Origin of the sequence: Methylotenera sp., from assembly GCF_029946165.1 — a bacterium.
Lineage (GTDB): Bacteria > Pseudomonadota > Gammaproteobacteria > Burkholderiales > Methylophilaceae > Methylotenera.
Genome location: NZ_JAQSDZ010000016.1, coordinates 1 through 57,671 on the forward strand (window position 1 = coordinate 1; position 57,671 = coordinate 57,671).

A 57,671-nucleotide genomic window follows, 5' to 3' on the forward strand; every position below is an offset into this window, starting at 1 on the left:
ATTACACGAGAGTTATAATACAAGGGCGCAATAGCTTGCGTATTGCGCCGCATGAGAATTCACTTTGGTGCAATGCGCTTTGCTTATTGTCACCCTACAAGGTATTAATGGTGCTAACTTTCCTCATAATCTATCAATAACTCACCACTACCTGCCCAATCTAATGGGTAAACGCCCTGCGCTACTAAACGATGAAATATTGAGTATGGCCAATCTTTAACCGCATTTACTAAGCCATGCTTTAATGGGTTGATGTGTACATAATGCATGTGTGCGGCATAATCGGCTTCATCTCTAATTAAATGTTCCCAATATCGACGTTGCCATATACCCCGCTCACCCCTTGCCTTGCGCACTGCGATAAGCCGTTCTGTTTTAGGAATACCTTTAGAAAAGTTGCTTTTAATCAACCTCAAGCGTAAGGCAAAGTTACTATCGCCTTGAGGTAACTCAATCATGCAATGCATATGATCTGGCAACACCACCCAACTATGAATAATAAACGGGTGAGATTGCCGTACATTTTTGATAACAGCGCGTAAATGCTCAATATTGCTTGTTAGCAATGTATTATTTTTACGTTGTAACAAATTGATGGTAAAGAAATAGGTGCCACCCAAACACCATGCACGCCGATAATTAGCCATTACTCAATTAAATCTGGCATCTCCGCTCCATAAAACTTAACCCTAAGCTTTTTCAACTGATCTCTAAAATCTGCTGCTTTTTCAAACTCAAGGTTTTTAGCGGCGTCGTGCATGGCTTTTTCTAAGCGCTTCATTTCTTTGGCGATTTGTTTTTCGCTTAACGATTCGTAGTTCGCTTGATCTTGTAGCACTTTACGCTCACGTAGCGCTTCGTCTTTATCATACACGCCATCGATAATGTCTTTGATGCGTTTTGAAATTCCTCTAGGAACGATGCCATTAGCCTCATTAAAAGCGAGCTGAACCCCTCTTCTTCTTTCCGTTTCATCCATGGCAGCTTTCATGCTACGGGTGATTTTATTGGCATAAAATATCACTTGGCCGTTTAAGTTACGGGCTGCGCGACCTGCCGTTTGAATTAAGCTGCGTTCTGAGCGTAAGAAGCCTTCTTTATCGGCATCTAACACCGCAACTAATGACACCTCTGGAATATCCAAACCTTCGCGTAATAAGTTAATGCCAACCAGCACATCAAACTCGCCAAGGCGCAAATCGCGAATAATTTCAACGCGCTCTACCGTATCAATATCGCTATGCAAATAACGCACTTTTACGCCATGCTCACTTAAATAGTCGGTTAAATCTTCGGACATGCGCTTGGTCAGCGTGGTTGCTAGCACGCGCTCGCCAACGGCTACGCGGAGTTTAATTTCGCCGAGTAAGTCATCTACCTGCGTATCGGCGGGTTTAACGGTAATTTGTGGGTCGACTAAACCTGTTGGTCGCGCAATCATTTCAACGACTTGTTGCTGATGATTGGCTTCATATTCTGAAGGTGTGGCAGATACAAAAACGCACTGGCGCATTATTCGCTCAAACTCTTCAAATTTTAGCGGGCGATTATCTAGCGCAGAAGGTAAACGCCAGCCGTAATCGACTAGATTTTCTTTACGTGAACGGTCACCTTTATACATAGCGCCAATTTGTGGCACCGTGACGTGGCTTTCATCAATAATCATCAGCGCATTATCTGGCAAATAATCAATTAAGGTGGGTGGCGGATCACCTGGGTTGCCGCCTGATAAATGACGTGAATAGTTTTCAATGCCTTTACAGAAGCCAATCTCGTTTAACATTTCAAGGTCAAAGCGTGTGCGCTGTTCAATGCGCGCGGCTTCGACTAGCTTGCCCGTTTTAATATAAAAGTCCACACGGTCTTTAAGTTCGTGTTTGATTTTTTCCATCGCACGAATGGTAGTTTCACGCGGTGTGACGTAATGGCTAGAAGGATAAACGGTATAGCGTGGAATCTTGTTAAAAATTTGCCCAGTGAGTGGGTCAAACAAAGTAATGGACTCAATTTCGTCATCAAACATTGAGATGCGCACGGCGGTTTCGTTGTTTTCCGCAGGGAATACATCAATCACATCGCCACGCACTCTGAAAGTACCGCGCGAGAAATCAAACTCGTTACGGTCGTATTGCATGCCTACTAAACGCGCAATCATATCGCGCTGCGGTATTTTCTCGCCCTGCTGTAAGTGCAACACCATGCCGTGATAGTCAGTTGGGTCGCCGATACCGTATATCGCTGAAACCGTCGCGACGATAATGCTGTCTTCACGCTCCAACAATGCCTTAGTGGCTGAAAGCCGCATTTGTTCGATATGCTCATTAATACTGGAATCTTTTTCAATAAACAAATCACGCGAAGGCACATAAGCTTCTGGCTGATAATAATCGTAATAAGAAACGAAGTATTCAACAGAGTTATTCGGGAAAAACTCTCTAAACTCGCTATACAGCTGTGCGGCCAAGGTTTTATTTGGCGCCATCACAATAGCTGGGCGACCCGTGCGAGCAATCACATTAGCCATTGTGTAAGTTTTACCAGAGCCAGTTACACCGAGCAAAGTTTGAAACTTCAGCCCATCATCAATACCTTGCGTTAACTTATCGATTGCTTGCGGCTGGTCGCCAGCTGGCGGAAATGGCTGGTTTAATTGATATTTACTATTAGGGAAAGTAACGAACACATTGCTCTTCATTGAATGTAACGTTTTATTTTAACAGTATATTTAATGATAATTGCTAATAATTAGCATGTGACTCATTGAGAACTTTGCAAGAATATTGCAGTCATTAAACAAACGGTTGCATCCAAAAAGCTATGTAACTCGTATTAAAGTTAACCATCCAAAATTAAACTAAGTCATGATTGGGAATTATTATGCCTAGACTCACACCGAGACTCGTGCTACTTGCAGCTTTATTGGCTTTTACACAAAACGTTTTCGCAATTGACCAACTAAAAGTGCTAAGCGCATTGCAAACAGTAGTGATGGTGCGTGGTTATAACGACACAGGCGGCTTATCTTACGGGTCTGGTGTTGTTGTTGCTCAAAATAAGGTCATGACAAATTGCCATATTCTTCGCAGCACAAAACAACCTTGGGTAGCGCGTGGTGAGGATACCTATGACATTATTTCTGTACAAGCAGACAGATGGCATGATTTATGTTTAGTGACAACGGTTAACTTACCATTTAAACCTGCCAATATCGTTAAGAACCACGATTTGAAACGTGGGCAAGAAATCATCTCTATTGGTCACTCAAATGGCGCGCCTTCACCATTGACTTCAGCGGGCATTATTAACGCGAGTTATATTTTTGAAGGTGGCCGTGTCATTAGAAGTAGTGCGGCTTTTCGCATGGGTGCTAGCGGAAGTGGCATTTTCGATACAGAAGGAAATCTGCTAGGCATTAACACGTTTAAAACACCGGGTAGAACTGCTTACTTTTATTCGCTACCCATCGAGTGGTTAGCTGACATTGAAAAGCTACCAGTAGAAACCACATTCCCTATTATAGGCAAAGCATTTTGGGAGGAAGATGACGATAAAAAACCATTCTTTATGCAAATTGCACTTCCCGAAATTAATCAGGATTGGCCTAAGCTTGCAAAAGTCGCACATAATTGGATTGATATCGATCCTAAAAATTCTGACGCATGGTATGAGTTAGGTAAAGCACAAGAGAATATGGAAAAAACCGATGAGGCCAAAGTGTCATATAAAAAATCTGTCGCGCTTGATGCTTCTAATACTGACTCCTTATTCAGATTAGGCGCTATAGCTCAATCCACTGGAGATACAGCAACGGTGCGTGATATTAATGTCGCTATTGCCAATATCAGTAAAGATTTGGCTCAAGAATACAGCCAAATGCTAGGTTGCAAGACGGAGTGTTAACTAAACTGACTGAAGCTTTTAAAGTGTTTAGAGGAATTACATTCAAACGCCTATTAATTAAAAACTTTCCTTATAGACAATCTTTCTGCAACTACGTGATAACTCAAGATAAATCATTCCTAAAGCACATTTTTATGCGTAAAATAGCGCCCATTCAATTAATTGCAAAAATTTGTGTTAAGGAAGCATATTTTGTCATCTGCAGCTCATCAGGCATCCGTTTTATCTAAACGTGTTCAATCAATCAAAGAATCTCCTACGCTAGCGATTACTGCAAAAGCGGGAAAATACAAAGCTGAAGGTCGCCCTATTATTGGTTTAGCGGCGGGAGAGCCAGACTTTGATACTCCACAACACATTAAAGATGCGGCAAAAACGGCGATTGATAATGGCTTCACTAAATACACACCGGTGGCAGGTATTCCAGGCTTGAAAAAAGCGATTGTTAACAAATTCAAAAATGAAAACGGTTTTGACTATGCGTTAAATGAAGTCATTGTGGGTGTTGGCGGCAAACAAACTATATTTAATTTATGTCTCGCCGTGCTAAATAAAGGTGATGAAGTCATTGTTCCCGCACCTTACTGGGTGTCTTACGCAGACATTGCCTTAATTGCTGAAGCAACGCCTGTCATTATCGAGTGTGGTATTGAGCAAGGCTTTAAATTATTACCGGCGCAATTAGAAGCGGCAATTACCCCCAAAACTAAAATCTTCATGATTAACTCACCGTCCAACCCAACTGGCGCGGTTTATTCATTAGAAGAATTGAAAGCTTTGGGCGAAGTGCTACTTAAACATCCGCATGTATTAGTAGCAACAGACGATATGTATGAGCATGTTAATTTAACTGGCGACAAGTTTTACAATATTCTAAATGCTACCCCTGCCCTAAAAGACCGCTGCATCGTACTTAACGGCGTTTCTAAAGCTTATTCAATGACAGGCTGGCGCATCGGTTATGCTGCAGGTCCTGCTTATATCATTAAAGCGATGGAGATTTTACAATCGCAATCTACCAGCAATGCAACCTCCATCTCTCAAGTGGCTGCGCAAGTTGCACTTGAGGGCTCACAGGACTGCATCACGCCAATGGTCACTGCATTTAAAGAGCGCCATACTTACGTGGTTAACCGTTTCAATACAATGCCAGGCTTAAGTTGTTTAATGGCTGGCGGCGCTTTTTATGCATTCCCTGATGCACGTGGCGCAATTGACAACTTATTCAAAGCTGGAAAAATTAAAGCAGCTACCGATATGGCATTAGCTGAATACCTACTTGAGGAATTTGACGTGGCTGTGGTGCCAGGTTCAGCCTTTGGTGCTGAAGGTTATTTCCGTATTTCGTTCGCCACTTCTATGGAAAATCTAAGCAATGCGCTAGATAGAATTGAAAAAGCACTCAATATTTAAAAAAAAGCATTTTGACATTGACCAAGTACCGCTAAGTCATTAATATAGCGGCTTCACAAAATCAACGGTTTGTGAAGAAGTAGAAGTAGCAAGAAAACCGAATATTCCTCGATAGCTCAGTCGGTAGAGCAACGGACTGTTAATCCGTGTGTCCCTGGTTCGAGCCCAGGTCGAGGAGCCAAATATATATAAAAAAGCACTCATCTCAGGGTGCTTTTTTATCGAATAAAAAAACATCGAATATTCCTCGATAGCTCAGTCGGTAGAGCAACGGACTGTTAATCCGTGTGTCCCTGGTTCGAGCCCAGGTCGAGGAGCCAAATACAAGAAAAAGCCCTATAGCAATGTGGGGCTTTTTCGTTTTAGCTCTAAATTACTAAGCTACACATACAAATGGCTTTGTTAGCTCATCTAAATTTGGTGGATAAAATTGAAAAATTACTACGAAGTTTTAGGCCTTAGCGCTAATGCGACCTTAGCTGACATAAAATCCACCTACCGTAAGCTGGCGTCTCAATACCATCCTGATAAAAACTCGGCGAGCGATGCTCCTGCAAAATTTAGACTAGTGCAGGAAGCTTACGAAATACTTTCCGATACCGAAAAAAGAAAAACCTACGACGAAAACCGCAGGCGTAGTTTATTGGATAGTCCAATAGACACCGCACATGAAATTTGGCAGTACTACATAGATGGAATATTAAAACAATGAGAATATCGCGCTACTTTACTGACTTAATGGCTACTTATGTAGCTGATATTAATGATTTTAAAACTGACTCTGGTGGTGAGGATGTGCTAGCGGAACGCCTTAAAGAAAAACGCACGCAAATACCTGACTTAATGCCTATGATGAAGACTAACCCAGAGATGATGGCGGTTATTTTTCACAAAAGTGTTGTGATAAAAAAACCAAAAACTGTCATGACTTATATCGATAAAGAGCCTGCTATGTTTCCAGCATGGAATGATATATCCTCCAGTGTTGAGTTTCAGCCTTGGGCAACCAGTATCATTGATAAGTTAAAAGTTGAAGCTGGTGGTGAGCATTTTTTATTAACTACCGTGATGCTAGAACACCTCTATGCGCTTTATGAGATTAGTGAAGATGCCATTGAAGAAATGGAAACTGAAGAGTCTGACGACCTTGCTGAGTCTGGCGGCGAATGGTTATCTGAACATGGTTTCGACAGCCATTAGATTCACTCACGATAAATTTTAGTCAATACAATAGGATAAAAATGACACATTTAGTCGTTGTAGAAGCAACTAACCTTATTCAGTCAGGCGACATAGTCAGAGCCGAGGCTTTACTCACCGCCCTAGTTGAAACTGAGGGCGATCATGCTTTGATCGAGGTGCTTGATGATATTCCATCAAAGGATTTATTAGCTGTCATTCGTGAATATGACTCTTCTAAACAATCATTATTGAATTTACTAATTACTCCTGAGCAATTTGCACGCGTTGTTGTTTTAGAACGCCTCTATAAAGATATGTCGCACGAACAACTTCGTGGAATGATGAACGCAGTCATTTTCCGTGAAGATGCTGATGCGAATGAATTTATTGAAGCTATCGCCGAGCTTGAGTTTGGTTATGAAACATTCGTTGACTACTTATCAGATCGTGCAGAGGAAGTGATAGGTGAAACATTTGCCGCGCTTGAAACTGATGATATCTCACGCTCAGAAATTAGCGACCATGACTGGAAAGAACTCACATGGTTACTACGTCATGAACATGAAGACATTTATAATATCGTCCTAGTCTTATTAAAAGCCAAACTCCAGGAGCGAGTGATCGCTGAAATTACTCTCACTAGTGAAGAAGATGAGGACGAAATCGAAGACAACCCCACTACTGAGGAAAAAGACGTTAAAGATGATGAGGAGGAAGATTCTGCAATTTAAACAGAATTTACTCACTCAGCTTATGCATCGATAATAAATTTATATGGCATCCGCCCAAAAAATACATTCTGTTGCCGCTTATGACAATGCGCCCTTCTTTGAAAAGGCGCTAAAGTATGCTGTTCAGAACAACGTTATCGATCAAGCTAGATTAGTCGAAATAATCAATGATGCGGCAACTGGTTCGTTACAAATTGCTGAGTATTTTGATGAATCTATTCATCTGAGAAAAAATCTAGAAACTTCCATGAAGCGCATGGTGAGTCTGGTAAGTTTATATCTTGAAGATGCGACTGATGGTGAGCTAGATAAAGCCGCACAACTTTTGAAAGATAAACCATTTCGAGCACTCTCTCGTGGTGGATCCCAAATGCTCAAAGCGCTATACAATTTGCCTGAAGATGAACACTTTGGCTCAATTAGGCTTGAAAACGAGCGTGATTTTCTAAAAAAAGGCTTAAATAAAGAATTGTCTGTAATTAAATATAGGCAATCGTTTAAAGAATGTGAACACTATAAACACCATATTAATTTAGCTACTTGGTTAGTCAAAAAACTCGGGGCGAGTACCAAGGAATTAAGCGTGACACATGCTCCTGTGGAACATGTTATTCGTACTTCGATTTTATTTTTAACGTATGGCACAAAAAAAGCTTTGTCAAAAAGAACCAAATTTCCTGATGAAACTGTTTTATTTGAGATTTTCAGCTCAATTCGCAGAGAATGGGCACTTCTAGGGGATGTGACACAATCAAACAAGTTCTTAGAAGATGTGCCAGAACAGTTTCAGATTACTATCAAAACTATCCTCCAAAGCATTCAAAATGAAGATATACCTAAGATAGTTAATGATTCAATTGGCTTAGATTCAGTGTTACATCATCTCACAGGCAGTAAATATTTCTACATACCGGATCAGTTAAATGAAGTCAGTCGGTTCGACAAAAGGCTTGCAGGAGAATGGGTTGCACTTACTGGTGACATTGATACAAGTGCCGATAATGAAGATTTGTTACTTCTCACTTTATTTCTCTGTGTGGCAGCCGGCATAGAGCGTAAAACCAAGCTAAAAGTCTTCGAAGCTAAAAAAGCGGTTTTAAATATCCGTGAACATGGGCTTTTACAAAACGAAGTGCTTAATCTCATTAAGGCAGCGCCACATGATGATGTAAAGCAACTCACGTCATTATGGGATGAATTTATCGATGAAGCCGCACCCTACCTACTTGATAGCTCAGATGAAAACTTACATGAAGTGATAGTGTATTTGACCGAACGATGTAATATACACAAAACAAAGAAATAATATTGCTAATTCTTGTTTGCTATTTCTAGATTAGTTGGCTTTACACAGCCGTTTAACAGCAAATATACTTCTAGTCAATAATAATTTATATTGCACCCTTAAGTTAACCAGAAAACTGACGTCATTAACTTAACAGGGAAAAAATAAAAAATTCGGCGTTTTCGCAATTCATCTTAATACTTGGGTTAAACACTTATCACTGACTAGACTAAACGATTGAAAAAGTGAAAAAAGTTGAATGCCTCTTAACACAATAAACAGGTTAATTGTAGAAAAATTTGTAATAAGATTATTTAACTAACTAGGTTATATTGCTCATCTATCATGTTGTATTGATAAAGATATTCTGCTAAATAACATAGCTTAACTGTAGGAAAATTATATGTTAACTCAACACTCTATTCTCAAAGTAAATTTGATTTCCCTTTTACTTTTATCCGCTCATTCGACGGCTTATGCAACAACACTATACGCCTGCAAAGATCCAAATGGTAATATGGGCTATGCTTTCAACCCCTGTAAGGCACCGACCACGGAAGTTTATCATCGCGTGATGGGCACCTATACAAACATTTATCCTTCAAAAACCACTACAACCACGACAACCACGACAACCACGACAACCACGACTATTGCGCCCAATACCTTATTATCGCCGTTGCCCACTTCAACAAGTACCACCTCAATTACCTCTCCTACAGTTTTTGCTAAAACTAGTTTTTGGTACACACCTATCCCTACTGAAGTCGCGCTTGCTACTAACTCTCCAGAGTTGACCAAGGAATTTGTACGTCAAAAGGTAAAGTATTACAACAATGTAAAAATTAACACTTATGATTATGCTGCTCCTGTTTACACGGTTGATAGCACGGTAAAAGGTGTAAAAGTGGGTTTCAACAATTGTCAAAATAAGACCTACGTAGACTCAACATTTACTGCAATGACAAGTGCTGTAGCAATACCAAGCTATGCTCAGCCATCAGCTGGCACAGATGGAGAAATGGCAATTTATCAACCCAGTACAAATACCTATTGGGAGTTATGGAAAGCCAAGTTAGATAGCACTACTGGCACTTGGTCAGCTTGCTGGGGCGGAAAAATTAGTAATGTCTCGACTAGTGCTGGTATTTTCCAAAAAGGTTATGGAACTACGGCTACAGGCTTGCCTTTTGTTGGCGGGCAGGTAACCGCAGAAGAATTAGCGCGAGGTGAAATAAAACATGCTATTGGCATTGCTCTAGTTGATCTCGATAGCTCATGGGTCATTTCTTGGCCAGCTAATCGCTCTGATGGTTACAATCCTTCTGGTTTACCTAACCGCATAGCTGAAGGTCAACGTTTTAGACTTGATCCTACCGTTAACGTGGATGCTTTAAGTATGAGCAAAGCTGGTAAAGTAATAGCTAAAGCTGCTCAAAAATATGGCTTTGTAGTTTGGGATAAAGCTGGGGCTATTTCTATACGAGCACAAAACCCTAAGACATATACTGCACAAGGTAAACCTGACCCTTACCCCGCATTGTATGAAAACAAACCTACTTATGCTGTGTTAAATGGCTTCCCTTGGGAACGGTTACAGTTTTTACCTAAAGACTACGGTAAACCTTAAAAAACTACTATTAACTTTAAACTAAAGGGCTGGAGTTGCCAAAGCGCAGCCCTTTAGTTTTGTGGAAAGTAACTGCAATTAATTAAGCGTAAAATTAACTTTCAAAGCTGGCTTGCACGAAGTAATGGTGTATTTACTGAGAGATGGTATATAAGTAAAGCAAAATAATTTTTGTTTATAAATGGTTAAATTTTATAAAAAATTGGTTGTTTAACAAGATGTTAAATAGCAAATCATGTAACAACCATAAATATTTTTATAAAACCCTAAAGTTTCCCAAAAAACTGTCGATTTAAGGTAAATCAGGGGAATAATAAAAGTTTCGGCGCTGATACAATTTATATTGAATTTTGTTAATTTACTTATTCATAATTACCCTATAGGGTTAAAAGTAAAAAAAATGAATGAAGTATTTACTCAAAGAAACAAACAAATTGCAGATAATTTGTAATGAGATTATTTAACCAACTAAGCTATATCGCACTCCCTTAATTAATTTGTATTTAAAGATACTTGGATATTACCTTAACTTTATTGTAGGAGAATTATATGCTTACTCAACAAACTGTATTCAAAGTAAATTTGCTTACCCTTTTACTTTTATCTATTTATTCGACGGCTGATGCAGCTTCAATTTATCGCTGTAAAGATCAAAATGGCAAGGTTAGCTTTTCAGATATTGCATGTAGCTCAACCTCAGTTCAACTAAACCAGCGGAAAAATTCAGGTTCTACTTCCACTACAACTACAACGACACCAACTACGACTACAACTACGACTACGACTACAACTACAACTACACCAACTACACCAACTACACCAACTACCACTACACCTGAACCTACAACAACAGCATCCCTAACAACGGATGCTGTTTTTGCTAATAGTAGTTTTTGGTACACACCTATTCCTACTGAAGTCGTGCTTGCTACTAACTCTCCGGAGTTGACCAACGAATTTGTACGTCAAAAGGTAAAGTATTACAACAATGTAAAAATTAACACTTATGATTATGCTGCTCCTGTTTACACGGTTGATAGCACGGTAAAAGGTGTAAAAGTGGGTTTCAACAATTGTCAAAATAAGACCTACGTAGACTCAACATTTACTGCAATGACAAGTGCTGTAGCAATACCAAGCTATGCTCAGCCATCAGCTGGCACAGATGGAGAAATGGCAATTTATCAACCCAGTACAAATACCTATTGGGAGTTATGGAAAGCCAAGTTAGATAGCACTACTGGCACTTGGTCAGCTTGCTGGGGCGGAAAAATTAGTAATGTCTCGACTAGTGCTGGTATTTTCCAAAAAGGTTATGGAACTACGGCTACAGGCTTGCCTTTTGTTGGCGGGCAGGTAACCGCAGAAGAATTAGCGCGAGGTGAAATAAAACATGCTATTGGCATTGCTCTAGTTGATCTCGATAGCTCATGGGTCATTTCTTGGCCAGCTAATCGCTCTGATGGTTACAATCCTTCTGGTTTACCTAACCGCATAGCTGAAGGTCAACGTTTTAGACTTGATCCTACCGTTAACGTGGATGCTTTAAGTATGAGCAAAGCTGGTAAAGTAATAGCTAAAGCTGCTCAAAAATATGGCTTTGTAGTTTGGGATAAAGCTGGGGCTATTTCTATACGAGCACAAAACCCTAAGACATATACTGCACAAGGTAAACCTGACCCTTACCCCGCATTGTATGAAAACAAACCTACTTATGCTGTGTTAAATGGCTTCCCTTGGGAACGTCTACAGTTTTTACCTAAAGACTACGGTAAACCTTAAAAACTACGATAAAGCTTAAATTAAAAAGCTGCGGATGCAAATCCGCAGCTTTTTAATTTTGTAGGCCGCGAACTACAATTAATCAAGCCTAAAAGCACCATCAAAACTGTTTTGAAGGTTGTGCTGTATTTAAATCAGAGCGTGTAAATGGCTGGTCATGTCCAGATAAATAAAGGGCTAGCTTTACGGACATATCATGGGCTGGGATATAGTTTGGTGTAGTTGATCCGAATGCAAGTAGTAGACATACGGCTAATAATTGCAAATAAGCTAAACCTTGATGGTGACTTTTTATGGCGTATATTGCTAAATAGCAAACTATTAAGCCTAGAAACCAGCCTGCGAGTACTTCACTTATGCTGTGCATGCCGAGGACTATGCGAGATACGCCTACGGCAAAGCCAAGTAAAAGACCAAGCCATAAGCCGATATTTTTTAATTTATTTTGCGTATTTGCGCCGATTGAAAAAAATAAGATTGGCAAGATAGAAGTAGCTAATAAGCTATGACCACTAACGCCTGTAAAGTCTATTGATGCAATACCAATTCCCCAACCGAGAAAAAGCACTTTAGTGACTAGGGTAATACTGACTGCGATGCTAAGCGCTGCAAGCCATAAAAAAATGGCTTTTTTTTGTTGAGACATCCACAACGTAACCACTGATACTGCTAACACAGGAAACAACAAACTGGATGAGCCAAGTTGGGTAATTAACTGCCAGTAAGCGGCTTGCATTGAGGTTTGCGATATCATTAAATGTCTTTATTTTGGGAAATTTATATTGGCTTAGTTTGTATAAGAAACTTAACCTTATGTCAATATTAGCTCATTAGAGATTGATATAAGATGCGATGGGATTTACTTCTGTTGACTTAAGGTTTATTTCAAAAGAGTAATTCTATTCTATAGACAAAAATTGAATATTCTCATTATTACAATCAAACTTAAATAATGCTAAAAGTTAGCATGGACTTACAAAAGCTATAGACATATCATTGCTCAATTATGACTAGCAACCTACTCCCTAAAGGCATAACAAAAGCACTTTCACTCAAACAGCCTTATGCGTGGTTAATTGCAAACGGATATCTGCTGGTGGATGATCGAACTTGGGGAACGCCATACCGCGGCCCAGTGTTAATTCACGCGAGTAAGGGTCTGTACGAAGTGTATTACGACTACCTAAAGCTACATACTGATATTCCATTACCCGCCAAAGACAAGCTTGAATACGGCGGTGTTGTGGGCATTGCTAATCTAGTACTTTGCTGCCGACCTGGAGCAATCCCTAAAAGTATTAGTCATCAGCAGCGCAACCATTTCGGTGGAATTCATCAGGAGTACTTTGGCTTTCTATTTGAGCAAGCACGCCCTTTAGCGCTGTTGCCATGTCGTGGCAAGCTTGGTATTTTTGAGATTGATATGGACGAACTTTTAGCCGCCCCGCCCGCAGCGCAAGCTGAATTATTTTAAGCTTTAAATAATCATACTTTAATCAATTAAAGCTCCTCAACATCGAAACTAATCGTTAAAATCAACACTCCTAAATATCCCAGTAAATTAGTAAGGATTACCCCAAGTGAATGATTCGATAAAAGTATCTAAAGAAGATTCCCTAACTTCATCAGGCTGGAACTTTGATAATAGCTACACCCGATTAGCCAAAACTTTTTTTGTTAAGCAGAAGCCCACCCCTGTTAAAGCGCCACAAATCGTTCTTTTCAATCAAGCTTTAGCGATCTCACTGGGATTAAAGGCTGAAACTCTTTTAGGTGATGAAGCATGCGCTATTTTTTCTGGCAATAAACTACCACTAGGTGCAGAGCCTATCGCGCAGGCTTATGCAGGACATCAGTTTGGTCACTTAAACATGCTTGGCGATGGCCGTGCAGTTTTACTCGGCGAGCATATTACGCCCGAAGGTAATCGCTATGATATTCAGCTTAAAGGTGCTGGCGTTACTGCATATTCACGTCGTGGCGATGGTCGCGCAGCACTTGGTCCAATGCTTAGGGAATATATCATTAGTGAAGCGATACATGCACTGGGAATACCCACTACGCGTAGTTTGGCTGTGGTCTCCACAGGTGAGCTTGTGTATCGCGAGGGTGCGCTGCCGGGCGCAATTCTAACGCGAATCGCAGCAAGTCACATTCGAGTTGGAACATTTCAGTTTGCTGTTTCAAATGACGACCCAGAGCTTGTAAAATCGCTTGCCGATTACACATTGGATCGACATTTTCCAAATCTTGTAAACGACGAAAACAAATACTTATCGCTGCTCAATGTTGTAATCGACAATCAAGCTAAGCTCATTGCACAGTGGATGCAGGTCGGATTTATTCATGGCGTGATGAATACTGACAACATGTCTATTTGTGGTGAAAGCATTGATTTTGGACCGTGTGCGTTCTTGGACAATTACGATCCGGCCACAGTTTTTAGCTCGATTGACCAGCAAGGTCGATACGCTTTTGGCAACCAGCCACCTATCGCACAATGGAATTTGACGAGATTTGCTGAAACATTGTTGCCGCTGATACATCATGATATAGAAGAGTCAATACGAATTGCAGAAACCGCACTTAAAGCATTTGCAGATAAATACCAACATAATTGGTTAACTGGCATGCGTGCTAAGTTAGGTTTATTAGCAGAAGAGCCTGACGACCTTGAGTTGGTAGAAGAACTGCTAAATTCTATGAAAAAATATCGTATGGACTATACCAATACCTTTCGCGACTTAACTTCAAACTTAACTTCTGGCTCAATTTCGAATTCAAGCTTGAACATGGAAGAATATTCAGACAGACCTGACTTCGTTACATGGCATCATCGATGGATTAACAAGCTATCAAGACAAACTGAAAGTATTGAAATTGCCAAAACATTAATGTTAAAAACCAATCCAGTAGTCATTCCACGCAATCATCAGGTGGAAGCCGCCTTAAGCGCAACAGAAACAGGTGATTTTACCGTGGTAGAAAAGCTTCTTGCAGTATTATCTCAGCCTTATATTGAGGACGCTAGTAACATAAGCTACAGATCGCCCTCGTTGCCGTCCGCAGTGCCTTACAAAACATTCTGCGGAACTTAATCAGCAGAATACTCTGAACAACTAAAACACTCAAAAGTTAGCTCGTGGTTATTATGACCTTATTTTGTAATTAGCTATAATGCTGCTTTTCATCACATTTATTATCTAGCAGCAATGCAAAAATTAGGAAGAAAATGACCGCAACAAGCAATATTGCACTAAAAGTACCGTTCAATGAGAAAGACCAAGCTAAATCGCTAGGCGCACGCTGGAACGCAGAATCAAAACACTGGTATGTTCCGCAAGGCGTTGATGCAGCGCCCTTTGAAAAATGGTTTACAAACTCGCCTACACAAGTTTCATCTCCATCTGTAGCCAAACCCACAAACACTAATAAACCCACTTCAAACCAGAGTTTTGATGATGACATAGATGCTATTAACGCTAAGTTACGTGATGCCTATGAAACAAATGAGGCTGAACCATTTTAATCATCTATGGCACGCCGCTCCCATCACAACGTATATGTTATTGAGTTATCCAAAGATGTTCTGTTTGAGGCAAAATTCATCAAATGCAATCCCAATTACATGAGCGGCAAGCCTTGCGTTTATGTTGGGATGACAGGTTTAGACCCCGATGTACGTTTTGATAAACATAAAGCTGGCATTCAATCAAACCGGTATGTAAAGCAATATGGTATACGTTTACTGCCAGATTTATATGAAGGATTTAACCCCATGACATATGATGAAGCTGCAAGTATGGAAGTTGAAATTGGCATTGATTTACGCAGCGCAGGTTTTGGAGTTTGGCAGGCGTAGTTCGAATAATATATATTGTGAATTTATATTGTGGCAAAAACTCAAATTACATAATTTTTAGCCGATACGCGTTTAAATTACATAGTAGAATTTACTCGATTAATTTTTATAAAAAGTTCACATGAGCACACCGCTTAATTTACAACATAACAACCCTTTACATGGCATCACCTTAGAGAAAATTGTGACTGATTTAGCTAACTATTATGGCTGGAATGGTTTAGCGAAACATATACCAGTCAATTGCTTTAGCAATGATCCCAGCATTAAATCTAGCCTAAAATTCTTGCGTAAAACACCTTGGGCACGCGATAAAGTTGAGGAGCTTTACCTGCAAATGTTGAGTAAAACGAATACTAGGTAAACTTAAGTTTCTAAGTCGCGGATACCGTATACTACGCTCACAAAATCTATTCTAATGGAATCAACATGAACGAGCGCATTCAATTATTACTTAAGCAAATGAATGCCCTAGAAGATGAAATGCGCACCGCTCTTAGCGAGCAACAATCCACGATGTTTTTTCAAATTAAAGGTAAGCGGGTTGAATTTGAAGAGTCTATTAAAGCAAGACACCGCAAATTTAAAAGGAATTTTTTTCGTTGGTTAGTCACAGACCGTCCGCAAAACTTAATTACAGGACCTATCATTTATTCGATGATTGTTCCCTTGCTAATCACAGACCTTTTTGTTAGTTTTTACCAATTCACTTGCTTTCCAATTTATGGCATCAAAAAGGTAAAACGTCGCGATTACATCATGTTTGATCGCCAACAGTTAAGCTATTTAAACTTCATCGAAAAATTCCATTGCACATACTGCGCCTACGGCACGGGCATGGTGGCTTATATCAGTGAAATTATCGCCAGAACTGAGCAATATTTTTGCCCCATTAAGCATGCAAGAAAAATCTTAAGTACGCATGCACGATACCCTAAGTTTTTAGAATTTGGGGACGCAGAAAACTACGAAGCTAAACTCGAAGAATATAGGCGCGCATTATCACCAGATAACATTGATAAAACATAACCAATTTATCGGCTTATTTTCGCTGTTTTAGCTCCGCATGATATTCTGTAGACTTTTAGCTAAGAGCCTTCAAAATGACTGCCAACTCAACCACCACAGAAACCTTTATTCCTAGCAAGGATGCCTCACTAGAATCATCCATCCGCACGCTACAAGGCAAGCTGGAGGCACTCGGCATTCAAGTAGAAGAAAAGTCATGGCTGAATGAGATTGAAGGCATTTGGTCTGTGCATGTGATTGATCGCGACTGCACTCGCCTATTTACTAACGGTAAAGGCGCTTCTCAATTAGCGGCTCGTGCAAGTGCATTGGGCGAATATTTCGAGCGTTTAAGCACCAACTATTTTTGGACGCATTTTTACCTAGGCGAAACCATTGTTAATAAAGAGTTTGTGCATTATCCAAATGAGCAATGGTTCCCCCTCAAGGGTGATAAATGGCCTGCTGGCTTGCTTACACCTGAGCTACAAAAATTCTATAACCCAGAAGGCACAGCCATTGCCAGCCAACTGATTGACTTAAATTCTGGCAATAAAGAACGTGGCATTTGCGCGATTCCATACAAGCGTTTGCGTGATGACAAAACCGTTTTTTTTCCAGTTAACCTAATCGGCAATTTATATGTAAGTAACGGCATGAGCGCCGGTAACACTTTAATGGAAGCTCGCACACAAGCACTGGCAGAAATTTTTGAGCGTGACATTAAGTATAAAATCATCCGCGAAGGTATTTGCTTGCCAGATGTACCAGAAGCCGTAATTAACCGCTTTCCGCGCATCGCAAAAGGTATTAAAGGCTTACGTGACGCTGGTTATGGAATTTTAGTAAAAGACGCCTCATTGGGCGGAAAATACCCAGTGATGAACGTCACGCTACTTCACCCTGAAGACCAAGGATGTTTTGCCAGCTTTGGCGCTCACCCACGCTTTGAAGTGGCGTTGGAGCGTGCATTGACCGAGTTACTACAAGGCCGCGCCTTAGATAGCTTAAAAGGCTTTGTCGCACCAGGTTTTGATATGGAAGAAATCGCTGATTCACAAAACTTAGAAATTCACTTTGTAGATTCTAGCGGCGTGATTAGCTGGGACTTCTTACGCAGCACGCCAGATTACGAATTTGTCGATTGGAACTTCGGTACTACAACAGAAGAGGACTACAACTGGTGCGTTAACACCATCCATAACAGCGGCCACGATATGTACATAGCCGACTTTATGCATTTAGGCGTGTATGCTTGCCGCATTTTCGTGCCCGGCATGAGTGAAATCTACCCTGTTGAAGAATTGGAATGGGAAAACAATACGGTAGGTAACTTAGTGCGCCCTTTTGCCTTGAAACTACAAAATTTAACGCAAGAAGAGTCTGCTGAACTATTAGAAACGTTGCTGGATTTAGATCTAGCAGATGAACTACCAGTAACTACGCTAATTGGATTATGTGCGGATGCTGGCACCACTTGGGTAGACTTGCGCGCTGGTGAACTTAAAACCTTAGCCGCTTTAGCCGCAGGCGACACAGACAATATTCTCGATGGTTGCGCTTGGATTGCGCAGTTCAACGAGCTTCCAGCTGCACGCGCTAAAGTTTACCGCTGTGTTGCCAATTTAGTGCAAATTGAAGAAGAGTTAGAAAATGGCGACACTGCTTTATTTGAAGCCAATCTAACGCTAATGTATGGCAATGAAACCTTGGCTCAAGCGCAGCGCTTAGTAAATCAAGCAGAGCAATATTTTGGCTTAGGCAATTTAGGCGCCAATATGGAAGGCAGCAAAATGCATCAACAATTATTGGCCGCTTATCGCAAAGTTTGGAAACAGTTAAATTAGGCATAAATAATAACTTATCGCAATTTTATATAAAAATTGCATCCAAAAACTCTTATGAAGCGTAATACTTTATATGAGAGTTAATTTGTTTAAAAACACCATGGTTGAACTTATGTACGTTACACCTACGCATTTGCCCGACCTTTCGCCGCCATCGGATATGATCACCTTGATTGGCAGAATGGCGAAAAAAGACGAGTCATCTCTTGAAGCTTTTTATGATATGACATTATCAAAAGTGTATGGACTAGCGCTTAAAATCACTCGCCGCCATGACTTAGCTGAAGATGTTGTAGGCGACACTTACTGGCAGGTTTGGCATCAAGCCGTCAGGTTTGATATAAACAGAGGCGTGCCAATGGCATGGTTAATGCTCATTTGTCGATCACGCGCTTTAGATGCATTACGTAAATTAGACGAAGCTGAATCTCACCCTGAGCCTATTGAGTTAATGGAAGCATCTGATTTTTCATGCCCTACGCTTGAGAAAATGCTGACTTTAGAAAAAGATTCTGCGCTACATATTGCTATGGCAAAGCTTACTGCCATTCAAAGACAATTAATTGCGCTCGCTTTTTTTAAAGGCTATACACATCAAGAAATTTCTGAACAAACCAACTTACCATTGGGCTCTGTTAAATCCCATATTAAACGTGCGCAAGCCTCACTAAAAGACGCACTCTCGCATCAGGAGGACTAATTTTATGGCTAAAGACAAAAACTTAAGTGCTATAGAGGCATTGGATGCCACTGTTGTTAGCGCAGTAGCTTCAAGCCTACTACCCACCATTCCTGCACCTGAAGTAGCAAGCAGAATGAAAGAAACCTTATTCAATAGAGTTAAGACTTCTGAAGCTAATCAGCGCTTCATGTTTGCCGATCAAGGCGACTGGCACACCATTGCAGAAGGCGTGCAAGTTAAGATATTAAGGCAAGAGTCTGATAGTCGCTCAGCATTGGTTAAAATGGCGGCGAATAGCTGCTTGCCTGCGCACGAACATCATTTTGATGAAGAAGCTATCGTGTTAGAAGGTGACGTTTGGCTCGAAGACATTTTATGCGGTATTGGTGACTATCACCTTGCCCAAGCTGGCAGCGCTCATCGCGAGATTCGCTCTGAACATGGCTGTTTATTATTTATTAGAAATGCGTAGTCTTTTTGAGTCGCACACCTAACTCGCCAATCCGCCTTGAACAAATATAGCTTAACTTTTATGATGATATTTGGATTTATGGCAACACCTAGTGTTGCTGAAGAAGCATATTCAGCGCCATTTTGGCTGCCTAGCGGTCATCTGCAGACTATTTACCCAGCAGTAATCACGGCTAAACAACAAGTTAAATATCGTCGTGAGCGCTGGGAGTTAGATGATGGCGACTTTATGGATGTGGATTGGTTAGATACCGAAAATGACAATGCTAAAGCTATAGATAGTGAAAGCAAACCAACGGTCGTGTTATTTCACGGCCTAGAAGGCAGTTCTAAAAGCCATTATGCTTTAGCGTTAATGGCTCACTTGCAAGCCAAAGGTTGGCGCGGCGTGGTGGTTCACTTTCGGGGATGCTCAGGTGAAAACAATCGTTTACCACGCGCCTATTTTGCTGGAGATAGTGCCGATATAGAAATGGCATTAACTCGCGTTAAAAAAACTGTGGGCAATGCACCCGTCTACGCAGTTGGCGTTTCATTAGGTGGCAATGCACTGTTGAAGTGGCTAGGTGAATCAGGTGAACATGCAGCTGAAATTATTCAATCGGCAGCGGCCGTATCTGCGCCAACTGACCTAGCGGCATGTGGCGTAGCATTAGATAAAGGACTTAATCGCCTGCTTTACACGCCTATGTTTGTTAATAGCATGCGTCCAAAAGCCCTTGAAAAGGCGCGCCAATTTCCTGGTTTATTGGATGAGAAAAAAATTAAATCAGCTTTGACCATCCGAGAGTTTGATACTTTAGTCACGGCAAAATTACATGGGTTTGTTGATGCGGACGACTATTGGGCTAAGAATGCTTCAAAACCTTGGCTACCCTATATAAAAGTTCCAACCTTAATTCTTAACGCAAAAAATGACCCATTTATCCCTGCTGAGTCTCTACCCGATCAATCATCCGTATCTAATTCAGTGACATTAGAAGTTACTGAAGAAGGCGGGCATGTTGGATTTATAAGTCCACCCTTCCCGGGCAATAATAATTGGCTTCCGCAACATATCATTCATTACTTTGAGTCTTTGCAGGTAAAAAGTGCGCTTACTGGTCAAATTACAGATAACCAGTAAGCGCACTTAAAATTAAATCCAGAATATTAACTATTGAGCCGATAAAGTGGTTGGTGGAACTGCCACGCCCTTAGTCGTCTCAATTTCACGATACATGGGTGCTAACTTAGCTAACAAATTGTTTTGCGCAGAAAATGGCACGTTATGCTTATCCATTGCAAATTGAAACTGCTCCACAAGCGCATTAAAAGCCTCACGATTTACTTTCATATTTGCGTGTGATGAGGTCATATCGCGACCTGAATACCTACAGCCACCATTCATTAGCTCGCACATTTGTTCAACCAACATCGCTTTAATAAAGTCTTTTTTTGGATTGTCAAAAAATGGTTTTGTGCGCGGATCTGCAATTAAACCAATCATAAAATCATCCATAATATTAACTAAACCTTCTTTACCGCCAAATGCTTTAAAGGTTTCGGTGCCTTCCATAGGCATATTACCTAAGTTTGGGCTAGCCACAGGCGCTGTGGCCTTCTCGGCGCTCATTGCAGGGATTGCTTGCATGAGTGCTGTACTAGCAAATAGCGCGACTAGTAAGGTTTTTATTTTAAAATTCATCATCATTCCTTGTTCAATCGTTAGTTTAGAAGCCAATCTGAGCAGATAGGTAAATGGACTCTTGTTTACCGTAATTTGCACCCACCGCATTAACCGTAGCAATATTTCCTAATTTGACATAAGCCGCTGTGAGTGAAATATTCTTAGATGGTGTGTAGGCTACAAAAACATCAAATGCATCATCTTCTTTAAGGTCAACAGCACCACCGACGGTATTGTCTAAGTTGTGTGGTTTAGTACGATACTCAGCACCAATGGCAACATTTTTAGCCACTAAGTAAGCGGCTGAAAGTTCAAGTTCAGGGCTGTAACTATCGTGCTTATTTCCGCCAAATCCTAAAAGTCCAAATTGGTTAGCTTTAGTCATGCGCACAGTACCGTTTAACAAGAGATTTTTATCTAACAACAACTTAGTTGCTGCTAAGTAGAAATCCACACCATGATCTTTTTTAGCGCCTATCACGCCGCCAGTTACAAAATCACCATCATGATTCTTTTTGTATTGCACACCAACTGCCAATTGAGGAATCCAGTTATCTGCATCTAATACGGCCTCACCTAAAACACGCACTTTTGCTCCAATAATAGTTTGTTCAATCTCATCACGACCAATCGCATCGGCCCCAAGCCCTGCTTTAACCTTGCCTCTTAAGTCACTCAAATCGAATGATTGCTGCGCAACTGAAAGCTCAAATCGATCATAAAAGCCTAAGGTCACACCGTAGCTATCTAATTGAAAGTCGTTTGTTTTTGCATAGGTGTAATGTACATTTCCGCCTATTTCATTGTTTGTACCATAGCCGCCTATAACAGCCCAAGGCGTCAATCCGCCACCTGCAGCACCTTCAACTTGCGATACTCCGCCAGTCAAAAGAAGTTTATTGCTATAATTTTCCGCATGAGTAATTGATGAACTAAAGCTCACCCCTAGCGTAATGGTCGAAGCTACTGTAGCCAGTAGCCGCTTTTTGAAGCAATTTTGCTTGTTCATATACTCTCCATTAAATTAAAAAATCATGATCGAGATAGCCTATCGAGTCGGGCAGAGTTGATCACTTAATTGATATACGTTAATAAACTAGATTTAGATTCAAAAAAATATAGTTAGATTAATAAGTAAAATTATTTGCATCTAGAAATAGATATACAGCGTATATGAGATGAATTTGTTATGGAAAGGAACCTACCCAATAAAGCCACGTCTACTAGTCGGTAAGTGAAATTTATTATATTTTTCATTCCACTTATTAAATAATTAAGCTCATTTAATTTACTTTAAAAACAATAAAAGGCAATTATGCAATTCACAAGTTTAGCCATTAAGTTAGCTGAAAAAGGCTTAGTGCCAGATAGCGCAATCAGGGCTGGAATTAGACAACTTTCAGAAACTCGACTTAAAGAAATACGTGCGGATAATTGCGAAGCTGGTGCGCAAATTGAAACTGAATTTGTAGCAGCGATGAACAAAGCGCCTATCGCTTTAGTGCCAGAACTGGCAAATGCGCAGCATTACGAACTGCCAACAAAATTCTTTGAATTATGTTTAGGAAAACATCGTAAATATAGCAGTTGCTTTTGGTTACCTGATACATCGACATTAGATGAAGCAGAAGCTAACGCATTGCAGATGAGCTGCGAACATGCAGATTTGCAAGATGGTCAACAGATTCTAGAATTAGGCTGTGGCTGGGGATCGCTGACATTGTGGATGGCTGCGCATTATCCTAAAAGTCAAATTACAGCAGTTTCTAATTCAAATTCACAACGCGAGCACATTACCGCAACAGCCGCACAACGCGGGCTTAAAAATATTACGGTGATTACTTGTGATATGAATAATTTTTCACCCAGTGCATTTTCGATAAACCAAGCATTTGACCGAGTTGTTTCGATTGAGATGTTTGAACACATGCGTAACCACAAACTTTTATATGGCAAAGTGCATGATTGGCTGGTGCCAGGTGGCAAGTTTTTTATGCATATCTTTGTGCATCGCTCAACTCCTTATGCTTTTGAAGTACAAGGCGAAGACGACTGGATGAGCCAATTTTTCTTCTCAGGCGGCATGATGCCTAGCGATGATTTGCCTTTACATTTTCAAGAGAAGTTAAAGCTAAACAAGCGCTGGCGCTGGGATGGCACACATTATGAAAAAACAGCCAATGCTTGGCTGGAGAATATGGATAAACATGAAAGTACGATTACCCTAATTCTAGAAGAAACCTACGGCGCGGATGAAGTAGTTAAATGGCGCAATCGCTGGCGCATATTTTATATGGCTTGTGCTGAGTTATTTGGTTATAAAAATGGCCAAGAATGGTGGGTTTCTCACTACCAATTTGAACGCCCTGCTGAAGAGTAATCAATCATGATTATTATTAATTTTATCTTGTTTCAAATAGCATGGTTTGCGTGTGTGGTAGGCGCAGGCAAAGGCATGCCTTGGTTTGGCGTAATGATTACTATGGTTGTATTAGTTTGGCATTTATCTCAAGCTAAAAGTGTAAAAGCTGAGTTATTACTGTTGTTGTGCGCATTATTGATTGGCGCTGTCTATGACCAATCCATGCTTTCTTTTGGTTTTATTAGTTACGTGAACAACGGTTGGAGTAGCGCCATTGTACCTGTGTGGATACTAGCGCTTTGGCTGGCATTCACAAGCACGCTCAATGTTAGCCTTCGTTGGATGCGCAATAAACACTTAATCGCCGTTATTTTTGGTGCTGTAGGCGGCCCATTAGCTTATTTTGGCGCGCAGAAATTGGGCGCGGTTGTTTTACCCAGCACCGCTAGTTACATTGCATTGTCTATTGGCTGGGCAATCATCACCCCACTGTTGCTTTTAATCTCTAGCCGCTTCGATGGCTTTGTCTATAGCGCTATAAAACCATTAAGAGGCCCCATCAATTGAACCATTGGCAATTATATTTTAGTGGGCTAATCAGCGTTGGTTTATTCGCGCTTGCTGGGTGGCTTATTAGTTTAGCTAGAAAGAATGTGACTCATGTAGATAGCATGTGGAGCTTATTCTTAATGTTAGCTGCTTATACCTACGCCCTATTACTTAATGACTTAACGCCACGTATGTTTTTAGTGCTGTTTTTAGTGAGCTTATGGGCAATCAGGCTCTGTGTGTATTTAACTTGGCGTAATTGGGGGCCACATGAAGATCATCGCTATGTAGCCATTCGTCAAAATAATGAACCTCATTTTTGGTTTAAAAGTATTTATATAATTTTTGGTCTACAAGCCGTTTTAGCATGGATTATTTCAATACCATTATTTGGCGCCATTGAATCAAAAGCCTTCTTAACCAGGCTAGATGTTTTAGGTGGCATCTTATTTACCTTTGGTTTTGTATGGGAAACCATAGCGGATTGGCAATTAAGTATTTTCAAAGCTAATCCTAACCATAAAGGCAAAGTACTTAATACTGGTCTTTGGCGATACAGTCGGCATCCAAATTACTTTGGTGAATGTTGTGTTTGGTGGGGATTCTATCTAATCGCTGTTGCTGGTGGTGCGTGGTGGACAATTGCGGGGCCAATTTTAATGACCTTGCTCCTACTTAAAGTGAGCGGCGTTGCCTTATTAGAAAAAAATATTGCAGAGCGGCGCCCCGGCTATCTAAGCTACATTCAAAACACAAATGCGTTTATTCCTTGGTTTCCTGAAAGGTCTTCATAGCCATGCTTAAGCCTATATTGATTAGCGGACTGTTAATGACAAGTCTAGTTTCTACGAGCATCAGTGCCAAAGAATGGGCGTTTGATGTGTACTTGGACAACAGTAAAATTGGTCAGCATGTATTTAAACTTAGCGAGACTAACGAGCTAACCAGCGCTGCGAAATTTAATGTCAAAGTGTTGTTTATTAATGCTTATCAATATGACCATAAAGCTGTTGAACAATGGCAAGGTGACTGTTTGAACACTTTGGAGTCGCGCACCATAGAAAACAAGGTAGAAAGCAATATTAAAGCAAAGTTATCTGCTCAAGAGTTCACTGTAGACGATGGCAAAGTTAAACAAAACTTACCAGCTTGCACCATGACTTTTGCTTACTGGAACCCAAAAATTATCAAACAAGCAAAGTTGTTAAACCCACAAAATGGTGAGTGGTTAGACACAAAATTTACCAACCTTGGTACTGAAACAATTGCTGTGAAAAACAAAAAAATAGAAGCCAATCACTACAAATTAGATGGCAGTTTGAATGGTAAGAGTAAATTAAAAATTGAGCTTTGGTATGCTGCAAATAACGAGTGGCTTGCACTGAAATCCATTACGCCTGAAGGCTATACAATTAATTACAAACTACGTTAATTTAACTAACTAACCAATTGAAAGTTAACTAAAATATGATTTTAAATAAATTTAAAAGAGTGCTTATTATGTCTATATTTGCCAGTATTTTATCAGCCTGTGCAACGAATAAATTACCGCCAATTGCCACAGTGCCAAAAGTGGATTTACCAAAATTCATGGGTGATTGGTATGTTATTGCTGCCATTCCTACCATCATAGAAACGCAGTCTTACAACGCCATTGAAAATTATAAACTTAATGCAGATGGCACAATCGCCACCACTTTTACCTTTAATAAAGGTAGCTTAAATGGCGAACTCAAAACTTACCATCCACATGGTTTCGTTGTTGAGAATACTGGTAATGCTTTGTGGGGGATGCAATTCATTTGGCCGATAAAATCTGAATACCGCATTGCTTATTTAAACGAGGACTATACACAAACGGTGATCGCCAGAAATGCGCGTGATTATGTTTGGATTATGGCAAGAACACCCACCATCAGTGATACGGAATATACAAAATTAACCAGCTTTATCTCAAACCTTGGCTACGATTTAAGTAAGCTACGAAAAGTGCCTCACAACGCAAGCAAAGTTACTCATCCATAAAATTAGAACGCTCAAAACACTATGCTTAAAAAGATTATTAAATGGTTTGATAATGAAGCCGTCATCATTCCTGATGATGGTCTGAATTATCGCGCAAACTGGCGCAAAATTGACTTGTGGCGAGTGGTTCCTTTTGTATTATTACACTTGGCCTGTTTCGCTGTGTTTTGGGTTGAGTTCAGTTGGTTTGCATTGGTTTTCGCCATTGCACTGTATGGCATAAGAATGTTTGCAATCACTGGTTTTTATCATCGTTACTTTTCACACAAGGCTTTTAGAACCACGCGTGTATTTCAATTTATATTAGCAGTATTCGGCGCCACTGCAGTGCAGCGCGGACCTTTGTGGTGGGCTTCGCATCACAGGCATCACCATATTAAATCGGATGAAATTGATGATGCGCATTCCCCTGTACAACATGGTTTTTTATGGAGTCACTTGGGTTGGTTTCTTTCCAATAAACACTTCTCCACACAAACGGAACGTGTGAAAGAACTGGCTAAGTTTGTCGAGTTACGCTTACTTGACCGTTTTGATGTGGTGGTACCGATACTTTTTGGCCTAAGTATTTATCTATTTGGCATGTGGCTTGAAAGTTATTACCCAGTGTTAAATACCAATGGTATGCAGTTGTTGGTATGGGGGTTTGCAATATCAACCGTGGTGTTATACCACGCTACATTTACCGTTAACTCACTGGCTCATGTGTGGGGAGATCGTCGTTACGCCACCAGCGATCAAAGCCGTAACAACCTATGGATTGCAATTTTTACTTTAGGTGAAGGCTGGCACAACAATCATCATCACTATCCAGGCTCGGCACGACAAGGCTTTTACTGGTGGGAAGTCGACTTAACCTATTATGGATTAAAGATACTTGCGGCCTGCGGCCTGATTTGGGATATCAGAACCGTGCCTAAAGCGATTCGCGAGTCAAAAAAAATAAATAGACCAATCTCAGCAGTTAAAAAGATCACTAGTTCAAAAATAACTAGTTAGACTTTAGGAAAATAGTATTTTGAAAATCGCCATTATAGGTAGCGGTATTGCTGGTAATACTATTGCATACCACTTGAACAAACAACACGATGTGACGGTATTCGAGTCAGAAAGTCATATTGGCGGCCATACTCATACGCATCATATTACGCATGAAGGACAGGAATACAATGTAGACACTGGCTTTATAGTATTTAACGACCGTACTTACCCTAATTTCATCGCCTTATTAGACGAGTTAAAAGTAGCTTGGCAACCAAGCGAAATGAGCTTTAGTGTACAAAGCGAGAAAACTGGTTTGGAGTATAACGGCACCAACTTAAACAGTTTATTTGCGCAACGCCTTAATTTATTTAAGCCGTCTTTTCATCAAATGATTCGTGATATTTTGCGTTTTAATAAAACTTCACTGGAATTACTCTCTGAGGGCAATGAAATTAAACTTGGTGATTATTTAAAACAAGGCCAATACAGCCAACAGTTTATTGACCACTACATCATTCCTATGGGTTCAGCCATTTGGTCTACAGAAGCTCGACAAATGCTCGATTTTCCAGCGCGTTTTTTTGTACGCTTTTTCCATCACCACGGCATGCTCACAGTGAATAACAGACCGCAATGGCGCACGATTACTAATGGTTCAGCAAGCTACGTAAGCGCATTGACTGAAAGCTTTAAAAATAAAATTCGTCTCAATACACCTATAGAAAGTGTGCGCCGATTAGCGGCATCTGTGCATGTTAAGCCGCTATATAGCGAAGAGGAAAAATTTGATTATGTATTTTTTGCCTGCCATAGCGACCAAGCCTTAAAACTACTTAGCGATAAAAAGCCGAACGAAGTTGAAATATTAAGTGCGATTCCCTATCAGCAGAACACTATATTTTTGCACCATGATGTTTCCATGATGCCTAAGCGTAAGCTGGCATGGGCTGCTTGGAATTACCATGTAACGAATCCACATGCTGAGCAAGTGGCCGTGACATACAACATGAATATTTTGCAAAACCTACAATCAAAAGAACCGCTGCTTGTGACTTTAAATCACACTAAATTCATTAACCCTGCCAAAGTGATTAAGCGTTTGAAATATATGCACCCAGTTTACACACTGGCGGGTGCAGCAGCACAAGCAAGGCACGCTGAAATTAGCGGTAAAAATAGAACTGGCTTTGCAGGTGCATATTGGCGCAATGGCTTTCATGAAGATGGTGTGGTCAGTGCTTTAGAAGCCATTAAACACTTTGAACAAGCTAATATTGGTAAAGCCTAAATGCTCAATAGCGCCATTTATCAAGGTTTAGTCACACACAATAGATTCCAGCCTAAGCAGCATGGCTTTCGCTACAAAGTGTTTATGATGTACTTAGATTTAGACGAACTGCCAAATCTATTTCATGGTATTAAAAACTGGTCTGCTGTCACTAGAAGTCTGGCATGGTTTAAGCGTTCTGATTACTATGGCGACCCAAAAATACCACTTAAACAAGCGATTTGTGAGCTGATAGAACAAGCCACAGGCGCTAAACCGCGAGGTGCCATACGCCTACTCACCAATATGCGCTATTTTGGGCATTGTTTTAATCCTGTCAGTTTTTACTATTGCTTTGAAGCTGATGGCACTACTCTGCAAGCCATTGTGAGCCATATCACCAACACCCCGTGGGGCGAAGATTACGCTTACGTGCATGACTTTAATCACGAAACAGCCATTGAAAAAACTAAAAATGGTGAAACTTCAGCATTTAAATTTGATAAACAGTTTCATGTATCACCTTTTATGCCAATGGATATCCAATACGATTGGGCATTTAAGCATGAAGCCAATCAGCTATTCATACACATGAAAAATCTTAAAGCTGGCGAACAAATTTTCAACGCAAGTTTAACCTTAGAACGCCAAGAGATAACGCAAAGCAGTCTCAACTGGATTCTAATTCATTACCCATTCATGACCGTTAAAGTCGTTGCTGCCATTTACTGGAACGCCCTATTACTTTGGATTAAGCGCGTGCCTTTCTATTCAAACCCAACTCAAGTCACAAAATAATGCTCAATACTCAAATTGTTCAACAAGAAACATTAACCGCCAGCTTAAAGCAAAAAAGCCGCTCAAAATGGGTAGCTGATTTTGCAAAGTCGCAAATCCTCAAACGCTTACAGCAGCTACAAAAAGGTCGATTGACACTTGTTGATGGTGATGAACAGCACACCTTTGGCAAAAATGAAGGGCTGAGTGCACGCATATATGTGCACGACCCACGTTTTTATGGCGAAATCGCTTTTGGTGGCAGCATAGGTGCTGGCGAGGCTTATATGCTGGGTTACTGGACAGCAGATAACCTTACCGATGTGATTCGACTCATGTGTGTCAATCAATCTGTCATGGATACACTTGAGGGCGGCTACCAATGGCTAACCAAACCCTTTTTACAAATACTGCATTGGCTTAATAGCAATACCACGGAAGGCAGTCGCAAAAACATTGCGGCCCATTACGATTTAGGGAATGACATGTTTGCCTTGTTTTTAGATTCCACCATGATGTATTCCAGCGCAATTTTTAACGAGAACACACCAAATCTACACGCCGCTTCAGAACTTAAACTTAAAACCATTTGCGATAAGCTGGATTTAAAATCGACAGATCATGTGGTTGAAATTGGCACTGGTTGGGGTGGCTTTGCCATTTATGCAGCAACACACTATGGCTGCCACGTGACCACTACAACCATTTCTAAACAGCAATATGAACTAGCAAAAGCCAGAGTTAAAGCGGCAGGGTTAGAAGATAAAATCACGCTATTACTTGAAGACTATCGCCATTTAACGGGCACTTTTGATAAGCTCGTTTCTATTGAAATGATTGAAGCGGTCGGGCATCAGTTTTATGACACCTACTTTGCTAAAGTGAGTTCACTGCTTAAAGCCGACGGATTAGCTTTGATTCAAGCCATCACCATTGCCGATCTGCGTTATGAAAATGCAAAAGAATCAGTGGATTTTATCCAACGCTATATATTCCCTGGCTCTTGCATTCCATCAAACACGGCCATGCTCAATAGCGTGACTAAAGTGAGCGATTTGCGACTATTCGATTTAGAAGATATTGGCCCGCACTACGCGACTACATTGAGGATTTGGCGTGAGAACTTTTTTGCCAATATCCAAGAAGTGCGCAAACTCGGTTATTCGGAAGAGTTCATTAAAATGTGGGACTTTTACTTAAGTTATTGCGAAGGCGGCTTTATGGAGCGCTCGTTAGGCGATGTGCATTTACTTTTAGCAAAACCAGAAAATCGAAGAGATGCGTTAATTTAACTTATAATAATGTCGAAGTAATGCTTAAACAGACATGAGTAAACGCCATGATTATCGACACGATTGACCATATACAACGCTATGCAGCCTTGCATCCCCTTTTCCCTCAAGTGTTCGAATACATCAAAACCGCAAATTTATTAACGCTACCAAACGGCAAACATGCCATCTTAAACGATGATATCTTTGTGCTTATTCAACGCGGTGTTGGGCAAACCAAGGCCGAAGCTAAACTTGAATGCCACCGCAAGTATATCGACATTCAGCTAGTGCTTGATGGTACAGATAATATGGGCTGGAAGCCGCTTGCAGACTGCCAACAAGCAATAGATAACTTCAACACTACCAATGATGTGCAGTTCTTTGAAGATTTACCTCTTAATTGGCTAAGCACACCGCCAAATAAATTCTGCATATTCTTCCCTGAAGATGCGCACTCAGGCATGGTCTCTGAGCATCATCTCCATAAAGCGGTTTTTAAAATTGCGGTTAAGCCTTAAAATTTAACCTTCAATTAACCCAACAAAAATAATAGTCCGTTTAATATGCAACTCCCTAGCAATACTGCCAACATCGAATGGCGCGACGGGCAACCCTACGCCAGTGAATTTCAAGATGTTTACTTTTCTACAGACAATGGTTTGCTAGAAACTGACTATGTATTTTTGCAAGGCAATGACTTAACGAAGCGCTGGCTTGATGCTGAAATGCAAACTTTCATTATTGCCGAAACTGGTTTCGGTACTGGTTTGAATTTTTTGTGCGCTGTTAGCACATGGCTTGACACAAGCCCTGAGAATGCAACGCTGCATTTTATTAGCACAGAAAAATATCCACTAAGTTTGCAAGATATGTGCACAGCATTAAGTTTTTGGCCGCAACTCAAAGCGGTAAGCGAACCATTTTTGGCGCAATATGAAAACCTAATTAACGGCGCTAATACCATTGCTCTTTATGATAACCGCGTGCAACTGAGCCTTTTAATTGGCGATGCCACAGCAAGTTTCAGCAAAATCACCAGCCAAGTTGATGCTTGGTTTTTAGATGGCTTTGCGCCCGCTAAAAACCCAGAGATGTGGCAACCCGAACTATTTCAACAAATGGCTAGGCTATCAAAAACCTCAACAACATTTGCAACTTTCACCAGTGCAGGCGACGTGCGCCAAGGTTTAATCAATGCTGGTTTTAATGTGACTAAGCGCACTGGCTTTGGCAAAAAACGTGAAATGCTCATTGGAAATTTTATCCCCTAATAAAAATCGCATACTAAAAAATGAATTCAAATCCTAAAACAGCAATCATTATTGGTGGCGGCATCGCAGGTTGTAGCACTGCCTATGCTCTAGCCAGCCGTGGCATTAAAGTTACCCTATTTGAGCGAAACACCCAAATAGCTAGCGAAGCTTCAGGCAACCCACAAGCCATGCTTTATCCACGTTTAAGTGGCGATGATGATGCCAGCCGATTTGCACTTGAAAGCTATTTGTATAGCTTAGAATTTTTTAACCAACTGCACTTGAAGCCTGCTGACTTTAACGTTTGCGGCATGTTGCAACTCGGCTTTAACCCCAGAGAATTAGTGCGCATTCAAAAAGTCGCCGCGCAAAATCATGCTGACGATATTCTGAAATACGTAAGTGCTGATGAAGCCAGCAGCCTTGCAGGCGCAACGTTGCCACATGATGCACTGTATTTTCCAAAAGCTGCTTGGGTTAACCCTGAGCAACTCTGCAAGCGTTTAGTTGCTCATAAAAATATCTCAATTAAAACATTAACTAATATCGATAGTTTATTGAAAAATAATGATTTATTTGAAATTTACTCAAATGGTCAACTCATAGAAAAAGCGGATTTTGCCATTATCGCAAATGCCAATGAAGCACAACATTTAGGCATTAACTTACACCTAAAAACGCAAGCCGTTCGCGGTCAAGTGAGCATGCTTGAAGCGACAAGTGTCAGCCAAAATATAAAATCCATAATATGTAGTGATGGCTATTTAAGCCCCGCAGAAAATGGTCAGCATTGCTTAGGTGCAACCTTCTCGGTTGATAATTTAGACACTGCATTAGATGAAGAAGACCACCAAGCCAATCTTTTCAAACTAAAAAGCTTTTCATCAGCGCTGCATGAAAACCTTAAAAACAATATCAAAGGCGGCCGCGTATCCTTCAGATGCACCTCCTTCGACTACTTTCCATTAGTAGGCAAATTGCTCGATAACAAGCTATTACAAGCCAAGCCGCCCCGCCCAAACGCCAAGCCAGAGTTATTACCCTGGGTTAACGGTCTTTACATCAACGTTGCACATGGTAGTCGCGGCTTTACCAGCGCGCCCTTTTGCGCAGAATTACTGGCGCAGATGATTTGCAATGAACCGATTACCATGAATATTGAATTCGCTGAGTTAATGAACCCCAACCGTTTTGGACTGCGTAAGCTTGGTTTAAAGCGTTTAGCAAAAATGATTTGTAGCACTTGAATAAATGGTGGTATGTTAAGCAATATCATCAAAAAATTTGAAGGCTAAAAATAATGACAAAAAAATTAAGCTTCATAGCCCTGCTCACATTTAGCCTCCCCACCCTCACGCAAGCCGCCCCCGACCTAGACCGCGCAATGCACAATCCCAATAACTGGGCATACCCACGCGGTCAATACAATAACCAAGGCTATAGCGAACTTAATCAAATCAATACCCGCAATGTGAAAGACTTAAAACTGGCTTGGACGTTTAGCACAGGTGTTAATCGTGGTCACGAAGGCGCACCCTTAGTCATTGATGGAGTTATGTATCTACACACAGCCTTTCCTAATAACGTCTATGCACTCGATTTAAACAATGACCAAAAAATACTCTGGTCTTACTTTCCTAAACAAGAACCTAGCACCCAAGCGGTATTGTGTTGTGATAACGTGAATCGCGGTTTAGGCTTTGGTGATGGCAAAATCTATCTACAACAAAACAACGGCATGCTCGTTGCGCTTAATGCCCAAACAGGCAAGCTGGAATGGCAAGTACAAGTCAATGACCCTAAAACAGGTGCAACCAACACCAATGCCCCGCAAGTGATTAAAGATAAAGTGCTGACAGGCTGTGCAGGTGGTGAGTTTGGCGTGCGTTGCTTTATGGCAGCCTATTACTTAAAAGATGGCGCACTCGCTTGGAAAGCCTATTCCACAGGCAGTGATGCCGATGTACTGATAGGCAATGATTTTAACCAAGCCAATCCACAATACAGTGCTTTAAGTGTGTACCAAGACGTGAATGGCGGTAATAAACAAGGCGGTTCATTTAAGCCTTTAGCCAATGAGCAACTTAAAACAGGCGAAAGCGAATTAGGCATTCGTACTTGGTTAAAACCACAACAAGAAAAAGACGGTTGGCAGAATGGCGGTGGCGCAGTCACAGGTTATTTCTCTTTTGATGCTAAAACCAATTTAGTCTATTACGGTACAGGCAACCCAGGGGTTTGGAACCCTGACGTTAGGCCGGGTGATAACAAATGGGCAAGCAGTGTGTTTGCGCGAGATGTGGATACCGGCCAAGCTAAATGGGCAATGCAAACCACCCCACATGATGAGTGGGATTATGATGCGACGAATGAAGTGATTTTGTTTGAAAATAAGGGTAAAACTTACGCCACACAGCTGAACAAGAATGGCTTTATTTATACTTGGCAGGCGAATAATGGTAGTTTGATTGCGGCGGAGAAGGTGCATCCGTTTGTGAATTGGGCGACGGGGGTGGATTTGAAGACGGGAGTACCGAGTAAAGACTCTAAGTTCAACACACATCAGGATTTTAATACTAAAGGCATTTGCCCAACCAATATGGGGGCGAAAGGTATAACCCCTGCGGCTTATTCGCATAAAACTGGCTTGGTATACGTGTCACTGAATCCGTACTGCATGGAATTTGAACCTACAAAATTAGATTACACATCAGGAAAACCATGGGTGGGAACGTTTGCGAGCCTATTTCCTAGCGGCTTTTATACTAAGATTGGCTTCTCATATGAGAAATCACCTCGCGGCATCTTATCTGGTATAAACCCTATAGACGGTAAAACTGCTTGGATTAAAACAGAGACTTATTCGCTCTACAGTGGAATGCTAACCACCTCATCCAACCTTTTAATATACGGGACTTTAGACCGCTGGTTTAAAGCTTTGGATGCTAAAACTGGTAATCAGCTTTGGCAAGCACAATTAGGCTCAGGTGTTGTTGGTAATCCATTTACATATAGTTATAAAGGAAAACAATATATTGGAACAATTTCAGGTTTTGGTGGCTCACCACAAGTGGCGCAAAATCTAACTATATGTCCACAAAATGAACGGTGTTCAAAAAATGACCAGTTCGCAGGTGCGTTTATTACAGAGCCTAGCGGCGGCGCAATAAGCGTCTTCAGCTTATAACATTAACTCGTCATTCTGAGCATAGCGAAGAATCCCGTCGTTTGAACGAGTCTTAAAACTTAGTTTCTTCGCTTTGTTCAGAATGACATTGATTGATGGCTTGTAGCCTTATGCATTGAATCAACATTCCTTTTCGCCTCTAGGCGAGCCACTTTATTTTGCTTGTCCAAAATAAAGTAACCAAACAAAAAGACACCCTCTATCGCGTTCCTGCGGAATTCCCTACATTTCACTTGCTGTTGGGCGGCAATAGGAAACTCGCTTTGCTCAAACAGCCGCTTGCCGAAAGCTCCCAACAGCAAATAAAATGTAGGCGCGATAGCAAGGGAGTTAAAGTCAAAACCCTTTAGCCCGCGTAGGGCGGATTAGCTTGCGTAATCCGCCGCATGAGAGTCTTCAAGTTCTTAAAACCTACAGTCGGCGTAATATGCTTCGCTATTGACGCCCTGCTTTAAAACACTTCAAACTAAGCATAGTGAAAAATAACGAAGTTTTTAGTTTATTTCATCAGCCGCCTCTATTTTCAATTAAAATTGTCTCATGCAAACTTCAAACGAAAACGCGCTTAAACATTATCAGCAAGCTTTATTGCACAACCCCAAAGATACTGTTGCGCAAATCAATTGCGGCAATTTGTGTGTTGAACTGAAACGCTATGAAGAGGCGGCTGGCTATTTTAGGCGGCTGCTGCGGATATTCAAAAATAATGAGAATATTCGCAATGCCTTATGTTATGCCTTGCAAGAACTTGGCAACGAATCTCATGCTCAGGGTCGGTATGTTGTAGCAGAGGCTTGTTTCGAAGAGGCTTTGCAAAATCAACCCAGAAACGCGGCTTATTTGTACAACTTAGGCAATGCGCAACGTGAGCTTGGTAAGCCTAAAGAGGCGGCTGTGCAATATCAAAAAGCGATTCAGCTTAGCCCTGATGATGCCGATATTTACAACAATTTAGGCAATGTGCAACGCGAATTAGGCCTGTTAGATTTAGCGATTACAAGTTACCAAAAGGCTTTAGATTTAAACCCCAAGCTTTACCATGCACAAGTGCACTTGGTTCACCAAAAACAGCATATATGCGACTGGGAAGGCTTAGAAGCTGATATCTCAAACATTCGCGATTGGGTTAAAAACGTGCCAGAAGCGCAAATTTCGCCATTTGCTTTTTTAGCCATGCCAACGACGACAGCGGAAGAACAAAAACTGTGTGCAAATAACTGGGTGAATAATCGCTATGCCACACTCATCAAACAAGCTGATACGCTTAACTTTCAAAAGCCTCGCATGGAAATTAGTCATTCCGTGCCTGACACGGAATCTAGTGGCTTAAAGTCTCTGGATACCGACTTTCGTCGTCATGACGGTGCTGTAAAAATAAAAGTCGGCTATCTATCGGCTGATTTCAGGTTGCATCCGCTTGCATTCTTAATCAGCGAATTGATTGAATTACACGACCGCACAGCATTTGAGATTGTCGCTTTTTCATACGGCGTGAATGACAAAAGCCGTGCCCGAGTTCGGCTAGAAAAGGCTTTTGACGAGTTTCATGATATTCGCAATCTATCTGAAGTTGATGCGGCGAAGAAAATCAACGCACTCCAAATCGACATTTTGGTGGATTTAACAGGTTTTACTCAAACCAGCCGCAGCGGCATTGCTGCTTTACGTCCTGCGCCTATCAATGTGAACTGGCTTGGCTTTCCGGGCACCATGGGAATGATGAGCGATAACAAACCTTTGTTCGATTACATATTGAGTGACAGCTTTATCACACCCGCTGAAACAGCAAACCACTATGCTGAACAACTCGCGCTGCTACCGCATTGCTATCAACCAAATGACCGTAAACGCCCTATTGGTCAATCGCCTAGCCGTGAAAGCTGTCATTTGCCAGAGGGTGTCTTTGTGTTTTGTTGTTTTAACCAAACTTTTAAAATCACACCTGAATTTTTTAGAGTGTGGATGCGTTTGTTAAAAGCCGTACCAAACAGCGTGCTATGGCTGTTAGAGAGCAATCAATGGGCTAAGCAAAACTTAATCAACCAAGCTGAAAAAAACAATATTGCGGCTGAACGTTTGATATTTGCGCCTCGCATGAGCATTGCGGATCATTTAGCACGCCACGTTCATGCCGACTTGTTTTTAGATACAGCGCCCTACAACGCCCACACCACTTGCAGCGATGCTTTATGGATGGGTTTGCCAGTATTAACCTGCGTTGGCGAGACCTTTGCAGCGCGGGTGGCGGGCAGTTTATTAAGCGCGGCAGATATGGCAGAGTTAATCACCTATTCACTAGAAGAATATGAAAATAAAGCAGTTCATTTGGCTAATAAACCTACAGAACTTGAAGCCATTAAACAGAAGTTGCTTGCCACTCAGCTTACTTCTAACTTGTTTGACACCAAACAGTTTGCAGGCAACTTAGAACGTATTTATCAATCCATGTGGCAGCAATACTCAAGCACATCAAAATCAAATGATAAAGCTGATAAGTAGTGTAAAAAATTATGCTAAAGTCACGCAGATAACATTTTTACTCACGATTAGAAAAATAAATAGGGTTAAATTATGGCCGCAATCGACATCAGTCCAATCTTAAAATTCATGCTAGATAAAGGCGGCTCCGACCTGTTTTTTAGTACAGGCGCAAGCATTCATATTGAAGTTGAAGGCGATACATTGCCTATCAACAACCAAGTTATGACACCTGGTATGATTAAAGAAATTGCTTACTCGATGATGACTGCAGATCAAATCATTGAGTTTGAATCAACGCTGGAATGTAATTTTGCAATTAGCAGGAAAGGTGTCGGTCGTTTCCGGGTAAACGTATTCAGGCAACGCGGTGAAGTGGGCATGGTGGTACGTCATATTAAAACAGACATTCCATCAATAGAATCATTAGGGCTTCCGGTGATATTAAAAGATTTAATTTTACGCAAGCGCGGCTTAATTCTTATAGTTGGTGCTACAGGCTCTGGCAAAACTACCACCCTCGCCTCTATGATCGATCATCGTAATGCAACGTCAAACGGTCACATTCTTACGCTTGAAGATCCGATTGAGTTTATTCACCCGCACAAAAAATCAGTGGTTGACCAACGCGAAATTGGTATTGACACTTTGTCTTTTGAAAATGGCCTTAAAAATGCCATGCGCCAAGCGCCAGATGTGATATTAATTGGTGAGGTACGTGATATGGATGGCATGAAAAATGCCATGGCATATGCTGAAACTGGCCATTTGTGCCTTGCTACATTGCATGCTAACAATGCCAACCAAGCACTTGAGCGCATTATTTCATTCTTTCCAGAAGATGCTAGAACAGGCTTATTGCTTGGCTTATCCATGAATTTAGTTTCTATTATTTCACAACGCCTCATTCCAGGAAAACTCAGCAAGCGCGTTGCGGCTACTGAGATTATGATTAATACGCCTTACATTTCAGAGCTTATTCAAAAGCAAAAAATGGGAGATATGAAAGACATGATGGCTGACAGCAATGACATCGGTATGAATACATTCGATCAATCTTTATTCAGGCTATTTAGCAACGGTAAAATTGATGAAGAAAATGCGCTGGCAAATGCCGACTCTCGTAATGACTTATCATTAAAAATTCGTTTTGCGGCTGAAGGTAGTCGTAATTCTAGCTTTGGTTAATCTGCGTACGACTAATCATTGCTATTAAATGCGGCAAATATGGAGGCAGCTACAATTAAACTGCCGCCTATCCATTCGTTTATTTCCATAGTTTCATGCGCTAAGAAATATGAGGCAATAGCGGCAACAACCAACTCAAAAACAAATATTACGGAAGCCTTCGTGGCCGCCAATTTGGTAACGCCATACTGAACTATTAGCGTTGCTAAGACTAGCAAAGAGGTGGCCGCTAACATAATGCCCCATTGGCTTGCGCTAAAAGTCTGCGGCGCAGGTAGAGCAGTTTTGGTCACAGCAATATAAACTAGCGAAACGATTAACACACCTAGCCATACTGCATACGATTTTGCTCTAATACTTATCTGAGCAGAACGCCGAGTAATCACATTCGTCAATGAAAAGCCTATACCCGAAGATAAAGCTAGCCACTCGGAAGTGTTTCTAGGTAAAGGTAAGCTACTCACACTAGGCTGATACAGCATGACGAATGCACCCAATAACGAAACTGCAATCGCGATATAACCCGTCAATTGCGTTTTCTCTTTTAGCCAAAAATGCGCCAAAATCAAAGTCCAAAGTGGCGATAAATAAAACAGCAACATCACACGCATGACTTCACCATCAATCACCGCTAGAACATAAGCTAGGTTAGTCCAACCAGCTACTGCTCCCAACACCAGAATCATAGGAGAAAGTGACAATATGCCGCGCCAATGTTTAGCGCAATAAACACTTGCAAAAAATGCAGCGATCAAATAAGTATAGAAACTTGAAACCGAGCCAGAAATCCCAGCCTCTGCCATCAGGCGATAGGGATACCATATAATTCCCCAGCACACCGCTCCTAATAATAAACCCAAAACCGCTAAGTATTGTTTGGATGCCGGGGGAGATTTGTTATTACCGTTAGTCACATTATTCACTTTTCGATTAATACCTGGGAAACGCCATGCGGGGATATATTGATGACCACTTAACTAAAGAAACAACAGGAAACACTATAAAAAATAACCAAAATGATGGTAGCCGCATACGTTATATTGCATGCGCTATATTACAATACAAGCTATGAATCCAAACTTAAATCTACTACAGCCTTACCCTTTTCAACGCTTACGTGATCTTTTTAAAGGCATTACGCCTAACCCTGAATTTTCACCTATTAACCTTTCGATTGGCGAGCCTAAACATGCCACACCACAGCTCATTAAGGACGCATTGGTGAATAGTTTAGCGGGTTTGGCTAGCTACCCAACTACCGTTGGCTCCTTAGCGTTACGTGAAGCAATTTCCAATTGGATTACACGCCGTTATGGTGTGCCAGCACTTAATCCTGAAACTGCGATTTTGCCAGTAACGGGTAGCCGCGAGGCATTATTTGCTTTTGCGCAGGTGATTATTGATAATTCTAAAACAAAGCCAGTAGTGATCTCGCCGAATCCGTTTTATCAAATATACGAAGGCGCAGCATTTTTAGCTGGGGCTGAACCTTATTTTCTCAATACATTGCCTGAGAATCAGCATGCCATGGAGATTGAGAGCGTACCTGTAGACGTGCTAAAACGCACCCAATTAGTGTATGTTTGCAGCCCAGGAAATCCTTCTGGCAAGGTCATGTCGTTAGCGCAATGGAAAACCATGTTTGAGTTGTCGGACAAATACGGCTTTGTCATCGCGGCAGATGAATGTTATTCAGAAATCTATTTTGATGAGAGTAATCCGCCACTTGGTGCGCTACAAGCCGCTCACAAACTTGGTCGCGATTATAAAAACTTAGTGATTTTCAGTTCACTCTCTAAGCGTTCAAATGTTCCAGGTATGCGCTCTGGCTTTGTGGCAGGCGATGAAAGCATTATTGAAAAATTTACGCTCTACCGCACCTATCATGGCTGCGCAATGAATCCTGCGGTGCAAGTGGCTTCTATCGCGGCTTGGAATGATGAAGCTCACGTGATTGAAAACCGTACACTTTATACGGCTAAATTTAACGTAGTGACGCCATTACTGAAAAATGTATTAGACGTTGAATTGCCAGATGCCGCATTTTATCTATGGGCGAGAAGTAAACAAAGTGACACAGAACTCGCGGTAAAGCTTTACCGTGATTTGAATATTACCGTATTACCAGGTAGCTATTTAGCTCGTGAAGCGCATGGATTAAACCCGGGTGAAAACTTCATTCGCATGGCCTTGGTTGCTTCGCATGACGAATGTGTTGAAGCCGCAAAACGTATGGCCGAGCACTTAAAATAAAATCTCATTAAATCTAGATTGTTCATTAGTGCTTCAGTTTTTGTACCACGGGCACTCCAATTATCTAAGTGCTAAAGCACTTGATAAATTGTATGTAGGAGCGACGCCTCGTCGCGATTTTCACCATAGCTTCGCGACGAGGCGTCGCTCTTACAGTGAGCTGCATGTTATTCGATGCATTAATTATCCAATGGATAATCTCGGTTTAACTTAAATTAGTTTATTAAGTTAACTTAGTAATAAATTGATTTACTTCATTAAATACCAATTCATTTAGTTCTGAATTCAAACAATCTAGTTCCACATTGTCATCCATACCTCGTAACCAAGTAAGCTGACGCTTCGCTAACTGGCGCGTAGCAAATATCCCTCTATCACGCAATTCAGCAAGGTCAAATTCGCCTGCAAGATGCTCTAAAGCTTGCCGATAACCCACACAGCGCATTGAGGTGGATTCAGGCGTTAATGATGGATATTTCGCAATCAGTTGTTTAACCTCATCCACAAAACCATCTTTGAGCATTTGCCCAAATCTAATGGCGATGCGTTCATGTAACACTTTGCGATCGCTTGGTACTAAGGCAATTTTGAGTAGCGTATAAGGTAAAACTTCATTCGTTTGCTTGGCATAAAGCGCAGACATTGCCTCACCTGTGAGTTCAAACACTTCCAAAGCACGCTGAATACGCTGCGTGTCGTTAGGCTCTAATCGCGCAGCGGTGATTGGGTCAACCAAAGCTAACTTCTCATGCATGGCTGGCCAGCCGATAAATGCTGCTCGCTTATCTAAGCGCGCACGAACTTCTGGGTTAGCTTCTGGCAAACCACTTAAACCCTCTTGCAATGCCTTAAAGTACAACATGGTGCCGCCCACCAATAACGGAATCTTGCCGCGCTCCGTAATATCCGCCATCAATCGCACAGCATCAGTTCTAAAATTTGCTGCCGAATATGCACTAGTTGGCTCAATGATGTCGATTAAATGATGCGGCGCCTTTGCCAAGGTTGTAGCGTCAGGCTTGGCCGTACCAATGTTCATATCTTTAAACACCAAAGCAGAATCAACACTGATAATTTCAACTGGAAGCTTTGAAATAAGGTCAACCGCCGCGCCAGTCTTGCCACTTGCAGTTGGGCCCATTAGAAAAATAGCGGGCGGGTACGATTTTTGAGTCATTTGCTCTTCAGTTTTTAAAAATAGTAATGCCAGAAAAACTCACAGAGGTTAACCGATTAATTTCAAATTAAACCAATTAATAATCTGGCTTGTATAATGCTGATTATATATCACTCATTGTTTAGGTAGCCCAGCATGAATTTAGAAAAAGTAGTATTCGGATTTTTTATTGTTCTCGCCATGACGCTTAATTTTGGCTTTTTTCTTGGGGATATCGATAATCCAAGCCATCACCATGTTTACGAGCTGTATGCAGCTATCATTGTGAGTTTGATTGCCACCGTGCTTAAATTTGGTGATCGCACACATTTGGGTGCAATTTTACTCTCAACGAGTTTGGCAGCAGATTTGCAACTGATTACTGCCGCTATTCTATGGGCAGCACTTGAAGGTCGGATGGAAATGCAAAGCCTCACGGTATATATCGTTTCTTTGTCAGGAGGCGCACTCATGGCTAATTTCATCTCAGTCATCCTTCTGATTGCCGAAACGATTAGCCAACGCCGTTAATTGATTGATGCTATCGATAGCTTTACTGCGAACAAACCATGAATAGTATTCTTTTTTTAATATTGCGCCGTTTAAGACGGCCCATTATTACGATTATCGTTAGCTTTTCAATCGCTATTATTGGTTTAACGGTAATGCCAGGTTTGGATGATCAAGGCAAACCTTGGCATATGAGCATTTTCCAAGCGTTTTATGTGATCAGCTATACCGCCACAACCATCGGTTTTGGAGAAGTGCCCTACCCTTATAGCCAAGCCCAACGTTTATGGATGACCTTATCAATTTATCTTACTGTGATTCCTTGGTTTTATGCCATCGGTAAAATCATTACGCTTATACAAGATCCTAGCCTTCGTAAAATCATTATTAGTGACCGCTTCGCTAGCAATGTGCGCTTGTTACAGGAACCTTTTTATATATTGTGCAGTTATGGTGAAACCGCCTGTTTATTAGCCAAAGCGCTAGATAATAAAGGCATACGCGTAGTCGTGATTGAGCCCATTCAGGAAAGACTTAATGAGCTAGAACTTAGAGATACACAAAATATCATTCTTAGCTTATGTGCAGATGCCAAAGTTCCAGAAAATTTAATTCAAGCAGGCATACACCACCCCTTGTGTAAAGGTGTGGTAACCCTCACTGATAGCGACGATGTGAATTTGTCTGTTGCTATTGCGGTTAAATTAATGAACCCAGATTTACCCGTATTAGCCCGTGCTGAAAGACAAGACATAGCCGCGAACATGGCCTCGTTCGGTACAGATCTTATTATTAACCCCTACACCTTATTTGGTGACCAATTGGCCATGCGTGTTCATGCCATTGGCACTTATATTTTACAAGAGTGGTTAACTGATGTTCCGGGCGACACAATCCCCCCTCCTGCGTTTCCACCCATTGGCAACTGGATTGTTTGTGGCTATGGGCGATTTGGGAAATCAGTTGTACAAAATCTAAAGCAAGAAAATATCACAACAACGATAATTGAGGCTAATCCTCAATTAACGGATTGTGAAATCTGCATCACGGGAAGTGGTACTGAAGCAATTACATTGCTAGAGGCTGGTGTGCTTGATGCTGTTGGTATTGTTGCTGGCACTAATAATGACATCAACAATCTCTCAATTGTCATGACGGCTAAAGAGCTAAATCCAAAATTGTTCGTAGTCGCTCGAAAAAACAAGCGCGACAACGAAGTTTTATTCAAAAAGTTTAATGCAGACATTACTATGCAAATTTCTGACATTATTGCCCATGAATGTTTAGCGCATATGGTTTCACCGTTATTAGCTCAATTTTTAGCACTTACGCGCAACCTTAGCAATCAGTGGGCGAATGCACTTATTAGCCAATTGGTTGAAAAAGTAGGTGAAGAAGTTCCTGAAACTTGGGGGGTGACCATCAACGCCAAAAATGCACCTGCTGTTACTGAACTGTTAAATAAAAGCATGCATGTTCAGTTGGAAAATCTGACACAAGACCCTCACAACCGCAACCAACGACTAGATGTAGTTGCGCTTATGATCGTTCGCAATCAAAATTCCATGCTTTTACCAGATGCAAACTTGCGACTTGCCGTTGACGATTGCATCTTGTTCTGTGGGCGCCCAAATGCTAAATTTGCGATGCCCCTAGTGTTAAACAATACAAAACGACTCACTTTTATGATTGATGGCATAGAAATTTTTGACAGCTGGATATGGCGTTGGCTAAAACAACGCTAGAAAATTTTAACGAATAAACATCAATAAAAAAATCATGTTTGGTGGCACCTCATTACTTGCCTCGCATAAACATCTTATCTAAATCAGTCATACTCACTTGAAACCAAGTTGGGCGACCGTGATTGCATTGTCCGCTTCTTTCGGTGGCTTCCATATCCCTTAGTAAGGCATTCATTTCAGGTATTGTAAGGCTGCGATTAGCACGCACGGCTGCGTGGCAAGCCATGGTTCCTAATAATTCATTGCGGCGTTCTGTGAGTGCTCTGCTGGCGCCATATTCGCGTAAATCCCGCAGTACATCTCGGGCTAAAGTGACTGCATCAGCATCTTGCAACATAGTAGGTACGGCACGTACAGCTAGCGTGGTTGGGGATAAGATGGCAATATCGAAACCTAATTGTTGTAGGCTGCCATCGTTACTTGCCAAAGCTTCTTGCACTGTAGCGACTTCTAGCCTATCCGCATTAAAGCTCAGGGGCAACAACAAAGGTTGCATCGCAACTATTTTGTTGTGCCCATCTTTACCGTCTAGCGCGTTTTTAAGTTGCTCGTACATAATGCGTTCGTGAGCGGCGTGCATATCCACAACAACCAAGCCTTCTGTATTTTGCGCGAGCACGTAAACACCATGAATTTGTGCAACGGCAAAACCAAGAGGAAAGTTATTTACATCTGTATTTTCATTAACATAATTTGTAAAACTAGCACCGCCAGCAAGCCGGTCCCTATTGGTCTGTAGGGCAGTGTTATTTAATAAGCTGTTTGAATAGTTTTGTGCATTATTAGCACCAAATAAAGTTTGATAAAAACTATTCGGTTCATTCGCAATTAGATTGATTTGCGCTTGATATTGCGGATAAGGGCTAGCTGAGTAACTTGGTGAACTAGCATTTTGAACAGCAAATGGGTTGAAAGCCGCTTGATTAGCTGTACTAGCATTTGAAACGCCTGTTGGCGAAGCTAGCGCTTTGTGTAGGGAGTGAAAAATAAAGCGGTGAATTGCTTGCCCATCTCTAAATCGCACCTCGGTTTTTGCAGGATGCACGTTTACATCCACCAAATTGGGGTCTAGCTCTAAAAACAACACAAACGCAGGATGGCGGTCATGGTGCAACACATCCTGATAAGCTTGACGAATAGCATGTGAAATGAGTTTATCTCGCACATAACGCCCATTCACGTACACATATTGCGTATCAGTTTTATTGCGATTAAAAGTGGGTTTGGCGACAACGCCCCATAGGCGCAAGCCTGCGGCAGACTCATCTACAACGATTGTTTCGGCAGCGAAATCTGCGCCTAGTACTTCACCAAAGCGCTTAGTTGGCTCACTTACTGCATAGCGGCTGAGTGCTCTGCCATTGTGTTGTAGCATAAAAGCCACATCAGGACGCGATAGCACCACACGGTTAAATGCAGCTTCGCAATGACCAAACTCAGTGCCTTCAGTTTTTAAAAATTTACGGCGCGCAGGTGTGTTGAAATATAAGTCATCGACTTCAATAATCGTACCCGCATCTAAAGCGGTTGGTTCGATGAGTGAAATCTCGCTACCATTTGAAGCAATACGCCAAGCGTGTTTAGTATCAAGTGCACGACTACTAATTTGCGTACGTGAAACAGAGGCAATACTTGCTAAGGCTTCACCGCGAAAACCTAAGCTAGCAACAGCTTCCAAGTCATCCAAGCTAGCTATTTTACTGGTAGCGTGCCGCGTCAGCGCCATGGCTAAATCTTCTTGTGCAATGCCATTGCCATTATCTGCCACGCGCAATTGCTTAACGCCGCCTTGCACTAACGATACAGAAATATCAGTGCTACCAGCATCTAAACTATTTTCTAGCAACTCTTTAAGTGCCGAGGCTGGGCGCTCTACTACCTCGCCTGCGGCGATTTGGCTGATAAGTTGGTTTGGGAGTAAGTGAATTAGCGCCATAAAATATAGTTATTTTTTAATATCTATATTTTACCTTGCTTTGATAATTTCGATTTAACTATTCGGCACGTAAAAATAGAGAAATCAAAAACCTAAGTTTGCCCCAACAATGGGCATTTTTTACTTAAAAAAACAATCATGCACCATCAATAGGCGCGTAAAAAAACAATCGATATTAGTTATGCTCTACTTTTTTACGCGTATTAATTAACTAAAATCCTGCAGTGCTGTTTTGACTAAAGAATCAATTTTTTCAGTGATATGCGTCAATTCAGTGGCAACAACAGAAAACTCCCGCCCGATTTCACCTGCGCGCGCAGCAGATATTTGTGCATTAACTGCCACAATTTTGGCTTGCTTTGCGATGTTTTGAATGTCGTTCATTAAATAACGACGCTTCTTTTGACCTAACTTCACAAACTCTTTTGATTCACTTTCATACACCAGTGTTATTTGATTTAGCAGCTTGACGATTGGCATGGCTAATAAGCCCAACTCATCTAGCAAGCCTTGTGCCGTACGATAATTAGACTCATAAGCATTAAGCGTTTGCTCAGCTAAATTAATGAATTCTAAGTTCTTTTTGTGCCCATCAAGATCACTATAGTAAGCGAGCCTCAGGCTTTCAAAGAAAACTCCTGGCATTTCACTATTACCAATCACCAAGGCATGATGGCTATCTCTAAATAAATCCAAATCATCGCGGGCTGTTTTTAACGCATTTTCATGACCATGGGTTGAAAGAAATATGTTCAAAACGATGCGCTGAGACAGCATACGTTGACGCCCTGAAACATTAATTAAGTGACCAAACGTTTCACTAGTAATTTCAAACTCTGGGTTTGTGTAGTTTGAGGCGCTTTGAGTACGTTTTAGCTCTGAGGTCAAAATTATTCTCCAACTTTCATCTATGAATTTTATAGCCGCAAAATTTGCATACTTGCTTTAATAACTGGCTTTTATAGTTATATAAGCAAAACTCATTCCAACACTTACAATTTTTTTTATTGGCAATAACGTATTGTTTACGCTAAATTCATTACCTGTATTTATATTATTAGAAATATTCAATGGCTCATCACTATGTAAAAAGTTTTACTCATGCTCGTTCGCTTAAACGACATCACTACTTTTACCTAGGCCCAACGAACTCAGGGAAAACTTATCAAGCGTTAATCGCCCTAGAAAAAGCAAAATCTGGCGTGTATCTGGCGCCTTTAAGATTGCTCGCCATGGAAATTCGCGATCGACTAGTCGCAGCGGGCGTGCCTTGTAACTTGATTACTGGCGAAGAGCGAGTAATCATGGCTGGTGCGCAACATACCGCCTCTACTATTGAAATGATGAATCCATCCAATGTCGTGGAAGTTGCAATTATCGATGAAATTCAGATGCTGCAAGATGCAGACAGAGGCAGTGCGTGGACGGCGGCCTTAGTTGGCGTACCTGCGAATCAGGTGTTTATCTGCGGCTCAACCGCAGTCACAGCGCCATGCATTGCCGCCATTGAAGCCATGAATGAAACCTATGAAATCACTTATTTAACCCGGAAAACGCCATTGCTGCTAGAGGATGAAAGCATTTGTGGCAAACATTACAGCCGCCAAAAGCTCAAGCCAAAACTGCAAAAAGGTGATGCCATTATTGTGTTTAGCCGTAAAGATGTACTAACCTTTTCCGCAAGGTTCCGCCAATGGGGATTTACCGTAGCGAGTATTTATGGGGCGCTTTCACCCGAAGTGCGACGTACAGAATCCGAACGTTTTTGCACTGGCAAAGCCGATATTTTAGTAGCTACCGATGCCATTGGTATGGGTTTGAATCTGCCGATTCGTCGGATAATTTTCTCCAACATCCATAAGTTTGATGGCATCGCTTCGCGCCACCTTAACTCAACCGAAGTGCGCCAGATTGCTGGGCGTGCGGGTCGATTCGGCATTTATGATACTGGCTATGTTAACGTGCTTGAAAATGATGAGTTAATACATATTGAGCACATGCTAAGTACCGATGACACATCAGACTTAACAAAACTACCCGTGAATATTAGTTTCGGTCAAATTGGGGAAATTTCTCAGAAATTACACACCAGAAAAATCGCCGAGGTCCTCACATATCATCAGCAAAGAACGCGTATTGATTCGGAATTGTTTGCTCAAACATCGCTTAACACGCAGATTGCACAAGCCATATTGGTTGATGAGCATGCACCAACCATGTCTTTTAAAGATAAGTTCACATTCGTCTGCGCGCCTATTTCGCTCAATGTTGCATTTGAGAAAGACTATTACTTACTGTGTTTGCAAAGCGTGCTTAATTCTAAAGCACGTCATTTACCCACCCCGCCCAGCTGGCTGGAATCAGACAGCCCTAAACATTTAGAAGCAGCTGAGCTATTAAGCCATAATTTAAGTTTATACGCGTGGCTAAGCTTTAAATTTGCTAACATTTTTGTGGATGGCGGTGAAGTTCGCCTGTACCGTCAACGCGTTAGCCGTTATATAGAACGTGCGTTACTCACGCAAGCGGGATATGGCGATACCACGAGAGAAATTGATTACTTAATGCTTAAGAAATATTAAATTAGCGTCACTTTTTGTAGGTACTCTGGCACTTCAACCGACCAATGCAACTGCTCTTCAATATGAAGCCGCATTGCATCCGCAGCAACAGGTTCACCATGCGTAATAAAAGTCTTTTTGGGTGGCGACTCAACACTACCCAGCCAATCAATAATTTCAGAATAATCCGCATGCGCAGATAGATTAGAAATCAACTCAACATCAGCGCGAATTGGTACATATTCACCGTGAATCTTGATGCTTTCAGCACCGTTTAACATGGCTGAACCACGCGTACCCGCTGCTTGGAAGCCGACAAATAGAATAGTGTTGTTTGGTTTAGGAGCAAAAGCCTTCAAATGATGTACTACACGACCACCAGAAGCCATACCGCTCGCCGAAAGAATTATCATCGGCCCTTTAGTTTCGTTCAAGCGCTTAGACTCTTCCACACTATTAACCATGTGCGCAGTTCGGTTTAGCGCGCTACATTGCTCAGCTGATAAACGATGTTCACCACTGTGGTTGCTAAATATTGCTGTGGCGTCAACGGCCATTGGACTATTTAAATATACAGGAATGTCTTCTGATATAGCCCCAGAAGATTTGAGTAAGTGAATGTAATAAAGTAGCTCTTGCGCTCTGCCTACGGCAAACACAGGAATAAGTACCACACCTTTGCGTTTAACCGTTTTATTAATCACCGCAGCTAACTTAACTTTAGGATCAACATTTTCATGTAAACGATTACCGTAAGTGGATTCCAACACCAGATAATCTGTACTTTTCAGTCGTGCTGGTGGTTTCATCAGAATATCGTTGGGTCGACCAATATCGCCTGAAAATACCACTGAGGTTTTTTTATTTTGAACTCTTACAAATGCCGAGCCAAGAATATGCCCATTAGGAGAAAAACTAAGCGTTAAGCCATCACCCAAGTCTACTTGTTGCTCAAAATCCACAGCAACTAGCAATTCTAAAGCATTATCAGCATCCTCTTTTGTGTATAGCGGCAACGCTGGATTGTGCTTAGAAAAACCACGCCGATTAGCATAATCAGCCTCTTCTTCTTGCAAATGCGCAGAGTCAGGGAGCAAAATGTCGCATAAATCACGCGTAGCTTCTGTGCAATAGACCTTGCCAGTAAAGCCATTTTTAACGAAAAGAGGTAAATAGCCGGTATGGTCAATGTGTGCGTGGGTTAATACCACCGCATCGACATCTTTAGGATGAATAGGCAGTGCTGCCCAGTTTTTAAGACGTAACTGTTTCAAACCTTGAAACAAGCCACAATCAATCAGAATGCGCTTAGTTCCAATATCAGTTTCACAAGTAAGCAGGTATTTAGAACCTGTTACTGTGCCTGTAGCTCCAAGAAATGTTAATTCCATCTCGACTCTCCTTAATTACTGGCTAATCCCCTTTGGAACAACTTTACATTACTCCAACGCGATATTACTCCAAGGCCGCTTTGGTTTTAGCTAGCGCTGGATTTGTAGAAAAGTATTTTTTAATCCCCGTCAAAATCGATGTAACTAATTTATCCTGATATTGTGGATCATTTAGTCTGCGCTCTTCCTCTGGATTGCTAATAAACGCAGTTTCAACCAAAATCGATGGAATATCGGGTGATTTCAATACCGCAAAAGCGGCCTGTTCCACACGTCTAGCATGTAAAGTATTGATTGCACCAATTTGTGTAAGTACAGCTTTACCTAACTTTAAGCTATCGTTGATTGTTGCGGTTTGCGATAGATCAAGCAGAGTTCGCGCCAGCAGAGGGTCTTTATCGTCCAGACTCACGCCGCCAATCAAGTCGGATTCATTCTCTTTTTTAGCTAAATATCGAGCCCCGGCACTGGTAGCACCACGTTCCGATAAAGCAAATACTGATGAGCCTCTTGCTGCTGGATTGGTAAATGCGTCCGCATGTATAGAGACAAATAAATCAGCCTGCATATTGCGCGCCTTCACTACACGGCCATGCAATGGAATAAAAAAGTCACTATCGCGGGTTAACACACCACGCATATTGGGCTCATGATCAATTTTTTCTTTGAGTTTCTTGGCAATCATCAAAGTGACATCCTTTTCACGGCTACCACTTGCGCCACGTGCGCCTGGGTCTTCCCCGCCGTGACCTGCATCAATCGCAATAATGATTTGACGACCACTCTTCTTAGGCTTTGCTATTGTTGTTTCTGAAGAAGAGTTTTGGTTAGATTGTTGGCTTTTGGCGTCCTGATCTTTAGCTTCTTGGTTTTTTACTTCGGAAGCCTTAATTTCTGGCACTTTTGTTTCTACTTTGCCTATAGCGGGCTCTTCTGGCTTAATATTTTCTGCAGATTTGCTTGTATTAGCTGCATTAGCTTCGGCTGTTTCAGCCGATGTTGGCAAAGGCTCCACAATAACCTTTGGCTGGGTTGAACTGTTGGTTGACTCTTGCGTAGTAGCAACTTGATTAGCAGTGTCAGTTTGAGTTGATGAGCTAGTGGTTACAGGATTAGTCGTCGCATCTCGTTCTGCTATCATTGCCATGAGTGGGTCTTTAAGCGGGTGAATATCGAGTACCAAGCGATACTTATAATCGCCCGTTGGCATTAAATTAAATGCATTGGGTTTAACCTCGGTTTTTAAATCCACTACCAGACGCACCACGTTTTGCTGAAAATTAGCCACACGAATTTGCTTGATGTATGGATCACTCGCTAAAATTTTATCGCTTAAAGATTTAACAGCTAAATTTAAATCAATATTTTCAATATCCACCACCACACGATCAGGATTTTGAATCATTGACATTTTATAAACAAATGGTTGCGCTGATTCTAGCGTGATGCGCGTATAGTCCTGCGCTGGCCAAACACGTGCTGCGGTAACTGTGTTTGCCGCTTGCGCTAATGCTACAAAATTAAGCCCCGTCAGATTAAAACTTATCAATAGCAATCCAAAACACGCGGTCTTTTTACATGACCAGAAAACATTATTGATTTTTTTAAAATTCATTTATTTAAAGCTCATCAAGTTAACTCATCATTTCTGAGTGGAAATTGTGTGCAGACATTTTTTTCCTAGCGTTGAGTGTGCAGATAGAGTAACACTACGCCCTAAGTTTCCACCTACATTTTTAATAGAAAACGTAACATTAAGGTCGGGTGTTGGCAATACGTTTTGCGCCTTTTCAGGCCACTCAATCAAGCAGACACTATGGGCATTAAAGTAATCTCTAAAGCCTGCCGACTCCCACTCTTCTTCATCATTAAAACGATATAAGTCAAAATGATACAACATTAAGCTAGAAGTTACATTATATTTAATTTCATACGGCTCAACCAAAGTGTAAGTGGGACTTTTAACTTTACCTACGTGGCCTAAAGCATGTAGCAAGCCACGTACAAGTGTAGTTTTTCCTGCACCCAAATCACCATGTAAATAAATGGTTAAATTTGGCTGCATAGCTTTCGCGAGAGTAGTACCAAAAGCTAAGGTTGCTGCTTCATCGGCTAATTCAAGTGTAAAATTGCTATCCATGAATGACCTTAACGATTTTAATCAATCTAAGTTTAACAAGCTTGCCAATGACATTAAACAATGGGGATTGGCGCTGGGCTTTAATCAAATTGGTATTACTGATACCAATTTGCAGGAAGCAGAGATTGAGCATGAGGCGTGGATAGCTAAAGGTTTTCATGGTGAAATGGATTATATGGCAAAACATGGGGTGAAGCGCACTCGCCCTGCAGAATTAGTGCCTAACACTCTGCGGGTCATTTCTGCTCGCTTAGACTATTTGCCACCTAATGCCATTGATAGCGAGTCTGTATTACAAGACAGCTCAAAAGCCTTTATCTCGCGATACGCAATGGGACGAGATTATCACAAGGTAATGCGCAACAAACTACAAAAGCTATGTGAAAAAATTCAATCAGAAATCTCAAAGTATCAAATAGAGGATATTAGCTACCGCGCATTTACTGATAGCGCACCAGTGTTAGAAGTTGCATTGGCTGAAAAAGCGGGTTTAGGTTGGCGTGGCAAACATACCCTGCTCATTAATAAAAATCGTGGCTCATGGTTTTTTTTAGGTGAAATCTACACCAATTTACCTTTACCTATAGATGAGGCCGCGCCTAATCACTGCGGCACTTGCACTAGCTGCATAGACGTATGCCCCACTAAAGCAATTACAGCCCCTTACGAGGTTGATGCTAGGCGCTGCATTTCATACCTCACCATAGAGCTTAAAACCAGCATTCCTGTCGAACTTAGACCACTCATTGGCAACCGCGTTTATGGATGCGATGATTGTCAGCTTTTTTGCCCTTGGAATAAGTTTGCCGAGATTACTCATGAATCAGACTTTGCAGTTAAAAATGGTTTAGACAACATCAGCTTAGTGCAATGCTTCGCTTGGACTGAAGCACAATTCAAGCAGAATATGGCAGGTAGCGCAATTTACCGAATTGGCTATGAGCAATGGTTGCGAAATATCGCCGTTGGTTTAGGCAATGCAAGTACTACACCTGAAATTGTAGAGGCGCTGCAAAATCGCATGAACGATGAATCTGCTTTATTGCGTGAGCATATTGATTGGGCATTGGCGCAACACATTAATGTTCATCGCCTCTAAGCCTGCGTTCATAAAACAGACTATTACCGTTGATTCTTTTAGCTTCTTTTTTCGCAACTGTCATGGCAGCGGAAACTTCATAATGACTTACAAACTCCTCTGGGACTATTTTTACTGCGCCAATTGATAAAGAGCTAAACGGGTAAAATGTGCTATTTCCTTGCCTATCCTCAACGTCAATTCCACCGGCTTCGCGATCTTCTACACTATAAAACGTGGGAATGACTTCTTCCAAATGAGAAAGTATAAAGTGACAGCGCTCCTCCCAATCGGTACTTTGGCATATCAAAATAAAGTCGTCGCCTCCAATATGTCCAACAAAATCCAAGCTATTATCTACAGACTTAGTTAAGGTTTCACCAACTAATTGAAGTAATTGGTCACCCTGTCTAAAGCCGTAGACATCATTAAAGGGCTTGAAATTATCCAAATCACAATAACATGCCCAAAAGGTATTTTTCTTTTCCAATAAACGATCTATATGTTCATTGATGGGTACATTGCCAGGCAATAATGTCAGTGGGTTAGCGTAACGAGCCGCACTAATTTGCATTTCAGTAATTTTTCTTAACAAAGCATGACCACTACCAATGCCTATAAACTTCTCATTTTCAGTAATGATAAAACCGTTGGCTAAATGGTGTGGCTCCATTTGAGTAATGATGTCACTAAGCTCATGATAGGTAATGCTTCCGTCAACGATTAAAGGTTTTGTGTCCATAAACTCTGTACACGAGCGCTTACCATATAGTTCTTTTCTGAATGGTCTGACAAAGCTATCAATCATACTAAATCGGCTGATCAAACCCACTGGAATGTCATTTTCAACCACAGGAATCGAAAATAACCTTTCGTTACTCTCAAACATCACATTCACTTCATCATTCGTTGTTGCTGGAGTAACGAAAGGTGCTTTCTCTAATAAATTTACAATATTTCCTTGCCGTTCATTGCCAGAGGCTTTAGGAAAAACACTGATGGTTTTTCGTGTAAAAAGATGTTGAATATCTGCACTTATTTGCTGGATAGGCTCTGATATTGGACGACCCAATAAATATCCTTGGCAAAACGCAACATTTAAGTCACGCAGAATAACGAACTCAGCTTCGGTTTCTACGCCTTCAGCAATCACTTTGGTATTAGAATTATCGGCTATTTGCTGAATGGATTTTACAAATTGTAGTTTGACGGGGTCTGAGTTAATTGAATGAATAAAGTGCTTATCTATTTTCACATACTCTGGACGCAACTCTGACCAAAGCCTTAAAGAAGAATAACCTTCACCTAAGTCATCAAGCGCTATTTGAAAACCAACATTCCGATAACTGTCGATCACCTTGTACAGTTCTGAATAGTCAAAGGTCGGTGAACTTTCAGTGAGCTCCAGCACAATATTTTTAGGGTTTAGGCCTAGGCTCTCGATATAATCCACTGATATAAGTTTGTTATGACCAAACTCTTGTAAACATTCAGGGCTAACATTAACAAATATTTTGTTTGAGTGTGCGTGCTTTGCAAAAGTCTCTAATCCAACATTCAGACTCACTAACTCTAAATCACATACTCTATTTTCAATTTCAGCCAGTTTAAATAAATTTTGTGGGGAATATAAATCTGTTTTTTCTGGCCCCCTTATCAGTCCTTCATGCCCTAGTATAACGCCACTTTGAATATTGATAATTGGCTGAAATACACTCGCTAGCGCTTGACAATCAATAATGTCATGCAAAGTTTCACTGCGGTTAATTTCAAGGTGGGTGCTCTCAAGTAATCTAAGTAATTTCATGTTTTTCCCAAATATTTCAGATGGTTAATGCAGCATACAATCAGAAAATATTGCATCACTATACGCACTAACAGTATCACTGAACACTAGGCCTGAATTATTACGGGGTCATTACAAACGATTACTTTAAATGGTAAATTTAAACTGATGAATTTAAAACTTAGGGTTTTAGAGCTAGATTGAACTGGGCAATTGGAACCGGCCTTCCAAACAGAAAGCCTTGATAAGCATTGCAGCCGCAATTCATTAAAATCTGGCGTTGCTCCTCTGTCTCTACCCCCTCTGCAATCACGTCTAAGTTTAAGGTTTCCGCAATAGCGATCACCGTACGCACAATCGCCTGATCACTAGTGTCAAAAGCAATTTCCCTCACGAATGACCGATCTATCTTTAATTGATAAAGCGGAAGTGATTTGAGATATTGCAGAGAGGAATAACCAGTACCGAAGTCATCCAAAGAGAAATTAATACCAATATTTTTTAGCTCCATCATCTTCGTAATGGTCGCCTCAATATTTTCCAGCATGATACTTTCTGTTAACTCTAATTTAAGCTGCATGGGATTAATGCCGCTATCCTTGACCGCAGCTTGAACCTGATCGGCAAATGTACCTTGGTAAAACTGTTTTGCACTGACATTAATTGAGAGCGTGAGATCTTGCGTTTGCCGTGTTATTTGCCATGCTTTAAGTTGAGCACAGGCAGCCTCCAACACCCATTGCCCTATTGGTAAAATCAAACCTGTCTCCTCAGCGAGAGGAATAAACTCTAAAGGTGAAATTAGGCCCCGCTCAGGATGTATCCAACGAATTAATGCCTCCGCGCCCAACGCTTTTCCTAAGTGATCTACCTGAACTTGATAGTAAAGCTCGAACTGCTTGTCATCTAAGGCTTTACGTAAATCTACCTCCAATGAGGCGCGCAAATTAATTGCTTCTTGCATATTGGGATCAAAGAAACATAAGGTATTTCTACCCATTTTCTTAGCCTGATACATCGCAATATCCGCATGTTTTAACAACACATCTTGACCATGCTCATTTTCACTGAATAGCACGATCCCTATACTAGCAGATGTCTGGTAGGTGCTTAAACCCAGCTGATATGGTCGACTAATGGAAATTAAAATTTTATTAGCAATGGTTTCTGCTTGTGATGCCGCCTCTAGCGGATGGTTGCTCAAGTCTTCCAGCATGACCACAAATTCATCACCTCCTAAACGCGCCACGGTATCGCCTTCGCGTACACACTCGGTCAGCCTGTCAGCCACTTGCCGTAACAATAAGTCGCCAACATCATGGCCAAGCGTATCATTGAGCGTTTTAAAATGATCAAGATCGAGAAAGAGCAAAGCACCACTCCAACCTAAACGCGCACCATTTGATAAAGCATGATTAAGTCGGTCAATTAAAAGACGTCGATTAGGCAACCGAGTCAGCACATCATAAAATGCTAAGTGATTTATTTCAGCTTCTGCGGCATTACGCAATGTCACATCAGTAAATGTCGCTACATAGTTTGTGACAACACCATTATCACCAACGACGGCGGTAATCGTGAGATGCTGCGGGTAAACCTCGCCATTTTTACGACGATTCCAAACCTCGCCTTCCCAGTAGCCACTGACTGCAATGTTTTCCCACATTGAATCATGAAAATCGTCATGATGATGGCCTGAACTTAATAAGCGCGGGGTTTTACCAACCGCTTCTTCAAAGGTATACCCTGAAATTTTAGTGAATGCTTTATTCACTTTAAGGATAATCTTATTCGCATCAGTCACCATCATGCCTTCTTGTGACTCAAACGCAGTCGCCGCGATACGATACTCCAATTCAACTAACTTACGATCAGTAATATCTAAAGTAGTACCCATTGCACGAATAGCGCTTCCATCAGCATCACGAATGACTTTAATAGAGTTGCTTAGCGTACGCATTGAGCCTAAAGACGGATTAGTGCGAGTTTCAAAGTTAATTGAGCCAATGTGTGTTGCTATTTGACGTTGAACGTCAACCACTGAATTACGGTCATCTGGATGGATTAATTCAAGAAACTCATCAAAACTTGGTGTGCCCTGCTCTGGTTCTAAATGATACAATCTAAAATTTTCATCAGACCAAGAGCCAATCATGCTTGCTAAGTCTAGCTCCCAGCTACCTAAATGTGCACTGGCTTGGGCTTTTGCTAAACTGGCAGAGCTTTCAATTAATTTTAATTCAGATTGCTTACGTTCAGTCACATCACGCGACAACAGGATAAAGCGGATATCTTCACCAGCTGCTTTT

52 protein-coding genes and 2 tRNA genes (1 of these 54 running past the window's edge) are annotated in these 57,671 nt (G+C 41.3%); 40 read left to right on the forward strand and 14 right to left on the reverse strand.

The window, feature by feature from the left end; translation table 11 throughout:
• Nucleotides 1–113 precede the first annotated feature (113 nt).
• Nucleotides 114–647, reverse strand: coding sequence for a transposase (locus PSV17_RS08640; protein WP_300481605.1), 534 nt, complete (start codon nt 645–647; stop codon nt 114–116).
• On the reverse strand, nt 647–2,683 hold the full coding sequence (gene uvrB / locus PSV17_RS08645; RefSeq protein WP_300481608.1) for an excinuclease ABC subunit UvrB: 2,037 nt from the start codon (nt 2,681–2,683) through the stop codon (nt 647–649). Before uvrB ends, PSV17_RS08640 begins: the two co-directional genes overlap by 1 nt.
• A gap of 194 nt (nt 2,684–2,877) precedes the next feature.
• Here uvrB and PSV17_RS08650 point away from each other — a divergent pair, with 194 nt between their 5' ends.
• The 10 genes from PSV17_RS08650 (at nt 2,878) to PSV17_RS08695 (ending at nt 11,923) form a co-directional block, all read left to right on the forward strand.
• Nucleotides 2,878–3,900 (forward strand): trypsin-like peptidase domain-containing protein, encoded by a 1,023-nt coding sequence (locus PSV17_RS08650; RefSeq protein ID WP_300481610.1) that lies wholly within the window; start codon nt 2,878–2,880, stop codon nt 3,898–3,900.
• Between the two features lie 192 nt (nt 3,901–4,092).
• Nucleotides 4,093–5,313, forward strand: a complete 1,221-nt coding sequence (locus PSV17_RS08655) for a pyridoxal phosphate-dependent aminotransferase (protein ID WP_300481613.1) — start codon at nt 4,093–4,095, stop codon at nt 5,311–5,313.
• Between the two features lie 105 nt (nt 5,314–5,418).
• Nucleotides 5,419–5,494: transfer RNA gene (locus PSV17_RS08660), tRNA-Asn, on the forward strand.
• Nucleotides 5,495–5,557: 63 nt separating this feature from the next.
• Nucleotides 5,558–5,633, forward strand: a tRNA-Asn gene (locus PSV17_RS08665).
• 110 nt (nt 5,634–5,743) lie between these two features.
• Nucleotides 5,744–6,025, forward strand: a complete 282-nt coding sequence (locus PSV17_RS08670) for a DnaJ domain-containing protein (RefSeq protein ID WP_300481615.1) — start codon at nt 5,744–5,746, stop codon at nt 6,023–6,025.
• Nucleotides 6,022–6,513, forward strand: a complete 492-nt coding sequence (locus PSV17_RS08675; protein WP_300481617.1) for a hypothetical protein — start codon at nt 6,022–6,024, stop codon at nt 6,511–6,513. Before PSV17_RS08670 ends, PSV17_RS08675 begins: the two co-directional genes overlap by 4 nt.
• 41 nt (nt 6,514–6,554) lie before the next feature.
• Nucleotides 6,555–7,226: a hypothetical protein gene (locus PSV17_RS08680; protein ID WP_300481619.1), complete on the forward strand. Its 672-nt coding sequence runs from the start codon at nt 6,555–6,557 to the stop codon at nt 7,224–7,226.
• 43 nt (nt 7,227–7,269) lie between these two features.
• A complete protein-coding gene (locus tag PSV17_RS08685) occupies nt 7,270–8,532 on the forward strand; it encodes a hypothetical protein (protein ID WP_300481621.1) in 1,263 nt (420 codons plus the stop codon).
• Nucleotides 8,533–8,914: 382 nt separating this feature from the next.
• Nucleotides 8,915–10,141 (forward strand): DUF4124 domain-containing protein, encoded by a 1,227-nt coding sequence (locus PSV17_RS08690; RefSeq protein WP_300481622.1) that lies wholly within the window; start codon nt 8,915–8,917, stop codon nt 10,139–10,141.
• A 549-nt stretch (nt 10,142–10,690) separates the two neighbouring features.
• A complete protein-coding gene (locus PSV17_RS08695; protein WP_300481624.1) occupies nt 10,691–11,923 on the forward strand; it encodes a DUF4124 domain-containing protein in 1,233 nt (410 codons plus the stop codon).
• A gap of 100 nt (nt 11,924–12,023) precedes the next feature.
• Here the strand turns inward: PSV17_RS08695 and PSV17_RS08700 are convergent, their stop codons facing one another.
• On the reverse strand, nt 12,024–12,677 hold the full coding sequence (locus tag PSV17_RS08700) for a phosphatase PAP2 family protein (RefSeq protein ID WP_300481626.1): 654 nt from the start codon (nt 12,675–12,677) through the stop codon (nt 12,024–12,026).
• A gap of 252 nt (nt 12,678–12,929) precedes the next feature.
• Here PSV17_RS08700 and PSV17_RS08705 point away from each other — a divergent pair, with 252 nt between their 5' ends.
• The 10 genes from PSV17_RS08705 to PSV17_RS08750 all read left to right on the forward strand — a co-directional run bounded on the left by PSV17_RS08705 (nt 12,930) and on the right by PSV17_RS08750 (nt 20,919).
• Nucleotides 12,930–13,397: a hypothetical protein gene (locus PSV17_RS08705; protein ID WP_300481628.1), complete on the forward strand. Its 468-nt coding sequence runs from the start codon at nt 12,930–12,932 to the stop codon at nt 13,395–13,397.
• Between the two features lie 106 nt (nt 13,398–13,503).
• Nucleotides 13,504–15,021 carry a protein adenylyltransferase SelO family protein gene (locus tag PSV17_RS08710; protein WP_300481629.1) on the forward strand — a complete coding sequence of 506 codons (1,518 nt, stop codon included), beginning with the start codon at nt 13,504–13,506 and terminating at the stop codon, nt 15,019–15,021.
• Nucleotides 15,022–15,155: 134 nt separating this feature from the next.
• On the forward strand, nt 15,156–15,452 hold the full coding sequence (locus PSV17_RS08715; protein ID WP_300481632.1) for a DUF5710 domain-containing protein: 297 nt from the start codon (nt 15,156–15,158) through the stop codon (nt 15,450–15,452).
• A gap of 6 nt (nt 15,453–15,458) precedes the next feature.
• Nucleotides 15,459–15,785, forward strand: coding sequence for a hypothetical protein (locus PSV17_RS08720; protein WP_300481635.1), 327 nt, complete (start codon nt 15,459–15,461; stop codon nt 15,783–15,785).
• A 121-nt stretch (nt 15,786–15,906) separates the two neighbouring features.
• Entirely contained in the window at nt 15,907–16,149 is a 243-nt protein-coding gene (locus tag PSV17_RS08725) for a VF530 family protein (RefSeq protein ID WP_300481637.1), read from the forward strand.
• A gap of 65 nt (nt 16,150–16,214) precedes the next feature.
• A complete protein-coding gene (locus PSV17_RS08730) occupies nt 16,215–16,814 on the forward strand; it encodes a hypothetical protein (RefSeq protein WP_300481638.1) in 600 nt (199 codons plus the stop codon).
• 74 nt (nt 16,815–16,888) lie between these two features.
• Complete coding sequence (gene ycaO, locus PSV17_RS08735; RefSeq protein WP_300481639.1) at nt 16,889–18,640, forward strand: 30S ribosomal protein S12 methylthiotransferase accessory factor YcaO; 1,752 nt, start codon at nt 16,889–16,891, stop codon at nt 18,638–18,640.
• Nucleotides 18,641–18,725: 85 nt separating this feature from the next.
• A complete protein-coding gene (locus tag PSV17_RS08740; RefSeq protein ID WP_300481641.1) occupies nt 18,726–19,340 on the forward strand; it encodes a sigma-70 family RNA polymerase sigma factor in 615 nt (204 codons plus the stop codon).
• 4 nt (nt 19,341–19,344) lie between these two features.
• The gene (locus PSV17_RS08745) at nt 19,345–19,794 is read left to right on the forward strand and encodes a cupin domain-containing protein (RefSeq protein WP_300481642.1); all 450 of its coding nucleotides are present in this window, start codon (nt 19,345–19,347) and stop codon (nt 19,792–19,794) included.
• A gap of 60 nt (nt 19,795–19,854) precedes the next feature.
• Entirely contained in the window at nt 19,855–20,919 is a 1,065-nt protein-coding gene (locus PSV17_RS08750) for a hydrolase (RefSeq protein ID WP_300481643.1), read from the forward strand.
• Between the two features lie 30 nt (nt 20,920–20,949).
• Here PSV17_RS08750 and PSV17_RS08755 read toward each other — a convergent pair whose 3' ends face one another.
• Nucleotides 20,950–21,480 carry a group 1 truncated hemoglobin gene (locus tag PSV17_RS08755; protein WP_300481645.1) on the reverse strand — a complete coding sequence of 177 codons (531 nt, stop codon included), beginning with the start codon at nt 21,478–21,480 and terminating at the stop codon, nt 20,950–20,952.
• A gap of 25 nt (nt 21,481–21,505) precedes the next feature.
• Nucleotides 21,506–22,471: a DUF3034 family protein gene (locus PSV17_RS08760; RefSeq protein WP_300481647.1), complete on the reverse strand. Its 966-nt coding sequence runs from the start codon at nt 22,469–22,471 to the stop codon at nt 21,506–21,508.
• A gap of 306 nt (nt 22,472–22,777) precedes the next feature.
• Between PSV17_RS08760 and PSV17_RS08765 the strand changes: the two genes are divergently transcribed.
• The 15 genes from PSV17_RS08765 (at nt 22,778) to PSV17_RS08835 (ending at nt 38,806) form a co-directional block, all read left to right on the forward strand.
• On the forward strand, nt 22,778–23,842 hold the full coding sequence (locus tag PSV17_RS08765; protein WP_300481649.1) for a cyclopropane-fatty-acyl-phospholipid synthase family protein: 1,065 nt from the start codon (nt 22,778–22,780) through the stop codon (nt 23,840–23,842).
• A gap of 6 nt (nt 23,843–23,848) precedes the next feature.
• Nucleotides 23,849–24,391 (forward strand): DUF2878 domain-containing protein, encoded by a 543-nt coding sequence (locus PSV17_RS08770; protein WP_300481652.1) that lies wholly within the window; start codon nt 23,849–23,851, stop codon nt 24,389–24,391.
• Nucleotides 24,388–25,167: a DUF1295 domain-containing protein gene (locus tag PSV17_RS08775; protein WP_300481654.1), complete on the forward strand. Its 780-nt coding sequence runs from the start codon at nt 24,388–24,390 to the stop codon at nt 25,165–25,167. The genes PSV17_RS08770 and PSV17_RS08775 overlap by 4 nt, the downstream gene beginning before the upstream one ends.
• A gap of 2 nt (nt 25,168–25,169) precedes the next feature.
• Entirely contained in the window at nt 25,170–25,805 is a 636-nt protein-coding gene (locus PSV17_RS08780) for a DUF6134 family protein (protein ID WP_300481656.1), read from the forward strand.
• A 68-nt stretch (nt 25,806–25,873) separates the two neighbouring features.
• Nucleotides 25,874–26,398, forward strand: coding sequence for a lipocalin family protein (locus PSV17_RS08785; RefSeq protein WP_300481659.1), 525 nt, complete (start codon nt 25,874–25,876; stop codon nt 26,396–26,398).
• Nucleotides 26,399–26,419: 21 nt separating this feature from the next.
• Nucleotides 26,420–27,397 (forward strand): acyl-CoA desaturase, encoded by a 978-nt coding sequence (locus PSV17_RS08790; protein WP_300481661.1) that lies wholly within the window; start codon nt 26,420–26,422, stop codon nt 27,395–27,397.
• Between the two features lie 19 nt (nt 27,398–27,416).
• On the forward strand, nt 27,417–28,670 hold the full coding sequence (locus PSV17_RS08795; RefSeq protein WP_300481664.1) for an FAD-dependent oxidoreductase: 1,254 nt from the start codon (nt 27,417–27,419) through the stop codon (nt 28,668–28,670).
• A complete protein-coding gene (locus tag PSV17_RS08800; protein WP_300481666.1) occupies nt 28,671–29,447 on the forward strand; it encodes a DUF1365 domain-containing protein in 777 nt (258 codons plus the stop codon).
• Entirely contained in the window at nt 29,447–30,718 is a 1,272-nt protein-coding gene (locus tag PSV17_RS08805; RefSeq protein ID WP_300481668.1) for a cyclopropane-fatty-acyl-phospholipid synthase family protein, read from the forward strand. Before PSV17_RS08800 ends, PSV17_RS08805 begins: the two co-directional genes overlap by 1 nt.
• Nucleotides 30,719–30,765: 47 nt before the next feature.
• Entirely contained in the window at nt 30,766–31,218 is a 453-nt protein-coding gene (locus tag PSV17_RS08810) for a YhcH/YjgK/YiaL family protein (RefSeq protein ID WP_300481671.1), read from the forward strand.
• Nucleotides 31,219–31,263: 45 nt separating this feature from the next.
• Entirely contained in the window at nt 31,264–31,971 is a 708-nt protein-coding gene (gene mnmD, locus PSV17_RS08815; protein WP_300481673.1) for a tRNA (5-methylaminomethyl-2-thiouridine)(34)-methyltransferase MnmD, read from the forward strand.
• A 20-nt stretch (nt 31,972–31,991) separates the two neighbouring features.
• Complete coding sequence (mnmC, locus tag PSV17_RS08820) at nt 31,992–33,200, forward strand: FAD-dependent 5-carboxymethylaminomethyl-2-thiouridine(34) oxidoreductase MnmC (protein WP_300481675.1); 1,209 nt, start codon at nt 31,992–31,994, stop codon at nt 33,198–33,200.
• A gap of 53 nt (nt 33,201–33,253) precedes the next feature.
• Nucleotides 33,254–35,140: a PQQ-binding-like beta-propeller repeat protein gene (locus PSV17_RS08825; RefSeq protein WP_300481678.1), complete on the forward strand. Its 1,887-nt coding sequence runs from the start codon at nt 33,254–33,256 to the stop codon at nt 35,138–35,140.
• A 540-nt stretch (nt 35,141–35,680) separates the two neighbouring features.
• The gene (locus tag PSV17_RS08830) at nt 35,681–37,639 is read left to right on the forward strand and encodes a tetratricopeptide repeat protein (protein WP_300481679.1); all 1,959 of its coding nucleotides are present in this window, start codon (nt 35,681–35,683) and stop codon (nt 37,637–37,639) included.
• 72 nt (nt 37,640–37,711) lie between these two features.
• Nucleotides 37,712–38,806 (forward strand): PilT/PilU family type 4a pilus ATPase, encoded by a 1,095-nt coding sequence (locus tag PSV17_RS08835; protein WP_300481680.1) that lies wholly within the window; start codon nt 37,712–37,714, stop codon nt 38,804–38,806.
• 11 nt (nt 38,807–38,817) lie between these two features.
• Here the strand turns inward: PSV17_RS08835 and PSV17_RS08840 are convergent, their stop codons facing one another.
• Entirely contained in the window at nt 38,818–39,720 is a 903-nt protein-coding gene (locus PSV17_RS08840) for a DMT family transporter (protein WP_300481681.1), read from the reverse strand.
• 154 nt (nt 39,721–39,874) lie between these two features.
• On the opposite strand from PSV17_RS08840, the gene dapC reads away from it, so the two are divergent.
• Nucleotides 39,875–41,059, forward strand: a complete 1,185-nt coding sequence (gene dapC, locus PSV17_RS08845) for a succinyldiaminopimelate transaminase (RefSeq protein ID WP_300481923.1) — start codon at nt 39,875–39,877, stop codon at nt 41,057–41,059.
• Between the two features lie 223 nt (nt 41,060–41,282).
• Here dapC and miaA read toward each other — a convergent pair whose 3' ends face one another.
• A complete protein-coding gene (miaA, locus tag PSV17_RS08850; RefSeq protein WP_300481683.1) occupies nt 41,283–42,236 on the reverse strand; it encodes a tRNA (adenosine(37)-N6)-dimethylallyltransferase MiaA in 954 nt (317 codons plus the stop codon).
• Between the two features lie 135 nt (nt 42,237–42,371).
• Between miaA and PSV17_RS08855 the strand changes: the two genes are divergently transcribed.
• Complete coding sequence (locus PSV17_RS08855) at nt 42,372–42,746, forward strand: DUF6394 family protein (RefSeq protein ID WP_300481685.1); 375 nt, start codon at nt 42,372–42,374, stop codon at nt 42,744–42,746.
• A 38-nt stretch (nt 42,747–42,784) separates the two neighbouring features.
• Complete coding sequence (locus PSV17_RS08860) at nt 42,785–44,470, forward strand: TrkA family potassium uptake protein (RefSeq protein WP_300481686.1); 1,686 nt, start codon at nt 42,785–42,787, stop codon at nt 44,468–44,470.
• Nucleotides 44,471–44,522: 52 nt separating this feature from the next.
• On the opposite strand, the gene mutL is transcribed toward PSV17_RS08860, so the two are convergent.
• Nucleotides 44,523–46,406, reverse strand: coding sequence for a DNA mismatch repair endonuclease MutL (mutL, locus tag PSV17_RS08865; RefSeq protein ID WP_300481688.1), 1,884 nt, complete (start codon nt 46,404–46,406; stop codon nt 44,523–44,525).
• A gap of 207 nt (nt 46,407–46,613) precedes the next feature.
• On the reverse strand, nt 46,614–47,294 hold the full coding sequence (locus PSV17_RS08870; protein ID WP_300481690.1) for a methyl-accepting chemotaxis protein: 681 nt from the start codon (nt 47,292–47,294) through the stop codon (nt 46,614–46,616).
• A 182-nt stretch (nt 47,295–47,476) separates the two neighbouring features.
• Here PSV17_RS08870 and PSV17_RS08875 point away from each other — a divergent pair, with 182 nt between their 5' ends.
• Nucleotides 47,477–48,988, forward strand: a complete 1,512-nt coding sequence (locus PSV17_RS08875; RefSeq protein WP_300481691.1) for a helicase-related protein — start codon at nt 47,477–47,479, stop codon at nt 48,986–48,988.
• On the opposite strand, the gene PSV17_RS08880 is transcribed toward PSV17_RS08875, so the two are convergent.
• From PSV17_RS08880 to tsaE, 3 genes are all read right to left on the reverse strand, one after another.
• Nucleotides 48,985–50,358 carry an MBL fold metallo-hydrolase gene (locus PSV17_RS08880; RefSeq protein WP_300481693.1) on the reverse strand — a complete coding sequence of 458 codons (1,374 nt, stop codon included), beginning with the start codon at nt 50,356–50,358 and terminating at the stop codon, nt 48,985–48,987. The two genes, PSV17_RS08875 and PSV17_RS08880, sit on opposite strands and share 4 nt — an antisense overlap.
• A gap of 64 nt (nt 50,359–50,422) precedes the next feature.
• Complete coding sequence (locus PSV17_RS08885; RefSeq protein WP_300481694.1) at nt 50,423–51,973, reverse strand: N-acetylmuramoyl-L-alanine amidase; 1,551 nt, start codon at nt 51,971–51,973, stop codon at nt 50,423–50,425.
• Nucleotides 51,974–52,000: 27 nt separating this feature from the next.
• Nucleotides 52,001–52,498, reverse strand: coding sequence for a tRNA (adenosine(37)-N6)-threonylcarbamoyltransferase complex ATPase subunit type 1 TsaE (gene tsaE, locus PSV17_RS08890; protein WP_300481695.1), 498 nt, complete (start codon nt 52,496–52,498; stop codon nt 52,001–52,003).
• On the opposite strand from tsaE, the gene queG reads away from it, so the two are divergent.
• Nucleotides 52,497–53,597, forward strand: a complete 1,101-nt coding sequence (queG, locus tag PSV17_RS08895) for a tRNA epoxyqueuosine(34) reductase QueG (RefSeq protein WP_300481697.1) — start codon at nt 52,497–52,499, stop codon at nt 53,595–53,597. The two genes, tsaE and queG, sit on opposite strands and share 2 nt — an antisense overlap.
• Here the strand turns inward: queG and PSV17_RS08900 are convergent.
• Complete coding sequence (locus PSV17_RS08900; protein WP_300481700.1) at nt 53,578–55,383, reverse strand: GGDEF domain-containing protein; 1,806 nt, start codon at nt 55,381–55,383, stop codon at nt 53,578–53,580. The two genes, queG and PSV17_RS08900, sit on opposite strands and share 20 nt — an antisense overlap.
• Before the next feature lie 160 nt (nt 55,384–55,543).
• Nucleotides 55,544–57,671: the 3' portion of an EAL domain-containing protein gene (locus PSV17_RS08905; protein ID WP_300481703.1), read on the reverse strand. The gene runs 2,636 nt beyond the window's last position; only the last 2,128 of its 4,764 coding nucleotides appear in the window; its start codon lies off the right edge, out of view; the stop codon is at nt 55,544–55,546.

Coding starts and splice junctions, on each gene's coding strand:
- PSV17_RS08640 (WP_300481605.1), bottom strand. CDS start 647: ATGGCTAATTATCGGCGTGCATGGTGTTTGGGTGGCACCTATTTCTTT.
- PSV17_RS08650 (WP_300481610.1), top strand. CDS start 2,878: ATGCCTAGACTCACACCGAGACTCGTGCTACTTGCAGCTTTATTGGCT.
- PSV17_RS08675 (WP_300481617.1), top strand. CDS start 6,022: ATGAGAATATCGCGCTACTTTACTGACTTAATGGCTACTTATGTAGCT.
- PSV17_RS08680 (WP_300481619.1), top strand. CDS start 6,555: ATGACACATTTAGTCGTTGTAGAAGCAACTAACCTTATTCAGTCAGGC.
- PSV17_RS08685 (WP_300481621.1), top strand. CDS start 7,270: ATGGCATCCGCCCAAAAAATACATTCTGTTGCCGCTTATGACAATGCG.
- PSV17_RS08690 (WP_300481622.1), top strand. CDS start 8,915: ATGTTAACTCAACACTCTATTCTCAAAGTAAATTTGATTTCCCTTTTA.
- PSV17_RS08695 (WP_300481624.1), top strand. CDS start 10,691: ATGCTTACTCAACAAACTGTATTCAAAGTAAATTTGCTTACCCTTTTA.
- PSV17_RS08700 (WP_300481626.1), bottom strand. CDS start 12,677: ATGATATCGCAAACCTCAATGCAAGCCGCTTACTGGCAGTTAATTACC.
- PSV17_RS08705 (WP_300481628.1), top strand. CDS start 12,930: ATGACTAGCAACCTACTCCCTAAAGGCATAACAAAAGCACTTTCACTC.
- PSV17_RS08715 (WP_300481632.1), top strand. CDS start 15,156: ATGACCGCAACAAGCAATATTGCACTAAAAGTACCGTTCAATGAGAAA.
- PSV17_RS08720 (WP_300481635.1), top strand. CDS start 15,459: ATGGCACGCCGCTCCCATCACAACGTATATGTTATTGAGTTATCCAAA.
- PSV17_RS08725 (WP_300481637.1), top strand. CDS start 15,907: ATGAGCACACCGCTTAATTTACAACATAACAACCCTTTACATGGCATC.
- PSV17_RS08730 (WP_300481638.1), top strand. CDS start 16,215: ATGAACGAGCGCATTCAATTATTACTTAAGCAAATGAATGCCCTAGAA.
- ycaO (WP_300481639.1), top strand. CDS start 16,889: ATGACTGCCAACTCAACCACCACAGAAACCTTTATTCCTAGCAAGGAT.
- PSV17_RS08745 (WP_300481642.1), top strand. CDS start 19,345: ATGGCTAAAGACAAAAACTTAAGTGCTATAGAGGCATTGGATGCCACT.
- PSV17_RS08750 (WP_300481643.1), top strand. CDS start 19,855: ATGATGATATTTGGATTTATGGCAACACCTAGTGTTGCTGAAGAAGCA.
- PSV17_RS08755 (WP_300481645.1), bottom strand. CDS start 21,480: ATGAATTTTAAAATAAAAACCTTACTAGTCGCGCTATTTGCTAGTACA.
- PSV17_RS08760 (WP_300481647.1), bottom strand. CDS start 22,471: ATGAACAAGCAAAATTGCTTCAAAAAGCGGCTACTGGCTACAGTAGCT.
- PSV17_RS08765 (WP_300481649.1), top strand. CDS start 22,778: ATGCAATTCACAAGTTTAGCCATTAAGTTAGCTGAAAAAGGCTTAGTG.
- PSV17_RS08770 (WP_300481652.1), top strand. CDS start 23,849: ATGATTATTATTAATTTTATCTTGTTTCAAATAGCATGGTTTGCGTGT.
- PSV17_RS08780 (WP_300481656.1), top strand. CDS start 25,170: ATGCTTAAGCCTATATTGATTAGCGGACTGTTAATGACAAGTCTAGTT.
- PSV17_RS08785 (WP_300481659.1), top strand. CDS start 25,874: ATGTCTATATTTGCCAGTATTTTATCAGCCTGTGCAACGAATAAATTA.
- PSV17_RS08790 (WP_300481661.1), top strand. CDS start 26,420: ATGCTTAAAAAGATTATTAAATGGTTTGATAATGAAGCCGTCATCATT.
- PSV17_RS08800 (WP_300481666.1), top strand. CDS start 28,671: ATGCTCAATAGCGCCATTTATCAAGGTTTAGTCACACACAATAGATTC.
- PSV17_RS08805 (WP_300481668.1), top strand. CDS start 29,447: ATGCTCAATACTCAAATTGTTCAACAAGAAACATTAACCGCCAGCTTA.
- PSV17_RS08810 (WP_300481671.1), top strand. CDS start 30,766: ATGATTATCGACACGATTGACCATATACAACGCTATGCAGCCTTGCAT.
- mnmD (WP_300481673.1), top strand. CDS start 31,264: ATGCAACTCCCTAGCAATACTGCCAACATCGAATGGCGCGACGGGCAA.
- mnmC (WP_300481675.1), top strand. CDS start 31,992: ATGAATTCAAATCCTAAAACAGCAATCATTATTGGTGGCGGCATCGCA.
- PSV17_RS08825 (WP_300481678.1), top strand. CDS start 33,254: ATGACAAAAAAATTAAGCTTCATAGCCCTGCTCACATTTAGCCTCCCC.
- PSV17_RS08830 (WP_300481679.1), top strand. CDS start 35,681: ATGCAAACTTCAAACGAAAACGCGCTTAAACATTATCAGCAAGCTTTA.
- PSV17_RS08835 (WP_300481680.1), top strand. CDS start 37,712: ATGGCCGCAATCGACATCAGTCCAATCTTAAAATTCATGCTAGATAAA.
- dapC (WP_300481923.1), top strand. CDS start 39,875: ATGAATCCAAACTTAAATCTACTACAGCCTTACCCTTTTCAACGCTTA.
- miaA (WP_300481683.1), bottom strand. CDS start 42,236: ATGACTCAAAAATCGTACCCGCCCGCTATTTTTCTAATGGGCCCAACT.
- PSV17_RS08855 (WP_300481685.1), top strand. CDS start 42,372: ATGAATTTAGAAAAAGTAGTATTCGGATTTTTTATTGTTCTCGCCATG.
- PSV17_RS08860 (WP_300481686.1), top strand. CDS start 42,785: ATGAATAGTATTCTTTTTTTAATATTGCGCCGTTTAAGACGGCCCATT.
- mutL (WP_300481688.1), bottom strand. CDS start 46,406: ATGGCGCTAATTCACTTACTCCCAAACCAACTTATCAGCCAAATCGCC.
- PSV17_RS08875 (WP_300481691.1), top strand. CDS start 47,477: ATGGCTCATCACTATGTAAAAAGTTTTACTCATGCTCGTTCGCTTAAA.
- PSV17_RS08880 (WP_300481693.1), bottom strand. CDS start 50,358: ATGGAATTAACATTTCTTGGAGCTACAGGCACAGTAACAGGTTCTAAA.
- PSV17_RS08885 (WP_300481694.1), bottom strand. CDS start 51,973: ATGAATTTTAAAAAAATCAATAATGTTTTCTGGTCATGTAAAAAGACC.
- queG (WP_300481697.1), top strand. CDS start 52,497: ATGAATGACCTTAACGATTTTAATCAATCTAAGTTTAACAAGCTTGCC.
- tsaE (WP_300481695.1), bottom strand. CDS start 52,498: ATGGATAGCAATTTTACACTTGAATTAGCCGATGAAGCAGCAACCTTA.
- PSV17_RS08900 (WP_300481700.1), bottom strand. CDS start 55,383: ATGAAATTACTTAGATTACTTGAGAGCACCCACCTTGAAATTAACCGC.